Genomic DNA, 57671 nt, shown 5'->3' on the forward strand with positions numbered 1-57671 from the left:
GGGCTCGGTCTCCGCAAAGTCCGGCAGCCACGACCCATCGGCGCCCTGCCGCACCGTCCAGCAGTGGGCCGTGGGCTCCCACAGAAAGTCCTCGGGCTCCAACCGCTCCAGGTGGTACTCGAAGAGCGACCAGGTCAGGTCGAACTGCCAGCGGAGTAAGGCCCGGCGGGAGGTCGTCGGAGTCGTCATCGGCCGACCCTGGCACAACGTTCGGTCCGAGCGCTTCTTCCAGGACGCGATGACCTCGTCCGGGCCGGCGGCCGAGAAGCCCGTACCGTCGAAACCCCCGCGGTCCATGGCCACTTCCATGGTGTCGAAGTCGCCCCGGCACGCCGCGTTGTGCACGGAGTCGACGGATGGCTCACGGCGTTGGGTGCCGTCTCCCGAGTCGAAGGTCTCGTCGGCTGCGAGACGACCGTGCAGCGCTCCTCGGGGAGGCCCCACACCTCGGGGTCCCGGAACAACTCGGCCAGCCGGCGACAGCCCGCCGCCACGGACGGCCGGTCGTCCAGATGCCGCTGCCGGTCCCGGGAGGCGGGCCCCGCGCCCCGGGTGAAGGCATGGGCCTCGATGAGGACGGCTCGGGACGCGGCGGGGTCGGAGAGGCGTGCCGCCGGTGCCGTGGTCTCTCCCGTCGTACAGGAGGTGCGGGAGGTGCCGGAGCGCCAGGTCATGCCGGGTTCTCGGGGTGGTCGGAGTACCCCGGGTGGTCGGCGTTGTGCAGGCGGCCGGAGGTGTCGGGGGAATGGGCGGGCCGTACCCTTCCCCCCATGCTCACCGCACGTTCCATCGCTCTGTTCGCCGTGGCCGCGCTCCTGGAGATCGGCGGCGCATGGCTCGTCTGGCAGGGCGTGCGTGAGCACAGGGGGTGGGCGTGGATCGGCGCCGGGGTCATCGCCCTCGGTGCCTACGGGTTCGTGGCCACGCTCCAGCCGGATGCGGAGTTCGGCCGCATCCTCGCGGCGTACGGCGGCGTGTTCGTCGCCGGATCGCTCGCCTGGGGCATGGTCGCCGACGGCTACCGGCCGGACCGCTTCGATGTGCTCGGAGCGCTGATCTGTCTGGCCGGAGTCGCTGTGATCATGTACGTGCCTAGGAGGTAACCATCGGCCGGCCGTGGCCGCCCTTGCCCTCATGGTCGCCGTGGTTGTCCTTGCCCTGCTTGCCGTGGTCACCGTGGTGGTCGTCCTGCTCCTGCTCCGTGCCAAGGACGCAGCCGGTGTCCGGGTCGATGAAGACGGTCGTGATGGTGTGGTCGCACTCGACCTCCACGACCCACACCTGCTTGACCTCCTTCTTGTGCGGGTCCTTGTGCTCGTCCTTGCGCTGCTTGTCCTTGCGCTGGTCGTCGTGGTGGCGCGGGTCCTTGCGGTCGTCCTTACGGCCGTCCTCGTGCTTGCCGTTGTGGTGCGGGTCGTCCTCGGGGCAGTCCACCAGCTCGGCGCTGACCGCTTGGCCGCCGACCTCGCACTCGGCGATCTCGACCGCCTCGGCGAGCGTCACCGGGTCGTTCTTCTTCTGGTCCTGCTGCTCCTTGTGCTCCTGGCCGTGGCGCGCCTGGTCGTCCTCGTGGACGGGGACGGCGACGGGACGGACGGCACCTCGGTCCTGGGCCTCCTCACCGGACTGGGCGGCCTCATACGGCTGCGCGGCCTGCTCGGGCTGAGCCATCTGCTCGGACTGAGCCGCCCGCTCCGGCTGCCCGGCCTGCTCCGGCTGCCCGGCCTGCTCCGGCTGCGCTACCTGCTCGGGGCGCGCCGCGCTGCGGCCCTGGATGCCGTGCCAGTACTTCCCGGTGGGGAAGTAGCGGGTCGGGTCCTGACGGCCCTGGTCCTCGCGCTGGCCGCTCTCCTCCTGGCCGCTGTCTTCCTTGCGGCTGTCTTCCTTGCGGCTGTCTTCCTTGCGGCTGTCCTCCTTGCTGCCGCTGTCCTCACGACCGCTGTCCATCTTCTCGTCGTACCGGCCGTGGTCCTCGCGCTGGCCGTGGTCCTCGCGCTGGTCGCTCTCCTCGCGCGGGTCGCTTTCCTTCTTCTCGTACCGCCCGCCTTCGTCGTGACGGCCGCCCTCGTCGTCCCGGGCCTGGTCATCGTGACGGCCGCCGTTGGGGTCCTCGTGGCTGTTCGCCTCGTATCGGCCGTTCTCGTGGCCGTTGTCCTCGTGACGGCCGTTCGGGTCCTTCGCCTCGTAGCGGCCGTGCTCGTGCTGGCCCTTCCTGGCCTCGTGGCGGCCGTTCTCGTGGTTCCCCTTGTCGTGGTTCTCCTTGTTGTCACCGTTGTCACCGTGCGCCCGGTCCTGGGGACAGTGGTTGCCCTGCGACGAGTGCGGGTCGGGGGTGCTGCCCGAGGCCCATGCGGTTCCCGGGGCGCCGGCGACCAGGGCCGCCGCCGCGATGGCGCCCGCTGAGGCCACGCCCCAACGCCGGAAAGATCGACGGGACCGCTGAAGGAATCTGCTCTGCTGGGTCATTACCTGAATTCACTCCTTGGGCATGGGTACTCCGACTACCGGCGCCGCGCCGGACGCAGTGCACCCTTCCCCGAGCCCGAGAGCCCCTAGCGGATTCCTATCTTCAGTCCCCCGGTTGGAGGTAAATCGGGCCGTCATATCCTGCATATGGATCATGCGCACACACCACCGTTTGCGCCACGTCGCCACTGGAGGGCCGATGACCACCCGTACCGCAGTCATCACCGGCGCGAGCAGCGGGATCGGAGCCGCGACCGCGCGCCGCCTGGCGGCCGCCGGATTCCGCGTCGTCCTCGCCGCCCGCCGTAAGGAGCGCATCGAGGCGCTCGCCGCCGAGCTGACCGAGGCGGGGCACGACGCCGAGGCGTACGTCCTGGACGTCACCGACCGCGCCGCCGTGGAGTCCTTCGCCGCCGGTCTGGACCGCTGCGACGTCCTGGTGAACAACGCGGGCGGCGCGGTCGGCGCCGAGACCGTGGCCACCGCCGACCCGGCCGACTGGCGGGCGATGTACGAGGTCAATGTGGTGGGCGTGCTCCAGGTGACCCAGGCGCTGCTGCCCGCCCTCACCGCCTCCGGCGACGGCACGATCGTCGTGCTGTCCTCCACGGCGGGCCATGTGGCGTACGAGGGCGGCGGCGGGTACGTGGCGGCCAAGCACGGCTCCCACGCCATCGCGGCCACCCTGCGCCTGGAGCTGTGCGGTGAGCCGGTGCGGGTGATCGAGATCGCCCCGGGCATGGTCAGGACCGACGAGTTCGCGGTGAACCGCTACCGCGGCGACGAGAGCCAGGCCGCGGCCGTCTACGAGGGCGTGGCCGAGCCGCTGACCGCCGACGACGTGGCCGACACGGTCGAGTGGGCGGTCACCCGCCCCTCGCATGTGAACATCGACATGATGGTCATCCGCCCCCGCGCCCAGGCCGCCCAGCACAAGGTCCACCGCGAGCGCTGAGCCCGTCCGCCCTCGCCCGCCCTCGTCCTCGCCCTCCGCAGCCCCTACACAGCACCTTGCGGGGGCTGTGGAGGAGCGACCGCGGTGGCAGCCTCCCGGGCGGCCCTCTCCGATGCCCTGATGTCGCCCGCGTCACTGCGCCGCAGGACAAAGATTTTCGCGAGGGCGAGGAGACTCGGCCCGCACAGACATGCCGACAGCCACGGTTGAGTGGGCGCGACCACGACACCGGCGCTGAGCAGCGCCAGCGACAGCACGACTCCGGATATCAGCCCGCTCATTCGGTACACATGATTACGTCGCCGCTCAGCGTCACGAGCGGCTCGTTCCCCCGCGGCCTTCTCCACCGCGGCCGCCCGACTCGCGGCAGCTTCGGCCGCGGCATGCTGCTGCGCTGCCAGGGCACGCTCATTGTCGAGCTGCTTCATGCGCGCCTGATGCTCACGCTTGAGCTGGGGTTCAAGCGCCTTCAAAGCGATTTCGAGTTTTTCCGCCCCAAGGGCCTCGCCCCATTGCGCGGCGATGGCCAACCCAACATTGATGCTCGGATCTGGATGGTTTTCAGCCGGGTCTGTCACTCCTGTGCCCCTCCATCATCAGACCCCACAGGGGTGAATTGAAGACCCGTCGGCTCGGGCGGGGGGCCCAGCCGAAGGAAGAGTCGCGCGAGCGCACTGTCCAGCGAATCAGCGGCCGGGATGATGTCTTCGGCTTCATAGCCGCCGCGGGTGCCTTGGCCGGAAGCCGGAGCGGAGCGCTCGGGGCCTCGCGTGTCCTGCTGATGGCCTCGCGCGTCCTGCTGATCCATGCCGCGGGTGGGCGTTGGCTCCTCGGTTTGCCGGTAAATGACGGTGGTGGTGCCCATGACGATTCGCGAACCGTCGCGGAGCGTAGCGCGGGTGGTGTGCCGCCCGTCCACCACGATGCCGTTGGCGGACCCGAGATCCTGGATCGTCGAGGGCGTTCCGATCCGGATCTCGCAGTGCCGACGGGAGACGGCGAAGTCGTCGATCCGCACATCGGCTTCGACGCTGCGGCCCAGCACCACCGTCGGGCGGGAGATCGGGTGGCGGGTGCCGTTGATCTCGATCCAGTGGCGCGCCTGGGCGCGGGACCGCGCCGAAGGAGGCGGGGAGTCGTAGCGGTCGGACTGGGGGGCGGCCGGGGCAGGCCCGGGAGACTGCCGGTCGGTGGAGCTGACGAGCGTACGGCTGCGCACCCGGTACCGGCCGGTGTCGAGGCCGTCCGCCTTCTCCAGGCGGACCTTGACGGGGCCCATGAAGGTGTACCGCTGCTGATTGGCGTAGTCGCGCACCATGTCGGCGAGCTCGTCGCCGAGCCGGTCGGCGTAGGGACTGAGGCGCTCGCTGTCCGGAGCGCTCAGCTCCACGACGAAGTCGTTGGGTACGACGGTCTGGTCGCGGTTCCAGATCGTGGCGTTGTCGTCACACTCGCGCAGGAGCGCTCCCGCGATCTCGACGGGCGGGAGCCCGGAGTTGAAAACCTTGGCGAAGCTGCCGCTCATCAGACCTTCGAGACGCTGCTCGAAGCGTTTCATCCCTCCCAATGAGCACCTCCCTGGCCCAGCGCTGCCGGCCTCCTGCTCACCCGACGATGTGTCATCGCCGCCAGACTCGGACATACCCCGGCCGCCGCCGGCGGGAACGCGGTGCCAACACCACAATCGCGCACCACGTCGTAAGGCACTCCGCCCGAGCAGGCAGAAGCCCCGGACCGTCGCCGGTCCGGGGCCTGTCGATCACGTACGGTCCTGAGCTCAGCCCTTCACGCACACCACCTGCTTGAGCCTCGCCACCACCTCGACGAGGTCCCGCTGCTGGTCGATGATCTTCTCGATCGGCTTGTACGCCCCCGGGATCTCGTCCACGACACCGGAGTCCTTACGGCACTCCACACCCCGCGTCTGCTCCGCCAGATCCTGGATCGAGAAGCGCTTCTTCGCCGCGTTGCGGCTCATCTTCCGGCCCGCTCCGTGCGAGGCCGAGTTGAACGACGCCTCGTTCCCCAGACCGCGCACGATGTACGAACCGGTGCCCATCGAGCCCGGGATGATCCCGTAGTCCCCGCTCCCGGCGCGGATGGCGCCCTTACGGGTCACGAGAAGGTCCATGCCCTCGTAGCGCTCCTCGGCCACGTAGTTGTGGTGGCAGCTGATCACCGGCTCGAAGACCGGACGGGCCTTCTTGAACTCCTTGCGCACCACGTCCTGGAAGAGCGCCATCATGATCGCGCGGTTGTACTTCGCGTACTCCTGCGCCCAGAAGAGATCGTGCCGGTACGCGGCCATCTGCGGGGTGTCCGCGATGAAGACGGCCAGGTCGCGGTCGACCAGATTCTGGTTGTGGGGCAGCTTCCGGGCCTCGCCGATGTGGTGCTCGGCCAGTTCCTTGCCGATGTTGCGGGAGCCGGAGTGCAGCATCAGCCAGACCGAACCCTCGTCATCGAGACAGAACTCGATGAAGTGGTTACCGGATCCGAGCGAACCCATCTGCTTGACGGCCCGCTCCTGGCGGAACCTGACCGCTTGGGCCACTCCCCCGAACCGGCTCCAGAAGTCGTCCCACCCCGTCGTCGGAAACGCGTGCAGCCGCCCCGGGTCCACCGGGTCGTCGTGCATTCCGCGCCCCACCGGGATCGCCTGCTCGATCCGGGACCGCAGCCGCGAGAGATCGCCCGGAAGGTCGTTGGCGGTCAGCGACGTCTTGACGGCCGACATCCCGCAGCCGATGTCCACCCCGACCGCCGCCGGGCACACCGCGCCCTGCATCGCGATCACCGAGCCGACCGTGGCACCCTTCCCGTAATGCACATCCGGCATCACGGCGAGGCCCTTGATCCAGGGCAGGGTGGCCACATTGCGCATCTGCTGCATGGCCACGCCCTCGACCGTCGAGGGGTCGGTCCACATCCGGATCGGCACCTGCGCGCCGGGCACCTCGACATACGACATGATGTACTCATTCCCCCGTAAAAGCCTGAAAACGCAAAAGCCGGGCCATTGCCTCATAGGCGGCGGGCGACCGGCAGGCACGGCAGTGCGTGCGATAGACATTGTGTCCAGCCACCGCCCGCGGGCGGCAAGGAGTTTTCCGTCGCTCGAAGGGACACGGACAGTGCAGCCAGCGCAGCGAAGGGCGTACGGACGGCGGGCCACCCCGGCCGTAGCCGTGCTCATCACCGTGCTCGCCGTCGCGGGGCTCGGCGGATGCACCGGCTCCGATTCAACGACCGACCCGGACGACGGCGCCTCCGGCGACTCCGGGACGGCCGTCTCGGCCGAGCCCGGCCGCTATCGCACGCTGCCCGAGGCATGCGGCGCGGTGAGCCGCAAGACCCTCCAGGCCCTGCTGCCCGGCGCCGAGCAGGACGACAAGGTGTACGACGGCCAGGCGGCCGTGACGTATGACATAGACCGCCGGGACGGCTGCCGCTGGAAGGTGGAGACCACGAGCGGCACGCGCTATCTCACGATCGACTTCCAGCGTGTGGTCTCGTACGACCCCTCGGTCAGCGATGACGACCGGGCTCAGGAGACGTACGAGAAGAAGGCCGCCGCCGCCGATATCCCGGACGCCACGAGCTCTCCCTCGAGCCCCTCCGGCTCGGAGAGCGGCGCGGGCGACGAGAGCGGCGCCAGCAGCGACGAGAGCGGCTCGTCCGCCTCCGCCAGTTCGAGCGCCGATGAGCCCGGCCAGAGCGGCAAGGGCGACAAGGGCGATGAAGCCGGTAAGGGCGACAAGGCCGACGAGGGGGGCAAAAGCTCCGATAGTCCCTCCGCGGGCGCCGACGCGAGCGGCGGAAGTGACGAAAGTGACACCGCCTCGGAGGACATCACCCCGCGTCGGCTGGACGACCTCGGTGACGACGCCTTTCTCAACGACCAATTGATCACCAAGGACTCGGGTATCCACCGCGACATCACCGTCGTGTTCCGGTCCTCGAATGTGATCGCCACCATTGAGTACGACCAGTGGACGACCGACAAGAAGCACATTCCCAGCAGCCAGGAACTGCAGGAAAGCGCCCAGGACTTGGCCGATGAACTGACCGGTCGCCTCAACGAATAACGGGTCCTCGCCGCACCCCCGTGAGCGCCCCGGCCCCTCCCCGCGGAGACCTCGGAAATTGGGACGCCCGCGCGTCGGCCGCGTACCGTGCCGACTAATGACGCGGGCGGCACGTCCGCCCATCGACAGAGAATGAGCGAAGGACCCATGCACCGTTCAGCCCCGCGACTCGCCCGAATACTCGCCTGCGCGACCGTACCGGTGGTGCTCGTCGCCGGCTGCTCCTCCGGCTCGGACACGAAGGACGACAAGAACGCCGGTGGCTCAGCGAGACCCAGCTCGCCCAGCGCTTCACCCACCGTCGCGGCGGCGAAGTTCAGCAAGCTGCCCGATGTGTGCTCCACGCTGTCCGGGAAGACGATCGACGATCTCGTCCCCAAGGCGCAGAACAAGAAGGGCAAGGCCCTTCCCTCGGCCGACACCAATACGTCGGCCAGCTGCCTGTGGAGCGGCCTCGACAAGTTCGACTACCGCTCGCTGACCGTCTCCCTGAAGCTGTTCCGCTCCGACCCGGGGCTCGGCTCCGGCGACAAGCGCGCCGGGGAGTACGCCGCACAGCAGGCGAGCAGGGCCGCCACCGCCGGCAAGGTGACCGACCCCAAGACCGAGAAGGTCGCGGGCATCGGCGACGAGGCGACCACGGTCAGCACCAAGGAGAAGAAGGACGGCGACGACTTCCGCGACCAGACGGTCGTGGTCCGCACCGCCAATGTCGTCATCACCCTCCAGTACGACGGCGCGGGCTATGAGACCGCCAAGGCCCCGGACGCGGCCGACCTGCTCAAGGACGCCAAGTCCGCGGCCAAGGAGGCCGTCGGCGCCATCGGTAAGGACGCCAAGAGCGGGGCCTGACCCGCCGACACGACCCCTTCCCGCCCATGAGCCTTGACGTGTATGCGACGCTGATGCGGCTGTTGTTGAGGACGGGGAGGGGTCGCGGGTGGCCGCGATGCAACTGACACGGATGCACCGAGTACTGGCCGGGGTGGTCGTCACCGGGGCGGTGGTGATCGCCGGGATCGGCTTCGCCGGTTCCTACGCCGCGGTGCGCGATCTCGCCCTCGACAAGGGCTTCGGCAAGTTCGCCAATGTCTTCCCGATCGGCATCGACGCGGGGATCGTGGTCCTGCTCGCGCTGGACCTGCTGCTCACCTGGATCCGCATTCCCTTCCCGCTGCTGCGCCAGACCGCCTGGCTGCTGACCGCGGCCACCATCGCCTTCAACGGCGCGGCGGCCTGGCCGGACCCGGTCGGCGTCGGCATGCACGGCGTGATCCCGATCCTGTTCGTCGTCTCCGTCGAGGCCGCCCGGCACGCGGTCGGCCGGATCGCCGACATCACCGCCGACCGGCACATGGAGTCGGTCCGCATCGCCCGCTGGCTGCTCGCGCCGGTGCCCACCTTCCGGTTGTGGCGCCGGATGAAGCTGTGGGAGCTGCGCAGCTACGAGGAGGTCATCAGGCTGGAGCAGGACCGGCTGGTCTACCAGGCCCGGCTGCGGGCCCGCTACGGACGGTCCTGGCGCCGTAAGGCGCCCGTGGAGTCGCTGATGCCGCTGCGGCTGGCGCGGTACGGGGTGCCGCTGGCGGACACCGCACCGGCGGGGCTCGCGGCGGCCGGTCTGGACCCGTCCACGGTGTCGGCGACCGCGCTGCCCCCGGGCCGGTCGGCCGCGGCGGACGGGACGGGGCCCAAGGGCGCGTCCCTGGAGGCCCAGCCGGGCCCGTACGGCGCGCCGGGGGCCGTGGCGGACCTGGGCCCGCAGCAGCACCCCCAGCAGCCCCAGACGCAGGAGCTGCCGCTCTCGCTGCCCCTGCCGGTGTACCAGCAGCCCGCCGGGCAGGGCCATGACGGCCGGAACTCCGTGCCCTTCGATCCGGCGGCCGCCCACCCCGCGCCGGTCGAGCAGCAGCCCCAGCAGCTCCAGCACCCGCAGCAGGCACAGCAGCCCCAGCCGCAGGACCAGCAGGTCCCGGGTCAGGCGCCGCAGCCCGAGCAGCAGCCGCAGCAATTCCAGCAGCCCCAGCCACAGCAGCCCCCGCAGCCCCAACTGACCGTGCCGGTCGGGCCCGGCGGCCGGGTGCGGCCGCTCGGCGGTGAGGGCGTGGGGAGCCATCAGGGCGTCTACGTACCGGAGCAGCGCGAGCCCGAGCGGTTCGCGTACGAGGAGCCGCAGCCGGAGCAGCGGCTGAACCAGCTGCCGGACGACGTGCCGCGCGAGGAGGTCTACTACGCGACTTTCCGCCAGTTCCTCGCCGACCACAGCCGGTACCCCTCCGCGTACCAGTTCGGGCAGCGGCTTCGGGAGACCTACGGCGTGACCGACCTCAGCAAAAGCGAGCTGGCCGGGTACGTCGAGGACTTCAAGGAGCGCGTCCGCCTGGAGCGCGAGGCCATCCCATAGCCGCCCCGCAGTCACTAGCCGTCCCGCAGCCACTAGCCGCCCCGCGAAGCCGGAACGCCGGGCAGCGGCCGTAAGGCCGTCCGCCCGGCGCCCGGGAGTCGCGGAGGTCAGGCCGCGAGCAGCTTGCGCACCCGGTCCGCCCCCACCGCCAGCAGCAGCGTGGGCAGCCGCGGGCCGGTGTCCCGCCCGACCAGCAGGGTGTAGAGCAGCGCGAAGAACGACCGCTGGGCGACCTTCAGCTCCGGCGTCGGCTTGGCCTCCGGCGACAGCCCCGCCTGGATCTTGGGCACTCCGTAGACCAGCGTGGTGAGGCCGTCCAGCGACCAGTGGTCGTCCAGGCCGTCGAGCAGCAGCCGCAGCGACTCGCGCTCGGTGTCGCCCAGCGCGGCCAGCCGCTCCGTGTCCGGCTCGTCCCGGACCCGGGTGCGCTGATCGGCCGGGACCTGGGTGGTGATCCAGCGCTCGGCCTTGTCGAGCCGGGGCCGGGTCTCCTCCAGGGACTTCACCGGGTTGTCGGGGTCGAGCTCGCCGAGGATGCGCAGCGTCTGCTCGTCATGGCCGGTGGTGATGTCCACCACCGAGGCCAGCGTGCGGTACGGCAGCGGGCGCGGGGTGCTGGGCAGCTCGCCCGTGGCGGTGCGGGTCGCGCGGCGGTACGCGGCCGCGTCCGCGGGCTGGGCCGTGGACTCGGTGATCTTCCGCTCCAGCGCGTCCCACTCGTCGTAGGTCCGCTGGATCTCCTGGTCGAACGCGATCTTGAAGGACTGGTTGGGCCGGCGGCGGGCGTACAGCCAGCGCAGCAGCGGCGCCTCCATGATCTCCAGCGCGTCGGCCGGAGTGGGCACACCGCCCTTGGAGGAGGACATCTTGGCCATGCCGCTGATGCCCACGAACGCGTACATGGGCCCGATGGGCTGCTCCCCGCCGAAGACCTCGCGGACGATCTGGCCGCCGACCACATAGGACGAGCCCGGCGAGGAGTGGTCGACGCCCGAGGGCTCGAACACCACGCCCTCGTACGCCCAGCGCATCGGCCAGTCGACCTTCCAGACCAGCTTGCCGCGGTTGTGCTCGCTCAGGCGGACGGTCTCGCCGTGGCCGCACGCGCAGGTGTACGTCAGCTCGGTGGTCTCGTCGTCGTACGAGGTCACCGTGGTCACATCGCGCTCGCAGACCGAGCAGTACGGCTTGTACGGGTAGTAACCCGCCTCGCCCGCGCTGCCGTCGTCCTCGGCGGCCGCGCCCGAGCCCTCGGCGGCGGCCAGCTCGGCCTCGTCCACCGGCTTCTGCTGCTGCTTGGGCTTCTTGGCGCCTGGCTTGTCCTTGGTGCGGTACCGGTCCAGGACGGCGTCGATCTCCCGGCGGTGGCGCATCGCGTGCAGGATCTGCTCCCGGTACGCCCCCGAGGTGTACATCTCGGTCTGGCTGATGGGGTGGAACTCGATGCCCAGCTCCCGCAGCGCCTCGGCCATCGGCGCCTTGAAGTGCTCCGCCCAGTTCGGATACGCGGACCCGGGCGGGGCCGGGACCGAGGTGAGCGGCTTGCCGATGTGCTCGGACCAGGAGGGGTCGATCCCGGCCGGGACCTTGCGATACCGGTCGTAGTCGTCCCAGGACAGGATGTGAACGCATTCGCGGCCCCGGCGCCGGATCTCGTCGGCGACCAGGTGCGGGGTCATGACCTCGCGCAGATTGCCGAGGTGGATCGGGCCGGACGGGCTGAGTCCCGAGGCGACGACGACAGGTTTGCCCGGGGCGCGGCGGTCCGCCTCGGCAATGACCTCGTCGGCGAATCGGGAGACCCAGTCGGTCTCGGTGCTCTGAGCCACGGTCGGCACTTCCTTCCTAGCGGTCATGGCATCGCCCATTGTCCCAGACGGAACGAACTCCTCCGGATTCGCCCACAGGGCCCGCCGGGCGAGCCCGGGTTGTCCACAGGCCGGGGAAATCGTTGGACCCGCCGTGAAATACTGGGTTGTCCATACCACCACTATCGGAATGGCACCTCATCCATGGCATCGGTCCTTTCCCTCGCCGCTACGGTCCATCAGCGCGTCGCGGACGCCCTCTCGGCTGCTCTGCCGGAGGCCGGCTCCGCGGACCCGCTGCTGCGACGAAGCGACCGGGCCGACTTCCAGGCCAACGGGATGCTGGCGCTGGCCAAGCAGCTCAAGGGAAACCCCCGTGAGCTGGCCGCCAAGGTAGTGGCGCACCTTCCGGTCGCCGCCACCTCGGCCGACCCCGATCCGGTGATCGCCGACATCGAGGTCTCCGGCCCCGGCTTCCTCAACATCACGATCGCCGACTCCGCGATCACCGCGACCCTCGCCGCCCGCGCCGCCGACGACCGCCTCGGCGTGCCGTTCGCGCAGGCGCCCGGCACCACCGTGATCGACTACGCCCAGCCCAATGTGGCCAAGGAGATGCACGTCGGCCATCTGCGCTCGGCGGTGATCGGCGACGCGGTGGTGCGGATCCTGGAGTTCGCGGGCGAGCAGGTGATCCGCCGCCACCACATCGGCGACTGGGGCACCCAGTTCGGCATGCTCATCCAGTATCTGATCGAGCACCCGCACGAGCTCGACCACAAGGACGCCTCCTCCGGCGAGGAGGCCATGTCCAACCTCAACCGGCTCTACAAGGCCGCGCGAGTGCTCTTCGACTCCGACGCGGAGTTCAAGGAGCGGTCCCGGCGGCGGGTGGTGGAGCTTCAGGCGGGCGACGAGGAGACCATCGCCCTGTGGCGGAAGTTCGTGGACGAGTCGAAGATCTACTTCTACTCGGTCTTCGACAAGCTGGACATCGAGATCCACGACCCCGATGTGGTCGGCGAGTCGGGTTACAACGACATGCTGGCCGAGACCTGCCGGCTGCTGGAGGAGTCCGGCGTCGCCGTGCGCTCCGAGGGCGCCCTGTGCGTCTTCTTCGACGACATCAAGGGCCCCGAGGGCAATCCGGTGCCGCTGATCGTGAGGAAGTCCGACGGCGGCTTCGGCTATGCGGCCACCGACCTCTCCGCGATCCGCGACCGGGTGCAGCATCTGAAGGCCGACACCCTGCTGTATGTGGTGGACGCCCGGCAGTCGCTGCACTTCAAGATGGTCTTCGAGACCGCCCGCCGGATCGGCTGGCTCAATGACCAGGTGCACGCCGTGCAGCTCGCCTTCGGCACCGTGCTGGGCAAGGACGGCAAGCCGTTCAAGACCCGCGCGGGCGAGACGGTGCGGCTGGAGGACCTGCTGGACGAGGCCACCGAGCGGGCCGCGGCCGTGGTCCGGGAGAAGAGCGAGAAGCTCGGCCTCACCGAGGAGGAGATCCTCGAGCGCGGCGCCCAGGTCGGCGTCGGCGCGGTGAAGTACGCGGATCTGTCCACCTCCGCGTCGCGGGACTACAAGTTCGACCTCGACCAGATGGTCTCGCTCAACGGGGACACCTCGGTCTACCTCCAGTACGCGTACGCCCGGATCCAGTCGATCCTGCGCCGCGCCGACGAGGGGCAGCGGGCGCTGGCCCACCCGGAGCTTCCGCTGGCCCCGGCCGAGCGGGCGCTGGGCCTGCACCTCGACCAGTTCGGGGAGACGCTGCGCGAGGTGGCCGCCGGGTACGAGCCGCACAAGCTGGCCGGGTATCTCTACCAGCTGGCCTCGCTCTACACGACCTTCTACGACCAGTGCCCGGTTCTGAAGGCGGAGGGCGGCCCGGCCCAGGTGGAGAACCGCCTCTTCCTGTGCGACATCACGGCGCGCACGCTGGGGCAGGGCATGTCCCTGCTGGGCATCCGCACCCCCGAGCGCCTCTGAGCCACCGCGTGTGAAGAGCCCCGCTCCGGCTTCCCGGGGCGGGGCTCTCCGCGTTCATCGGTGGCTCGTCACAGGCGTCACCGGCAGAGCACGTCGCGCTTCGGCCGCTCGCCGGTCAGCAGGAAGTCCGTGACCCTACGGTCCGCGCAGGCGCTGCCGTTCTCCCTGTACGCCGCGCCATGCCCCATCGCGTCCACGCTGACCATCCGGGCCCGGTCTCCATAAGAGCGCCGGAGGCCCAGCGCCCCGCTGTACGGGGTGGCCACATCGCGCTTGTTCTGCACCAGCAGGACGTTCGACGGCCCCTGGTCGGTGATCCGCACCGGCTTGTCCCGCGGCTCGTCATGCCAGAACGCGCACGGCGTGACGTTCACCGGCATTCCCGCGGTGAGCGGGTGGCTCTTACGGCTGGCGGCGACATCCCGTGCGTAGCCGGGCAGGGAGGTCGGCCACTCCACGTCGTTGCAGATGGTCGCGAGGGACACGGCCGCGGCGTCCTGAGGGGGGTCGGCCGGTGCCTCGGCGGACACCTTGCCCGCGTCCGCGTCGACGATCAGCCGGGCCAGGCTCTCGAAGTCGTCCCGGGAGTACAGGGCGTCCAGCATGCTCTGGCGCAGTGCGTTGCCGTTCAGCTCGGGCGGGTTGGCGCCGGGCCACGGCAACGGCTTCGCGTCCAGCCGGGCGGCGAGCTCCAGGACCCGCCGCCGCACCCCGTCGGGGGTCTCGGCGAGCCGCACGGGGCTGCCGGGGGCGGAGGCCCAGCGGGCGAAGTCGGGGAAGGTGTCCTCGACACCCACGGCGTAGTTGGCCAGCCAGCCGTGCTCCACCCGCTCCGGGTTCGGATCGTCGTTGCTGTCCAGCACCCAGCGGTCGGTGTGCTCGGGGAACATCTGCGCGTAGACGGAGCCCACGTACGTCCCGTACGAGACGCCCCATGCGGACAGCTTCCGCTCGCCGAGCGCCCGGCGGACGCTGTCGATGTCCCGCGCCTCGTTGACGGTACTGATGGTGCGCAGCAGTTCGCCGCCGTTGCGGGCGCAGGTGTCGGCCATGCGGCGGCCGGTGGTGATGTTCCGCGCGATGTCCCCGCCGGGGGCGGGCCAGGGGCGGGAGGCGAGCAACGAGAGATCGTCGGGGTTCAGATCGCATCCGGTGTGCGTGGACTTCCCCAGGCCGCGCGGGTCGAAGCTGACGATGTCGTACGCGTCCCGCACCGATTTCGGCAGCCGCTTGCCGAGCGTGCTGGGCCGGTTCAGCCCCGGCGATCCGGGGCCGCCCGGGATCAGCAGCAGAGTGCCCCGGCGGGCCCGCGGCCGCTCGCTGGGGATGCGGGAGACGGCGAGGGAGATCCGCTTGCCGCCGGGGTCGCGGTAGTCCAGCGGCACCTTGAGCGTGGCGCATTCCTGACGGGGGTCGAGCCCGGTGCCCTCGCAGATGCCCCAGTCGGGCGCGGCGGCGGTCGGGTCGGCCGGCTGGTCCGGGGTCGCGTTCGCGGACCCGACCCCGAGGAGGGAGGCGGTGGCGGCGGTGGCGAGGGCCAGTGCGGCGGTTCTGCCGGTCGTCGGTCTCATGTGCGCAAGCCTTGTCGAACCGGCCCCACGGTCCCATCCGGGCAACCGGTCGACCCGCTCGGGGGAAAACCCCCGGGCGACTTCCAGGAGCACCCTCCGCGCACGTAGCATTCCGGACACATTTCCCGGACCGGGACAACCTCTCACCGCCCCGGCCCGTCCAACCCCGTGAATCACCTGTCATCAACAGACAACAGACATTGGGGGCTTGACCATGCGACGGTGGGGGACCGCACTCGCGGCGACGGCGCTCGCGGGCGGCGCGCTGGCGGCGACGGCGGGGACGGCCGGGGCCGTCACGCCGACCGCGGCCAAGGCGGCGACGACCTGTGAGACCGGCTGGGGCAGCGGCGAGAAGACGGCCCAGCCGGCGGGACACGCGCCGCTGGGGAACATCAGGACGGGCCGGCACGCGTGCTACGACCGCATCGTGTTCGACGTGAAGGGGGCCACGGCCGCCGACCGCGTCGGCTACCGCGTGGGGTATGTGAACACCCTGTACCAGGACGGCTCGGGCGAGGAGATCCCGGTCCGCGGCGGCGCGATCCTGGACATCCATGTGTCCGCGCCGAGCTACGACCCGGGCAGCGGCGCGGAGTCGTACCCGGGGCGGGCGCGCAAGCCGCTGCCGGGCGTGGACATCTCCGGCTACCAGACCTTCCGGGACACCCGCTTCGGCGCCAGCTTCGAGGGTGAGACCCAGGTCGGCCTGGGCGTGCGGGCACGGCTGCCGTTCCGCGCCTTCCAGACCGACGGGCATGTCGTGGTGGACGTGGCGCACTCCTGGAACGCGGTGCGCTGAGCACGGCGCGAGGGCCCTGACCGCGGGCCTGCCCCGCGACCCGATGGGTTCGCGGGGCAGGCCCCTTGCTGTGTTACGGGTGACGGCTACCTGCTGAAGCCGTAGTCCATCAGCTTCTTCGCGTCCTTCGTGCGGTTGTCCACCGAGGTGGAGGCGAGGACGGTGCCGATCATCGTCTTCCCGCTCCGGGTGGCGGCGAAGACCAGGCAGTACTTGGCCTCCGGACCCGAGCCGGTCTTGACGCCGATGGTGCCCGAGTAGCTGCCCAGCAGGTTGTTGGTGTTGGTCCACGACATGTAGCGGTAGCCGCCGTTCTTCGTGGTCACCTTCTGCTTGGTCGACTTCGTCTTCACGACCGAGCGGAACGTGGAGTACTTCATCGCGCTGCTGGCCAGCTTGGTCAGATCGCGCGGCGTCGAGTAGTTGGCGCCGTGCCCGATGCCGTCGAACGAGTCGAAGTGGGTGTTCGTCAGCCCGAGGGACTTTGCGGTGGTGTTCATCTTGCCGATGAACGACTTCACCCGCGCGGCCCGGGTGGAGCCCGTGCCGAACTTGTCCGCCAGCGCGTACGCCGCGTCACAGCCGGACGGCAGCATCAGCCCGTACAGCAGCTGGCGGACGGTGACCTTGTCGCCGACGATCAGCTTGGCCGAGGAGGCCCAGTTGTTGTCGACGATGTAGTCGCTGTACGCCTTCTGGACCGTGACCTTGGCGTCCAGGTTGAGGTTCGGCTGCGCGAGCACCACCCGGGCGGTCATGATCTTGGTGGTGGAGCCGGTGGAAAGACGGGTGTCCGCGGCCTTGGTGAACAGGCTCTTCCCCGTGGCGTTGTTCATCACGAACCCGCCCTTGGCGGCGATCGTGGGACTTGCGGTCGTCGCGGCCTGCGCGGAGGCGGTGAACGCCCCCGCCGTCAGCACGGCTCCAGCGGTGATCGTGACCGCGGATACGCGACGTAGACCCTTCATGCCGGTTTTCAACGTGAATATCTCCCAATGCCCCTGGCCTGCGGCCGCATCACAGGGCCGCTCCCTGATCAGACGTCCGGGAGGGCCCGATGGATGTGCCCTCTGCCGAGATTTCCTGGAAATTCCCCCGCGTGCGCCTATGCGCCGGGGGCGTCAGGCCAGGTAGTGGATCGTGCCGTGCAGCGCGGGCTCGACGCCCTCGCGGTACTGGATGAACGTGGCAGCGAGCGCGCCGATGTCGCCCGCCGCGTCGTGCGAGAGCTCGTTGCCGGAGACGCCCACGTCGATATGGCCGACGCCGGTGCCCGCGACGGTGAAGAGGCTGGTGGAGCCGGTGTGGACGTCCGACCGGCCGCCGCCCAGCGGATCACCCGCGTCGCTTTCGGCGGTGCCGGTGGCCTCGAGGGTGTCGGCGGGCGCGGTGTACGACCCCGTCTCGCCCCGGCCGACCCAGTCGCCGCGCTCGCTGGTGTCCGTGTAGGAACGCGAAGGGAGCGAACGGCCTTGAGCTAGCGCGCGGGATACGACAGTTGGCAGTCACCGCAGTTGGGAGTCGACCGCCGCCGGGTCGAAGAGGGCGTCCGCGACCATATGGGCCGCGCCGGTGACGCCCGCGCGGGTGGCCAGCGGGGAGAGGACCACCCGCAGGTCCCGCGTGGCCAGGGGCAGCGAGCGGCGGTAGGTGACCTCCCGGATACCGGCGATCAGATGCTCCTGGGCGTGGGCCAGGCCGCCGCCGACCACCAGGATCGAGGGGTTGAGCAGGCTGACCGCGTCGGCGACGCCCTGCCCGAGCAGGCGCCCGGCGTGGCGCAGCAGCCGTACGGCGTCGCCGTTGCCGGAGCGCACCAGGCGCGCCACATCGTCGGTGGTGGCCACCTCGTGCCCGGCGGCGGTGAGGTCGCGCACCAGGGCCCAGCCGCCGGTCACCGCCTCCAGGCAGCCGGAGTTGCCGCAGCGGCACAGGGGCGCGTCCGGGGAGGTCTCGTCGAGCCCGGGGGCGGGGATGTGGCCGATGTCGCCCGCGGCGCCCTGGGAGCCGTGGTGGAGCCGGCCGCCGAGCACCAGGCCGGAGCCGATGCCGGTGCCCGCCTTGACGAAGAGCAGATGCTGGACGTCGGGCCAGTTGACCCGGTGCTCGCCCAGCGCCATCAGATTGGTGTCCTTGTCGGCCAGCACCGGGCAGTCGTAGGGCTCGCGGAAGAAGTCCGGCACCGTGTAGCCGTCCCAGCCGGTCATGATGGGCGGGCTGACCACCCGGCCGGTGCCCGACTCGACCGGGCCCGGCACGCCGACGCCGATCCCGCGCACCCGCCCGGCGGGTTCGCCCGCCTCCTTCAGCAGCCGCCGGAAGTCGGCGGCCACCTGGCCGAGCACCACCTCGGGCCCCTTGGCCACATCGAGGTCCCGGCGGTGCGAGACGAGGACGGCGCAGGCCATGTCGGCGAGCGCGGTGTGCACATGGCTGCCGCCGATGTCGGCGACCAGCAGCACACCCGAGTCGGGGCGCAGCCGGAAGGAGCCCGCCGGGCGGCCGCCGGTGGAGTCGGCCGCGCCGGACGCCTCCAGATAGCCCGCCTCGGTCAGCGCCTCCAGCCGGGTGGCCATGGTGGACCGGGAGAGCCCGGTGGCCGCCATCAGCTGGGCGCGGGTGGTGGCCCGGCCGCCGCGGATGAGCGCCAGCACCGCCCCGGGGCCCGTGGGATGCGCCTGCGCTGGCTGACCTGCCGAGACCGCCTCCGTCACTGGGCCCTGTCCTCCGCTGTTCACGCTCTGTTCGGTACCGCCCACACCGTACCTCCCTTTACGACCGATCCCAAGAAGACTTATGTATTGCCTTCATGCAAAAGATGCGTAACATCAGGCGGGCAACGCCGCACAGCACGCCCGAAGGGCAGGCAGGAGAAGGGATCGCCATGAACGACCTCGGAGTGCACGCACTCGTGTGGACCGGCGACTGGACGCCCGAGGGCGCCCGGACCGCCGCCGCCCGCAGCCGCGAGGCCGGATACGACCTGGTCGAGATCTCCCTCCACGACCCCGGGATCGTCGACGTGAAGGCCACCCGCGAGGTGCTCGCCGCGCATGAACTCGGCGTCGCCTGCTCGCGCGGCCTCGCCTTCGACTCCGACGTCTCCGCCGAGGACCCCGCGACCGCCGCCCGCGGTGAGGCACTGCTGCGCCAGGCCCTCCACCTCACCCATGACCTGGGCGGCCACTACTTCGGCGGGGTGCTCTACGGCGCGCTCGGCAAGTACGGCCACCCCCCGACCCCCAAGGGCCGCGAACACGCCGTCCAGGCCCTGCGCGGGCTCGCCGCCGAGGCCGACGGGCTCGGGGTGACGCTCGGCCTGGAGGTCGTCAACCGCTACGAGTCCAACCTGGTCAACACCGCGCGGCAGGGCCTGGAGCTGATCGACGAGATCGGCGCGGCCAATGTGGTGGTCCACCTCGACACGTACCACATGAACATCGAGGAGGAGGACTTCTCCCGCCCGGTCCGCGCCTGCGGCGACCGCCTCGGCTACGTCCACATCGGCGAGTCCCACCGCGGCTACCTCGGCTCCGGCACCGTGGACTTCCCCGCCTTCTTCCACGCCCTCGCGGACATCGGCTACCAGGGCCCGATCACCTTCGAGTCCTTCTCCTCCGCCGTGGTCGCCCCCGGCCTCTCCCACGACCTCGCCGTCTGGCGCGATCTGTGGGCCGACGGCGCCGACCTCGCCGCCCATGCCCGCTCGTACATCGCCGACCAGCTCAAGGCCGCCCACGCGGCGGTCTGAGCACGTCCGAGCACCCCGCCCCCCGTCATCCGCGTCCCGTAAGCGTCCGAGCACCCCGCCCCGTCATCCGCGTCCCGTAAGCTCCCCGAACCCGCCGAAAGCGCCCGCTATGACTCCCCAGCACCTCCTTGAGCGCGCTCAGCGCCTGGCCGACGCAGGCGGCCGCCGTCTGCTCGGCATCGCCGGACCACCCGGGGCCGGCAAGACCACCCTCGCCGAGCACCTGGTCGACGCCCTCGGCGCCGACCGGGCCGTCCTGGTGCCCATGGACGGCTTCCACCTCGCCGACGCCGAGCTGCGCCGACTCGGCCTGACAGGCCGCAAGGGCGCGCCGGAGACGTTCGATCCGTACGGCTACACCGCGCTGCTGCGGCGGCTGCGGGCACCGCGCACCGAGGAGATCGTCTACGCGCCGGGGTTCGACCGGGAGCTCGAGCAGCCGGTCGCGGGCACCATCCCGGTTCCGCCGGAGATCCCGCTGGTGATCACCGAGGGGAACTACCTGCTCCTCGACGGGGCGCCCTGGCGCCCGGTGCGCGAGCTGCTGGACGAGACCTGGTGGGTCGACCTGGACACCGAGGAGCGGGTGCGCCGGCTGATCGAGCGCCATGAGCGGTTCGGCAAGCCGCACGACGAGGCCGAGCGCTTCGTCCTCGCCTCCGACGAGGCCAACGCCCGGCTGGTGGCCCCCGGGCGGGCGGCCGCCGACTTCGTGGTCAGGGGCCGGTGATGACCGGCACGCTCAGCCTCGGGGCCATCGACTGGTTCCTGCTCACCGTCTACTTCGCCGCGATCATCGCCATCGGCGTGACCACCAAGCGGGCCGTCCACACCACCGGTGACTTCTTCCTCGCCGGGCGCTCGATGCCCGCCTGGATCACCGGCATCGCCTTCATATCCGCCAACCTCGGCGCCCTGGAGATCATCGGCGGCGCGGCCAACGGCGCCCAGTACGGCGCCGCCGCGGTGCACTTCTACTGGCTCGGCGCCATCCCCGCGATGGTCTTCCTCGGCGTCGTGATGATGCCGTTCTACTACTCGACGCGGGTCCACAGCGTCTCGGAGTATCTGCGCCGCCGCTTCAACAACCAGACCCACCTCCTCAACAGCGTCGTCTTCGCCGTGGCGCAGATGCTGCTGGCCGGGGTGAACCTCTTCGCGCTGGCCCTGATCGTCAAGCTGCTGATCGGCTGGCCGCTGTGGCTGTCCATCCTGCTGTCGGCGGTCTTCGTCCTCGCGTACATCACCCTGGGCGGGCTCGCGGGCGCGATCTACGGCGAGGTGCTCCAGTTCTTCGTGATCCTCGCCGGGCTGATACCGATCGTCGTCATCGGGCTGCACTACGTGGGCGGCTTCAGCGGCCTCAAGGAGGCCGTGCAGGACCCCGGCCTGCTGCACACCTGGCAGGGCACCACACCGGGCCACTGGACCAACCCGCTGGGCGACTGGATCGGCCTGGCGATGGGCGAGGGCTTCGTCCTCGCCTTCGGCTACTGGACCACCAACTTCGCCGAGGTGCAGCGGTCCCTGGCCGCCAAGGACCTCAACGCGGCCCGCCGCACCCCGCTGATCGCCGCCTTCCCCAAGATGGCGCTGCCGCTGTTCACCGTGGTCCCCGGCATGATCGCGCTGGTCGTCATCCCCAAGCTGGGGAAGCCCGGCGGGCCCACGTACAACGACGTGATCCCCGAGATGATGCAGCGCTTCCTGCCCAACGGCGTGCTCGGCATCGCGCTCACCGGGCTGCTGGCGGCCTTCATGGCGGGCATGGCGGCCAACATCTCCGGCTTCAACACGGTGTTCACGTACGACATCTGGAAGCCGTACGTCGTCAAGGGGCGCGACGACCGCTACTACCTCAAGGCCGGGCGCTACGCCACGGTCGCGGGCATCGCGGTGAGCGTGGCCGCCGCGTTCGTCGCCTCCGAGTACAACAACATCCAGAACTACATCCAGCTGCTGTTCTCGTTCTTCAACTCGCCGCTCTTCGCGACCTTCCTGCTGGCGATGTTCTGGAAGCGGGTCACCCCGTGGGCGGGCTTCTGGGGCATGCTCTCCGGCACGGTCGCGGCGGCCGCGGCCCATCTCTCCGCGTACCACATCGGCTGGTTCTACCCCGGCGGCGAGGTCGGCCCGCACGACACCATCAACGCCCAGATGGCCAACTTCTACGGCGCGCTCTTCGCCTTCGTCGTGGACGCGGTCGTCACCGTCGCGGTCACCCTCGTCACCAAGCCCAAGCCGGTCGCCGAACTGGCCGGTCTGGTGTGGGGCCTGCCCGACCCCGACTCGCCGGACGCCCATGAGGCGCTGGTGCGGCAGCCGTGGTGGAAGTCCCCGGTGGTGCTGGGGAGCGTCATCCTGACCCTGACAGCGGCTCTGAGCGTCTGGCTGGTGATCGCGGTATGAGCGACATGAAGAGGGGCGAGGACCCCATGACCCCGGGCAAGACCTTCGATGTGCGATGGCTCATCGCCGGGCTGCTCGGCCTGTACGGCGCGGTGCTGACCGTGCTGGGCCTGACGGACAGCCCCGCCGAGGTGGCAAAGGCCGACGGGATCCGCATCAACCTGTGGATCGGCCTCGGTCTGCTGGCCGTGGCGGCGGCGTTCGCGGCCTGGGCCAGGCTGGCCCCCGCGCGGCGCGAGGACCGGTGACGGATGAGGCCGGGGGCTCCGCGCCCCCGGCCTCATGGTCGTTCCCCGCGCTGGGGTGTCACTCCCCGCGGTTCAGCCGCTGGGCCACCTCGGCCGCCCAGTACGTGAGGATCATCCCCGCGCCCGCGCGCCGCACCGAGGTCAGGGTCTCCATGATCGCGCGGTCGCGGTCGATCCAGCCGTTGGCCGCGGCCGCCTCGACCATCGCGTACTCACCTGAGATCTGGTACGCGGCCACCGGCACGTCCACGGCGTCGGCGATCTGCCGCAGGATGTCCAGGTACGGCAGGGCCGGCTTGACCATGACCATGTCCGCGCCCTCGGCCAGGTCCAGCTCCAGCTCGCGCAGCGACTCGCGGGCGTTGGCCGGGTCCTGCTGGTAGGTCTTGCGGTCGCCCTTCAGCGAGGAGCCCACCGCCTCGCGGAACGGGCCGTAGAAGGCGGAGGCGTACTTCGCGGTGTAGGCGAGGATCGAGACGTCCTGGTGCCCGGCGCCGTCCAGCGCCTCGCGGACCACCCGGACCTGCCCGTCCATCATCCCGCTGGGGCCCACGGTGTGGACGCCCGCGTCGGCCTGGGCGCGCGCCATCTCCGCGTACCGCTCCAGCGTGGCGTCGTTGTCGATGCGGCCCTCGGCGTCCAGGACCCCGCAGTGGCCGTGGTCGGTGTGCTCGTCCAGACAGAGGTCGGACATGATCACGAGGTCGTCGCCGACCTCGGCGCGCACATCGCGGATCGCCACCTGGAGGATCCCGTCCGGGTCCGTGCCGGGGGTGCCGACCGCGTCCTTCTTGGACTCCTCCGGCACCCCGAAGAGCATGATCCCGCCGAGCCCCGCGGCGACCGCCTCGGCCGCTGCCTTCCGCAGCGTGTCCCGGGTGTGCTGGACCACGCCCGGCATCGACTGGAGCGGCACCGGCTCACTCACACCCTCGCGGATGAACGCGGGCAGGATCAGCTCGGCCGGGTGCAGCCGGGTCTCCGCGACCATGCGCCGCATCGCGGGCGTGGTGCGCAGCCGCCGAGGCCGCGTACTGGGAAAGCTGCCGTACGAGATGCTCAAGAGCGTGCCCTCCTTCGGGAACCAGGCCGTCGCTCGCTCGGGCGGGTGACCGGGTCCCCGGCCTCGATCGCGGCCTGCCGCCGCGCCGCCCCGAAGTCCGCGAGCGCCTCGGCCAGCTTGAGTACCGAGGGCTCGGGCGACAGCACGTCCACCCGCAGTCCGTGCTCCTCCGCGGTCTTCGCGGTGGCCGGGCCGATACAGGCGATGACAGTGACATTGTGCGGCTTGCCCGCGATGCCGACGAGGTTCCGCACGGTGGACGACGAGGTGAAGAGCACCGCGTCGAACCCGCCGCCCTTGATGGCCTCCCGGGTCTCGGCCGGCGGCGGCGAGGCGCGCACGGTGCGGTACGCGGTCACGTCGTCGACCTCCCAGCCCAGCTCGATCAGCCCGGCGACCAGGGTCTCGGTGGCGATGTCGGCACGCGGCAGGAACACCCGGTCGATCGGGTCGAACACCGGGTCGTACGGCGGCCAGTCCTCCAGCAGCCCGGCCGCGGACTGCTCGCCGCTGGGCACCAGATCCGGCTTCACCCCGAAGTCGATCAGCGACTTCGCGGTCTGCTCGCCCACCGCCGCGACCTTGATCCCGGCGAACGCGCGGGCGTCGAGCCCGTACTCCTCGAACTTCTCCCGTACCGCCTTGACCGCGTTGACCGAGGTGAAGGCGATCCACTCATAGCGCCCGGTGACCAGGCCCTTGACCGCGCGCTCCATCTGCTGCGGGGTGCGCGGCGGCTCCACGGCGATGGTCGGCACCTCACTGGGCACCGCGCCATAGCCGCGCAGCTGATCGGAGAGCGAGGCGGCCTGCTCCTTGGTGCGCGGCACCAGGACCTTCCAGCCGAACAGCGGCTTGGATTCGAACCATGACAGCTGATCGCGCCGGCCGGCCGCGCTCTGCTCGCCGACCACGGCTATCACCGGCTGGGCACCCTGCGGCGACGGCAGCACCTTGGCCGCCTTCAGCACCTGGGCGATGGTCCCCAGCGTCGCGGTCCAGGTCCGCTGGCGGGTGGTGGTGCCCGCGACGGTGACGGTGAGGGGGGTGTCCGGCTTGCGGCCCGCGGCCACCAGCTCACCCGCGGCGGCGGCCACCGTCTCCAGGGTCGCGGAGACCACGGCGGTCGCGTCGGACGAGCCGATCTCGCTCCAGCAACGCTCGTCGGCGCTCAGCGCGTCCACGAAGCGCACATCCGCGCTGTGGGCGTCCCGCAGCGGCACCCCCGCGTAGGCGGGCACGCCCACCGCGGCGGCCACACCGGGCACCACCTCGAAGACGATGCCCTCGGCCGCGCAGGCGAGCATCTCGTCGGCGGCGTATCCGTCGAGGCCGGGGTCGCCCGCGACCGCGCGCACGACCCGCTTGCCGCCGCGCGCGGCCGTCATGACAAGATTGGCCCTGTCCCTGAGTACCGGGACGGTGGCGGTGCCTGACGACCCATCAGCGTCCGCCTGCTGCGGCGTGCCCTGAGCCTCCGCGGCCACCCCCGGCCTGACGTGCTGGCGCACCACGTCGAGCACTTGAGGGTCGGCGATCAACACGTCCGCGGTGGCGAGTGCCTCCACGGCGCGCAAGGTCAGCAGGCCCGGATCTCCGGGGCCCGCACCGAGGAAGGTGACGTGTCCGCAGCCGGGGTGATTCGGGGCGGTGGGGTTCAAAGTGCTCGCTCCCCCATAAGACCGGCCGCACCCTTGGCGAGCATCTCGGCGGCGAGTACGCGACCGAGGTCCGCGGCCCCACTGGGCGATGCGGGTACGGGACCGGTGGTGGACAGCTGCACCAGCGTCGTGCCGTCGAGCGTGCCGACGACGCCGCGCAGGCGCATTTCGGTGACAGCCTGACCGTCGCCCAACAGGTCGGCCAGCGCACCCACGGGTGCGCTACAGCCGGCCTCCAGGGCGGCGAGCAGGGATCGCTCGGCGGTCACGGCGACCCGTGTGGACGGATCGTCGATCTCGGCGAGCCGGGCAGCGAGCGCCACGTTGGACGCGGCACACTCCACTGCCAGGGCCCCCTGGCCGGGGGCGGGCAAAACATGGTCGGCATCGAGCAGCTCGGTCGCCTCGCCGATCCGCCCCAGACGGATCAGACCGGCGGCGGCGAGCACCACGGCGTCCAGCCGTCCCGAGCGGACGTAGCCGATGCGGGTGCCGACATTGCCGCGTATCGGCACGGTCTCGATGTCGAGGCCGAAGGAGCGGGCCCACGCGTTCAGCTGGGCCGCGCGGCGCGGGGATCCGGTGCCTATCCGGGACCCCGGCGGAAGCTGGGCGAAGGTGAGCCCGTCCCGGGCGATCAGCGCGTCGCGCGGGTCCTCGCGGCGCGGGACCGCGGCCAGCGTCAGCCCCTCCGGCTCCGCGGTGGGAAGGTCCTTCAGCGAGTGCACGGCCAGGTCGATCTCGCCCCTGAGCAGCGCCTCGCGCAGCGCCGAGACGAAGACGCCGGCGCCGCCGATCTGTGCGAGGTGCTCCCGCGAGGTGTCGCCGTACGTGGTGATCTCGACGAGCTCGACGGGGCGCCCGGTGACCTCGCGGACCAGGTCCGCGACCAGGCCGGACTGGGCCATGGCGAGCGCGCTGCGGCGGGTGCCCAGGCGCAGCGGCGGAGCGCCGCCGGAGGCGGCGGGTGAGGGGGTGGGGTTCATGCCCGGCCTCCCTTCGGTTCGTTCGGTTCTGCGGTACGGGCCGAGCCGTCGGCGCGGCTGACGGCGGCGACCGCCTGCGGATCGAGGTCGAAGAGTTCCCGCAGCGCGTCCGCGTAACCGGCGCCTCCCGGAGTGCTCGCGAGCTGCTTGACCCGCACGGTGGGCGCGTGCAGCAGCTTGTCGACGACCCGGCGCACGGTCTGCGTGATCTCGGCCCGCTGCTTGTCGTCCAGATCGGGAAGTCGCCCGTCGAGGCGGGCGATCTCACTGGCGACGACGTCCGCCGCCATGGTACGCAGCGCGACCACCGTCGGGGTGATGTGCGCGGCGCGCTGGGCCGCCCCGAAGGCGGCCACCTCCTCGGAGACGATGGTCCGCACCTTGTCCACGTCGGCGGCCATCGCCCCGGCGGACGAGCCCGGCGCGCCGGACGGCTCGGCGGCCGCCTCGGCGAGGGACTCGATGTCGACCAGGCGCAGCCCCTCGATCCGGTGCGCCGCCGCGTCTATGTCGCGCGGCATCGCCAGGTCGAGCAGCGAGACGTCCGCCCCGGCGCGGTGCGCCCCGGGCGGGCAGGCCGCGCGCTGGGCGAGCGCGGTGCGCAGCTCGGCGGCGGTCAGGACCAGCCCGGTCGCGCCCGTACAGGACACGACGATGTCGGCGTGCGGCAGCTCGGCGGAGACCCGGTCCCGCGGCACGGCGCGGGCCACCAGGCCCTCGCGCAACGTTTCCGCACCGGCGGAATCGGCGGGCGTGATCGCGACCGGGGTGGCGGCGTGCTGCTGGGCCAGGGACTCGGCCAGGCGCAGCGCCCGCTCCAACGTCCTGTTGGCGATCACCAGTTCTGATACACCGGCGCGCGCGAGCGTCGCCGCGGCCAGCGAGGACATCGAACCGGCTCCGATCACCAGAGCGCGCTTGCCCCGGGCCCACTCCGCCACCGGCGCGCCCTGGGCCAGCTGCTCCAGGCCGAAGGTGACCAGCGACTGGCCCGCCCGGTCGATCCCGGTCTCGCTGTGGGCCCGCTTGCCGACCCGCAGCGCCTGCTGGAAGAGATCGTTCAGCAGCCGCCCGGCGGTGTGCAGCTCCTGCCCCAGCGCCAGCGCGTCCTTGATCTGGCCGAGGATCTGGCCCTCGCCCACGACCATCGAGTCCAGCCCGCAGGCCACCGAGAACAGATGGTGGACGGCCCGGTCCTCGTAGTGGACGTAGAGGTACGGGGTGAGCTCGTCCAGTCCGACGCCGGTGTGCTGGGCGAGCAGCGTGGACAGCTCGGCGACCCCGGCGTGGAACTTGTCCACGTCGGCGTAGAGCTCGATGCGGTTGCAGGTGGCCAGCGCCGCGGCCTCGGTGGCGGGCTCGGCGGCGAGGGTGTCCTGCACCAGCTTCGCCTGCTCGTCCCCCACCAGGGCGGCGCGCTCCAGCACGCTCACGGGCGCGCTGCGGTGACTCAGTCCGACGACGAGGAGACTCATGCCGGCATCACGGCGGGCACGTCCCCGTCAGGTCCTTGCCGGCCGCTGTCGGCGCCCGGGGCGCCCGGGGGCGCTCGATGGGGCGCCACGGGCGGCGGCGGAACCGCCCCCGCGGCCTCCTCCGGGGCGCTGACCTCCTCGCCCGCCTTGCGCTGCTCGTGGAAGGCGAGGATCTGCAGCTCGATCGAGAGATCGACCTTGCGGACGTCCACCCCGTCCGGAACGGACAGCACGGTGGGCGCGAAGTTGAGGATCGAGGTGATCCCGGCGGCCACGAGCCGGTCGCAGACCTGCTGGGCCGCGCCCGCCGGGGTGGCGATGACGCCGATCGAGACGCCGTTGTCCGTGATGATCTTCTCGAGCTCGTCGGTGTGCTGCACCGGGATGCCCGCGACCGGCTTCCCCGCCATCGCGGGGTCGGCGTCGATCAGCGCGGCGACCCGGAAGCCACGGGAGGCGAAGCCACCGTAGTTGGCGAGCGCGGCGCCGAGGTTACCGATGCCGACGATCACAACCGGCCAGTCCTGGGTGAGCCCGAGCTCCCGCGAGATCTGGTAGACGAGGTACTCCACGTCGTAGCCGACACCACGGGTGCCGTACGAACCGAGATAGGAGAAGTCCTTGCGCAGCTTGGCCGAATTGACGCCCGCCGCGGTGGCCAGCTCCTCCGAGGACACTGTGGGCACCGAACGCTCGGAGAGAGCGGTCAGCGCACGCAGATACAGCGGTAGCCGGGCGACGGTGGCCTCGGGGATCCCTCGGCTGCGGGTCGCCGGTCGGTGAGTTCGGCCAGTTGCCACGGTGCTCCTGCGGGTAGAGCGAGGCTGCGGGCGGCCGGGTGTTTCATGACCGCCCCATCGACAGCAGGCTATGTCTTTGTGAACGCGTGCACAAAGATGGTGTCCGCTTTGTCCGAGCAAAGTGACCGGTGTCACGCGCCTTATCGAGCCAGCCGCGGAACCACTACCTGCGTCGCACCGTTTCCCGCGGGCACACTCGCCCCGCTGGGCCGCCGACGGGAGCACAGGCCCTCACTCCTCACCTTTTTACCCCCGGACAGCAACAAAACGCCCACGATCGTAATCGACCGAGAGCCCACTTCCGAACTCGTCGGGAGCGGGCCCGCCGCTCGCGCGGACGGGCAGAATGGTGAACATGAGCCCGTTGCTGCGCCGCACCCCGCGGAAGAAGCCCACCGAGCGCACGGTCACGCTGATCGGCAAGCCCGACTGCCATCTGTGCGAGGACGCCGAGGCCGTGGTCGAGAAGGTCTGCGGCGAGCTGGGCACCCCCTGGGAGAAGAAGGACATCACCCAGGACGAGGAGCTGTACCGCGCCTACTGGGAGCAGATCCCGGTGGTGCTGATCGACGGCGAGCAGCACGACTTCTGGCGGGTGAACCCCCAGCGGCTGCGCACCGCGCTCGGCGGCTGATTCCGGCCCCCGCACCGGGCCGTGCCACTCTTGCGCGCCTCCCTTTCACGCCTCACTTGCGCGCGCCCCTTTCGCGTAACCTGAATCGGCCCGACACCCGGGCGTAACGGGATGCGCCGGAGCGCTGGCTATGCTCGCCCCATGGCCGCACTGGGATGGTTCACCCGACGCCGACGACCCGCCACCGAGCGGAGTGTCCTCGCCGGAGAGGCATCGGCCGAGGCCGCGCGCAAGTCGTCGGCCGAGACCCCCGCGGCGCGGCCCCCCGCCGAACCGGAGTTCCCCGTCGTCGGGGACGAGCGGGCCGCCGCCTTCTTCGACCTGGACAACACGGTCATGCAGGGCGCCGCGCTCTTCCACTTCGGCCGCGGCCTCTACAAGCGGCACTTCTTCCGCAAGCGCGAACTCGCCCGCTTCGCCTGGCAGCAGGCCTGGTTCCGGATGGCCGGGGTCGAGGACCCGGCGCATATGGAGGACGTGCGCAGCAGCGCCCTGTCCATCGTCAAGGGCCACCGGGTCTCCGAGCTGATGTCGATCGGTGAGGAGATCTACGACGAGTACATGGCCGACCGCATCTGGCCCGGCACCCGGGCCCTCGCCCAGGCCCATCTGGACGCCGGGCAGCGGGTCTGGCTGGTGACCGCCGCGCCGGTCGAGACCGCGACGATCATCGCCCGGCGACTGGGGCTGACCGGGGCGCTGGGCACGGTGGCCGAGTCGGTGGGCGGCGTCTACACCGGCCGGCTGGTCGGCGAGCCGCTGCACGGCCCGGCCAAGGCCGAGGCCGTACGGGCGCTGGCGGGGGCCGAGGGACTGGACCTGACCCGCTGCGCGGCCTACAGCGACTCCGCCAACGACATCCCGATGCTGTCGATCGTGGGCCATCCGTACGCGGTGAATCCGGACACCCGGCTGCGCAGGCACGCCCGTGAGCACGGCTGGCGGCTGCGCGACTACCGCACCGGGCGTAAAGCGGCCAAGATCGGCATCCCGGCGGCGGCCGGGGTGGGCGCGGTGGCGGGCGGCACGGCGGCCGCCGTGGCCCTGCACCGCCGGCGCCACTGACCACCGGCGGCCGAGTCCCGCTCAGGCCCCCGTCCGGCCCCTGATCCCCCGCCTGACCTCCCGCTGAACCCCTTCCGGAGTGCCCCGTTCGGGCGGTGCTGACCGCCTGCGCACGACCGTGACCGAGGGCGGTCACGACTGACCGCCGATCGCGCTCCGTGACGACGTGCCCATCGATACACAGCGTCACCAACCGAACGCGCCCGCCCTGTTTCGGTCATTCCGCACTTCCTACCCCACAGCGCCCCCGCCAGTCCCCTTACCGCCGCTTTGTCACAACACGCCACACAATCGCACAACCCACGAACGGTTCCGGTCAATTGGCGGTACGCATTCGATACTTGATGCGTCATCAATCCATAACAGAGCGAACGGAAACGATGATTTGAGCAACTGGGTGTAGTGCCGCCTGTACGAAGCGTTATCCTCCTTAAACGCAAACCGGTACCCACGCGTCCCTACGGCGGGTGACGGTCCCGTACTGCACGTGATGGAAGCTCTGCCTCTGGGAGTCCCGTGTACCCACACGTCGGGGTTGACGCCTCGGGCCTGGCTACGCTGCGCGCAACGGTCCTCGACTGTCTGCGCGGCTTCGTCCCCACCGCGTATGCCGTCCCCGCCCTCGCCACCCCACAGCCCGTCAGCCCAGCCGTCGGCACGGTCGACCGCCCCGGCCAGGCCGGTCCGTGCTACGCCCTGGCGGACGGCGGTGCCGCGGTCAGCAGACGCTCCCGCGGCTCCACCCCCACCGCCCGGCGCCCCGGCGCCGACAGCGACAGCCGCCGCATGATGGACCTCGTCGAGCGCGCCCAGGCCGGGGAGGCCGAGGCGTTCGGCAGGCTCTACGACCAGTACGCCGACACGGTCTACCGCTACATCTACTACCGGGTGGGCGGCCGGGCCACGGCCGAGGACCTCACCAGCGAGACGTTCCTGCGCGCCCTGCGCCGCATCGGCACCTTCACCTGGCAGGGCCGCGACTTCGGCGCCTGGCTGGTGACCATCGCCCGCAACCTCGTCGCCGACCACTTCAAGTCCAGCCGCTTCCGGCTGGAGGTCACCACCGGCGAGATGCTGGACGCCAACGAGGTCGAGCGCAGCCCCGAGGACTCCGTCCTCGAATCGCTGTCCAACGCCGCCCTGCTGCAGGCGGTGCGCAAACTCAACCCGCAGCAGCAGGAGTGCGTGACGCTCCGCTTCCTCCAGGGCCTCTCGGTCGCCGAGACCGCCCGGGTCATGGGGAAGAACGAGGGTGCGATCAAAACGCTTCAGTACCGGGCCGTACGCACCCTGGCCCGGCTTCTCCCGGACGACGCCCGCTGACCGCCCGTAGCCTCCGGGCCACGGTCCGTCCGCCAGTGGGGAGGGCCCTCGGGGAGGGCGTAACCCGGGTGCTGCGCCGCTCGTTGTGGGGGATGCAGGCGCCTTGTGGTCGTACCCTGCCCGTGATCCACTCACCCGATCGGGTGGATGCGCGCATGGCACGGAACCCTCGGGTGTCCTGGGGAGTCGACCGTCACGACGAGAGGAGGTGCCGCCTGTGATCGCGAACGTATCGGCACACCGGCGGGCGAACGCCTTCGCCAAGGCCCTGGAGGCCCTGGAGGCCCTGGAGAGCAACCACCAGGCCGCCCGGGACGAGACGCCGCAGCAACAGCCAGGTTCCCCACCGGCGGAGAGCGCCGAGCGGAGACGGCTGCTGGCCCTGGCGAGCGGGCTGGGCGAGCTGCCGGCACCGACATTGGACCCGGAGGTCCGCGCCACCCAGCGGGCGCAGCTGGTCGCCGCCATGGAGGCGGCCTTCGCCGAGGGGGCGCCGCGCGTGCCCGAGCAGCGCCGCCGCCCCAGCGGCGCCCACCGGGCCAAACCCCCGGTGGCAAGATTCCGCCCCCGTTCCCGCTGGTCCAAGGGGCTCGCGGCCGGGGGGCTCACGGTCGGCGTGGCGGCGGGCGCGTTCGGCGGCGTCGCCACGGCCAGCTCGAACGCGCTGCCGGGCGACACCCTCTACGGGTTCAAGCGCGGTATGGAAGACCTCAAGCTCGAGATGGCGGACGGCGACGCCGACCGGGGCCGGATCTATCTGGACCAGGCGTCCACCCGGATGAGCGAGGCGCGCCGCCTGATGGAGCGGACCCGCACCGGCGATCTGGACCATGACTCGCTGGGCGAGATCCGCCGGGTCCTGGCCGGGATGCGCCATGACGCCTCCGAGGGCCACCGGCTGCTGCACCAGGTCTATGAGCGCGACGGCTCGCTCGGCCCGATCCAGCAGCTGTCCACCTTCTCCCAGGCCCACCGCGACGGCTGGAGCCGACTGCGCGGGCAGCTGCCGGTCCAGCTCATGGACGTCGGCGACGAGGTGAGCTCGGTCTTCGACGCCATAGACCAAGAGGTCGGTCCGCTGCGGGCGTTGCTGCCCACGAAGAAGGAGCAGCAGGCCCAGTCCGGCCCGCAGACCGGCCACACGCCGCAGCGCGCGGGCGGGATGGACCCGGACGACCGCCCGGCGTCCGCCTCGGCCACCCCGAGCGGCAGTCGCACCGACGAGAAGACGGCCCCCCACCCGCGCCCGTCGACCTCGGCGATCACCCACAGCCAGAGCGGCGGCCTGGTGGGCGGGGCCGGTGACCTGCTGGACCCGCCACTCGGCGGCGGATCCAGCCCCAGCCCGTCCACGGGCAAGGGCGACCCGGGCAGCAAGCCGTCCCAGCCGGACATCACCATCCCCCCGCTGCTCCCGGACCTGCTGCCGGGCCTGAGCATCGACGGCGACGACACGAGGTGAAGAAGCCCTGGGGGGTGGTGTACGGCGCACACCACCCCCCAGGGACCAAGCCGTCAGAAGAACACCGACCGCCGCTGGACGAGCAGCTTATAGAGCGTGTGCTGGATCGTTTCTCGTACCTGGTCGGTCAGGTTGAACATCAGCATCGGGTCGTCCGCCGCCTCCGGCGGATGCCCGTCGGTGGGGATGGGCTCGCCGAACTGGATGGTCCACTTCGTCGGCAGCGGCACCGCGCCCAGCGGCCCGAGCAGCGGGAAGGTCGGCGTGATCGGGAAGTACGGAATGCCGAGCAGCCGGGCCAGGGTCTTCGCGTTCCCCACCATCGGGTAGATCTCCTCCGCGCCCACGATCGAGCACGGCACGATCGGCGCCCCCGCGCGCAGCGCCGTCGAGACGAAGCCGCCCCGCCCGAAGCGTTGCAGCTTGTACCGCTCCGAGAACGGCTTGCCGATCCCCTTGAAGCCCTCCGGCATCACCCCGACCACCTCGCCGCGCTCCAGCAGCAGCTGGGCGTCCTCGGCGCAGGCGAGGGTGTGCCCGGCCTTGCGGGCCAGCTCGTTGATGACCGGGAGCATGAAGACCAGATCGGCCGCGAGCAGCCGCAGATGGCGCTTGGCCGGGTGGTTGTCGTGCACGGCGACCTGGAGCATCAGCCCGTCCAGCGGCAGTACCCCGGAGTGGTTGGCGACGACGAGCGCGCCGCCGCTGTCGGGGATGTTCTCGATCCCCTTCACCTCGACCCGGAAGTACTTGCCGGACAGCGGGCGGAGCAGGGACATCAGCACCTGCTCGGTCAGATCGCGGTCGTAGCCGAAGTCGTCGACCTCGTAGTCCCCGGTGATCCGGCGGCGCAGAAAGCTCAGCCCGTGGGCCAGCTTGCGCTCCCAGTCGCCGCTGCCCGGGGCGGGCTTGGGCGAGCCGGGCGGCAGGGGCGGCACGGCCGCGGCCGCCGTCTGGGGGCGCTGCTCGAGCGCCTCGTCGCGCTGCTGCGGTACGGGCTTGAGCGAGCCCTGGGAGCGGCCGCCGCGGCCCAGCCGGGGGACCTTCTTCCGGGACGACCGGGGTTCCTCACCGAACGGAATGACCTTGGCGTCCGCCATGGTGGTTGCGCTCCTTAAGGCTGGGCGCCGACGGGCAGCAGCGCGGCGAGCCGGTCGATGTTACGGGCGAGGGTCTCGGGCGGGAGCAGCCCGGGGCCGCGGCTGTGCGCGTAGTCCGCGAGGGCGCCGGCGGTGGTGTGCTCGGGTTCGAATCCCAGGGTCTCGCGCATCTGGGTGGTGGCCACGACCCGGCCGTGGGTGAGCAGCCGGATCTGCTCGGGCGAGAAGTCGGTGATGCCGAGGGACCGCAGCGCGGTGCGGGCCCAGCGCAGGGTGGGCAGCAGCAGCGGCAGGGTCGGGCGGCCGAGCCGCCGGGCGGCCTGGGAGAGCAGCAGCACCCCGTCCCCGGCGATGTTGAACGTGCCGCTGTTGAGCGTGGACCGGCGCGGCTCGGAGGCCGCGATCCGCAGTACCTCGATGGCGTCCTTCTCATGGACGAACTGGAGCCGTGGGTCGTAGCCGATGACGGTGGGCAGCACCGGCAGCGCGAAGTACTCGGCGAGCGGGGAGTCCGCGCACGGCCCCAGGATGTTGGCGAAGCGCAGCACGCACACCGCGACATCGGGGCGGCGCCGGGCGAAGCCGCGGACATATCCCTCGACCTCGACGGTGTCCTTGGCGAAGCCACCGCTGGGGAGCGATTTGGGCGGGGTGGTCTCGCTGAAGACGGCGGGGTCGCGGGGCGCGGAGCCGTACACATTGGTGCTGGACTTCACCACCAGCCGCTGCACCGACGGGGCCTTCTGGCAGGCGCCGAGCAGCTGCATGGTGCCGATGACATTGGTCTCCTTGACCGAGGCGCGATTGCCGCGCGCGCCCAGCGGAGTGCCGTTGATATCCATGTGGACGACGGTGTGGACGCCGTATTCGGCGAGCAGTTTCCCGATCGTGGGATGACGGATATCGGCCCGGACGAAGTCGGCGCCGCCGAGGTGGTGTTCGGGGGACACGGCGTCCACGCCGATCACCCGCTCCACATCGGGTTCGCGCTGTATGCGCCGGACGAAACGGCCTCCCAGCCGGCGAGCGACTCCGGTGACGAGCACGACCTTTCCCAAGATCAGCGCCTTCCTTCCCACCCTCGTCCGAGCTGGGCTGTGCCGAACACCGTAACCGTTCGATGTTGCGCTGTGATGACCACTCGCCGCGCGGTGCGACCTTTTGAGCCGGGGCCAACGGGGCGGACGTGGCTTCAGGCACTTCAAGCCGGTGCCACCCACGCACCGCAGCCCTCCCACCGGTGGTGGAAGGGCTGCGGGACGAACACAGCGTCGCTTGCTTACTTCTTGTTGCGACGCTGGACGCGCGTGCGCTTGAGCAGCTTGCGGTGCTTCTTCTTGGCCATCCGCTTGCGCCGCTTCTTGATAACAGAGCCCACGACTACCCTCGCTCACTTCGATTCACTCGGTGCGGGGCGTCCGAGCCCACACGACCTACATCGGGCCAGCCTACCCGGCGCCGAGCGAACCACGTAATCCGAGGGTCCTCCCCGGGCCCGGAAACGGCCTAGGCGGACTCCACCCCCACATACGATTCGCGGAGGTATTCATGAACCGCTTGCTCTGGGACCCGGAAAGACCTGCCCACCCGGATCGCCGGCAGATGACCACTGTGCACCAAGCGGTACACGGTCATCTTGGACACTCGCATCACCGAGGCGACTTCCGCCACGGTCAGAAACTGAACCTCGTTCAGAGGCCGTTCGCCAGCAGCCATGACAACACCTGAACCTTCCGCACATGTCGGGCACCGGCTTCCCCTCCGGTGACTCCTGGTCGCATGCGCGCTCCACCCCAGGTTAGGGGCGGGTGATGCAAGTGGGGAAGAGGAGTAGCGATCGGACGCCTACTGTGACAGACACGCTCGATTGAGTACATAGCGAGTAATCGGCCGGTAGTAACCAGACCGCACACCGTCATCAAGCGGAACGGCGACGGACACCCGTCCCTCGGCCTCCCCGACGAACAGCGCGGGGTCGTCCGTGTCCCCTGGCCCGATGGCCTCAAAGCCCAGCTGACCTGCTCCGCAGACCCATCCGTGGTCCCCGATCACGAGCCCCGGCAGGGGCCCGCCGGACTCCGCCGCACAGCCGAGCGCGACCCGAACCGGGAGCGGCGAATGGCTGTGGGCGCCCGGCTCACTCGCGGTCGGGCGAGCGCCGGGCGCCCGCACCATCGCGACACCTCGTACGTAGGTGAGCCGGTGGGTACGTACGCCGAACCGCGTCGTTATGTCGATACATCTACCCTGCGCGGGAGTGAGGACACGGCAGCCCGCCGCCGAGAGCGCCGACGCCAACGCGGCGTAGAAGCCGAGGAGGCGGTGGGGATGGCCGGTGCCGAGGAGCACCGGGAGCCGGTCCCGGACGGCACCGCGCAGCCGGTCCGCGAAGGCGTCCAGCGCGGCGATCGTCAGCTCCGGATCGATCACATCCGGCCCCGAAACATTGGCCGGATCGATCGAAACTCCGCATTTCTCGCCCATTAGGCCGAGCAATTCCATAAAGGACCAGTCGTGTTCGGGCTCCAACCCGAGCAGCACCCGGGGGTCCCGGGCCGCGAAGAGCCGATAGCGGCGCAGGCTCTCCTCCCGGCTCGTGGACACGGGCCCGGCGAGCCGCGCCGCCAGCAGATGCGCGCGCAGCGCCGCGGTACTCAACACCCCACCGATGCTGGCGGACCCACCCCCTCGGCCGCCCGGATACGCGGACAGACCCCACGGTTGGCGTAACGGCCGCTACGGGGTGTCCGCCGCGTGGCAGGGGCTTCGCCTCCGGACCCCGGGGGTCCGGAGGCGGAGCCCCAGTTGCGGGAAGGGGCGGGGAGGGGAACAGCCCGCCGCAGGCGTACGCGTACCGTCGCACACCCCCAGGGCGCGGCCGTCGTACGGGGCGTTCTACGGCAGCAGCCCGTGGTGTGGGAAGACGGCCCGGCGCGTCGCCAGGATCGCCTGGTCCAGCCGGTCCGCGGGGTCGTACCCGGCCTCGTGGAAGTCCTGCCAGTCCGGCTCCCGCCCGTCCGTCATCCGCCGCGGCGCGTCCATCCGGGTCCGCCGGTACACCTCCGCGCGCCACTCCTCCGGCACCGGCGTGGTGGCCTCCACCGGCCGCCCGGCCGCGATCGCGACCAGATGCGTCCAGGACCGCGGCACCACGTCGACCACCGCGTAGCCTCCGCCCCCGAGCGCCACCCAGCGCCCGTCCGCGTGCTCGTGCGCCAGCCGGTGACAGCTCTCGGCGACCGCCCGCTGCGCGTCGACGGTCACCGCCAAGTGGGCCAGCGGGTCCTCGACATGGGTGTCGGCGCCGTGCTGGGTCACCAGTACCTGGGGACGGAACGCCGCCAGCAGCTCCGGCACCACCGCGTGGAAGGCCCGCAGCCAGCCCGCGTCCGAGGTCCCGGCCGGGAGCGCCAGATTGACCGCGGAGCCCTCGGCGCCCTCCCCGCCCGCCTCCTCGGGCCAGCCGGTCTGTGGGAACAGCGTCCGGGGGTGCTCGTGCAGCGAGATCGTCAGCACTCGCGGATCGTCCCAGAAGACCGCCTGCACCCCGTCCCCGTGGTGGACGTCCACATCCACGTACGCGACCCGCTCCGCCCCCAGCTCCAGGAGCCGCGCGATCGCCAGCGCCGCGTCGTTGTAGATGCAGAACCCGGACGCGCCCCGCGGCATGGCGTGGTGCAGCCCGCCCGCGAAGTTCACCGCGTGCAGCGCCTCCCCGCGCCAGACGTCCTCGGCCGCGCCCACCGACTGCCCGGCGATCAGCGAGGACGCCTCGTGCATCCCCGCGAAGGCCGGATCGTCGATCGTCCCGAGGCCGTAGGAGCCGTCCGCCGCCTCAGGGGCGGCCGAGGCGCGTCGTACCGCCTCGATGTACTCCTGCCCGTGGACCAGGCGCAGCGTCGACTCCCCGGCCGGCTTGGCGGCCACCACCCGGACCGCCCGGTCCAGTCCGTACGCCTGCACCAACCGCATGGTCAGCGCCAACCGCACCGGGTCCATCGGATGCCCGGCGCCGAAGTCGTATCCGGTTACTTCCTCATCCCACATCAACTGTGCGCGGCCGCTCATGCCCGTCACCGTATCCGGCTGGTACAGGGCTGAACGACCTCGCGTACCGGATCGTCATCAGCACGAGCGCCATCGGCACCAGCATCGCCGCACGGTAGTTCCACGCCCCGCCGAGCGCGCCGACGAGCGGGGAGCCGATGAGGAAGCCCACATAGTTGAAGATGTTGAGGCGCGCGACGGCGGCATCGGACGCCCCGGGGAAGAGCCTCCCCGCGGCCGCGAAGGTCTGCGGCACCAGTACGCACAACCCGAGCCCCAGCAGCGTGAACCCGGCCATCCCCACCCAGGCGCCGGGCGCCGCCGCCACCACGGCGAAGCCCCCGCCCGCGAGCAGCGCCCCGGTCCGGACCATGGCGACCGCGCCGAAGCGCCGCACCCCGAGGTCGCCGAAGGAGCGGCCGAGCAGCGTGGTGACCATATAGACGTTGTACGGGACCGTGGCCAGCTGCTCGGAGCTGTGCAGCACGTCCTCCAGATACTTGGCGCTCCAGTTGGAGACGGTGGAGTCGCCGATGTAGGCGAAGGCCATGACGAGACAGAGCGGCAGCAGCGCCCGCATGCTCACGGTGGTCTCGACCCTCACCGCTTCGGTCGGCTCGGCGCCCTGGTGATCGACGTACCAGCGGCTGGCGATCAGCGCGACGGGCACCAGGGTGGCCACCAGCGGCGCATAGAGCGTGGGCAGCGGCAGGTCCCAGTGCGCCCCCGCCCAGGCGAGCGAGGCCCCGGCGATCCCGCCCAGGCTGTACGCGCCATGGAAGCCGAGCATGATGCTGCGTCCGTACGCGCGCTGGAGGCTCACCCCGAGCATGTTCATCGACGCGTCGAGCGCCCCGACCGTCAGCCCGAACACCGCGAGCGCCACGGCGAGCTGCCACACCGCCGTCCCCGATCCGGCGGACAGCAGGGCGAGGGAGACGATGGGCTGCACCACGCGGAGGACCAGCCCCGGACGCATCCGCTTGACGAGATGCTCGGTGGCGACGCTGCCCACACCGGCGAGGATCGGTACGGCGGCCAGGAAGAGGGGCAGCAGCCCATCGGATATCCCGTACCGGTCCTGGAGCGCGGGTATGCGCGTCACCAGCAGAGCGAAGATCGCGCCCTGGACGAAGAAGCTGATGGCCAATGAGGCCCGGCCTTGCCGGAACCGGCGGCTCGGACGCGAATCCGTCATGGCCGTGGAGCGTACGGCCCCGGGCTACTTGTGGGTAGAGGTGAGCACCCCTCGCAGCTCGGCCATCTCCATGAAGAGGCCCCGGGCCGCGGAGAGTTTGGCGGCGGGTGTCATGGCCGTGTAGCCGTACACATCCATCCCGGCGGCCAGGGCGGCCCGCACCCCCAGCGGGCTGTCCTCGACGACGGCACAGCGCTCGGGCGCCACGCCCATGCGCTCGGCCGCGTGCAGAAACAAATCCGGGGCGGGCTTGCCCCGGCCCACGTCCTCGGAGCTGAAGATGTGGTCCTCACCGAAGAGGTCGTACAGCCCGGTCGTGCGGAGGGCGACGCGGATGCGCTCATGGCTTCCGGAGGAGGCGACACAGTACGGAACGCCGTCGGCCCGCAGCTTCTCCAGAACCTCGGCCACACCGGCCACCGGCCGCAGCTCACGGCGGAAGGCGTCGAAGACCCGGCCGTGAAAGGTGCTGTCGAAGTCCGGCGGAAGCCGCCGGCCCGAGCGCTCGAGGACCAGGTCGTGGATGCGATGCATGGCGGAGCCCATGTAGTCGCGTATGGAGTCCTCGTAGCTGGTGGGGTGCCCCAACTCCGTGAGGTAGGCGGCGAGAAGCCGGTTGGAGATGGGCTCGCTGTCGACGAGCACTCCGTCGTTGTCGAAGATGACCAGGTCATAGCGCATACGGTCAGCCTACAAACAGAAATGAGAAAAGCCCGATTGAGAGCCGAAGCTCCCAACCGGGCTTTTCGTAAAATTTGTTCGGCGGCGTCCTACTCTCCCACAGGGTCCCCCCTGCAGTACCATCGGCGCTGAAAGGCTTAGCTTCCGGGTTCGGAATGTAACCGGGCGTTTCCCTAACGCAATGACCACCGAAACACTATGAAACACCAAACCGGACCCATACACATCCATACGCATATGGGGGTCGGACGGTTCGTTGCTTCAGAACCAACACAGTGGACGCGAGCACCTGAGGACAAGCCCTCGGCCTATTAGTACCAGTCAACTCCACCGGTCACCCGGCTTCCATATCTGGCCTATCAACCCAGTCGTCTACTGGGAGCCTTAACCCATCAAGTGGGTGGGAGCCCTCATCTCGAAGCAGGCTTCCCGCTTAGATGCTTTCAGCGGTTATCCCTCCCGAACGTAGCCAACCAGCCATGCCCTTGGCAGAACAACTGGCACACCAGAGGTTCGTCCGTCCCGGTCCTCTCGTACTAGGGACAGCCCTTCTCAAGACTCCTACGCGCACAGCGGATAGGGACCGAACTGTCTCACGACGTTCTAAACCCAGCTCGCGTACCGCTTTAATGGGCGAACAGCCCAACCCTTGGGACCGACTCCAGCCCCAGGATGCGACGAGCCGACATCGAGGTGCCAAACCATCCCGTCGATATGGACTCTTGGGGAAGATCAGCCTGTTATCCCCGGGGTACCTTTTATCCGTTGAGCGACGGCGCTTCCACAAGCCACCGCCGGATCACTAGTCCCGACTTTCGTCCCTGCTCGACCCGTCGGTCTCACAGTCAAGCTCCCTTGTGCACTTACACTCAACACCTGATTGCCAACCAGGCTGAGGGAACCTTTGGGCGCCTCCGTTACCCTTTAGGAGGCAACCGCCCCAGTTAAACTACCCACCAGACACTGTCCCTGATCCGGATCACGGACCCAGGTTAGACATCCAGCACGACCAGAGTGGTATTTCAACAACGACTCCACACTAACTGGCGTCAATGCTTCACAGTCTCCCACCTATCCTACACAAGCCGAACCGAACACCAATATCAAGCTATAGTAAAGGTCCCGGGGTCTTTCCGTCCTGCTGCGCGAAACGAGCATCTTTACTCGTAATGCAATTTCACCGGGCCTATGGTTGAGACAGTCGAGAAGTCGTTACGCCATTCGTGCAGGTCGGAACTTACCCGACAAGGAATTTCGCTACCTTAGGATGGTTATAGTTACCACCGCCGTTTACTGGCGCTTAAGTTCTCAGCTTCGCGGAGCCAAAACCCCACTAACCGGTCCCCTTAACGTTCCAGCACCGGGCAGGCGTCAGTCCGTATACATCGCCTTACGGCTTCGCACGGACCTGTGTTTTTAGTAAACAGTCGCTTCTCGCTGGTCTCTGCGGCCACCACCAGCTCAAGGAGCAAAGTCCCATCACCAGCAATGGCCCCCCTTCTCCCGAAGTTACGGGGGCATTTTGCCGAGTTCCTTAACCATAGTTCACCCGAACGCCTCGGTATTCTCTACCTGACCACCTGAGTCGGTTTAGGGTACGGGCCGCCATGAAACTCGCTAGAGGCTTTTCTCGACAGCATAGGATCATCCACTTCACCACAATCGGCTCGGCATCAGGTCTCACCCACATGAGAGACGGATTTACCTACCCCTCGGGCTACACCCTTACCCCGGGACAACCACCGCCCGGGCTGGACTACCTTCCTGCGTCACCCCATCACTTACCTACTACCACCTTGGACCGGCGGCTCCACCACTCCCCTTCACCCGAAGGATCCAGGACGGCTTCACGGCCTTAGCATCAGAGGATTCGATACTGGGCGTTTCAAAGCGGGTACCGGAATATCAACCGGTTGTCCATCGACTACGCCTGTCGGCCTCGCCTTAGGTCCCGACTTACCCTGGGCAGATCAGCTTGACCCAGGAACCCTTAGTCAATCGGCGCACACGTTTCCCACGTGTGTATCGCTACTCATGCCTGCATTCTCACTCGTGAACCATCCACAACTCGCTTACACGGCTGCTTCACCCGGCACACGACGCTCCCCTACCCATCACAACGGCCGTTGGACCACATGCTGCAATGACACGACTTCGGCGGTACGCTTGAGCCCCGCTACATTGTCGGCGCGGAATCACTTGACCAGTGAGCTATTACGCACTCTTTCAAGGATGGCTGCTTCTAAGCCAACCTCCTGGTTGTCTCTGCGACTCCACATCCTTTCCCACTTAGCGTACGCTTAGGGGCCTTAGTCGATGCTCTGGGCTGTTTCCCTCTCGACCATGGAGCTTATCCCCCACAGTCTCACTGCCGCGCTCTCACTTACCGGCATTCGGAGTTTGGCTAAGGTCAGTAACCCGGTAGGGCCCATCGCCTATCCAGTGCTCTACCTCCGGCAAGAAACACACGACGCTGCACCTAAATGCATTTCGGGGAGAACCAGCTATCACGGAGTTTGATTGGCCTTTCACCCCTAACCACAGGTCATCCCCCAGGTTTTCAACCCTGGTGGGTTCGGTCCTCCACGAAGTCTTACCTCCGCTTCAACCTGCCCATGGCTAGATCACTCCGCTTCGGGTCTTGAGCGCGCTACTAAACCGCCCTATTCGGACTCGCTTTCGCTACGGCTTCCCCACACGGGTTAACCTCGCAACACACCGCAAACTCGCAGGCTCATTCTTCAAAAGGCACGCAGTCACGAGACACCAGCAAGCTGATGTCCGACGCTCCCACGGCTTGTAGGCACACGGTTTCAGGTACTATTTCACTCCGCTCCCGCGGTACTTTTCACCATTCCCTCACGGTACTATCCGCTATCGGTCACCAGGGAATATTTAGGCTTAGCGGGTGGTCCCGCCAGATTCACACGGGATTTCTCGGGCCCCGTGCTACTTGGGTATCGCACAAGCAAGTTGCTGACATTTCAGCTACGGGGGTCTTACCCTCTACGCCGGGCCTTTCGCATGCCCTTCGCCTACATCAACAATTTCTGACTCACCCAGCCGCCGGCAGACGACTGAAGTACGAACCCACAACCCCGTACGCGCAACCCCTGCCGGGTATCACACACATACGGTTTAGCCTCATCCAGTTTCGCTCGCCACTACTCCCGGAATCACGGTTGTTTTCTCTTCCTGCGGGTACTGAGATGTTTCACTTCCCCGCGTTCCCTCCACATACCCTATGTGTTCAGGTATGGGTGACAGCCCATGACGACTGCCGGGTTTCCCCATTCGGACACCCCCGGATCAAAGCTCGGTTGACAGCTCCCCGGGGCCTATCGCGGCCTCCCACGTCCTTCATCGGTTCCTGGTGCCAAGGCATCCACCGTGCGCCCTTAAAAACTTGGCCACAGATGCTCGCGTCCACTGTGCAGTTCTCAAACAACGACCCGTACCCCGTCACCCACACTCAAAAACGTGGTACACCGGGACCGGCCGAAGAAACAAGCATTCCTGCCCGTACCTTCAGACACCCAACAGCGTGCCCGACATCGCCTGTCCGCTTACCCTGTGTTCCACGCCGAAGCAGTACTAACAGAAGAAACATCCGAAACAATGCCGAATAGTCAACGTTCCACCCATGAGCAACCGTGCAGGACACTTGCCTGCAGTCGGCTATGCGCTCCTTAGAAAGGAGGTGATCCAGCCGCACCTTCCGGTACGGCTACCTTGTTACGACTTCGTCCCAATCGCCAGTCCCACCTTCGACGGCTCCCTCCACAAGGGTTGGGCCACCGGCTTCGGGTGTTACCGACTTTCGTGACGTGACGGGCGGTGTGTACAAGGCCCGGGAACGTATTCACCGCAGCAATGCTGATCTGCGATTACTAGCGACTCCGACTTCATGGGGTCGAGTTGCAGACCCCAATCCGAACTGAGACCGGCTTTTTGAGATTCGCTCCACCTCACGGCTTCGCAGCTCATTGTACCGGCCATTGTAGCACGTGTGCAGCCCAAGACATAAGGGGCATGATGACTTGACGTCGTCCCCACCTTCCTCCGAGTTGACCCCGGCAGTCTCCTGTGAGTCCCCATCACCCCGAAAGGCATGCTGGCAACACAGAACAAGGGTTGCGCTCGTTGCGGGACTTAACCCAACATCTCACGACACGAGCTGACGACAGCCATGCACCACCTGTACACCGACCACAAGGGGGACCCTGTCTCCAGGGTTTTCCGGCGTATGTCAAGCCTTGGTAAGGTTCTTCGCGTTGCGTCGAATTAAGCCACATGCTCCGCCGCTTGTGCGGGCCCCCGTCAATTCCTTTGAGTTTTAGCCTTGCGGCCGTACTCCCCAGGCGGGGAACTTAATGCGTTAGCTGCGGCACGGACAACGTGGAATGTCGCCCACACCTAGTTCCCAACGTTTACGGCGTGGACTACCAGGGTATCTAATCCTGTTCGCTCCCCACGCTTTCGCTCCTCAGCGTCAGTATCGGCCCAGAGATCCGCCTTCGCCACCGGTGTTCCTCCTGATATCTGCGCATTTCACCGCTACACCAGGAATTCCGATCTCCCCTACCGAACTCTAGCCTGCCCGTATCGAATGCAGACCCGGGGTTAAGCCCCGGGCTTTCACATCCGACGCGACAAGCCGCCTACGAGCTCTTTACGCCCAATAATTCCGGACAACGCTTGCGCCCTACGTATTACCGCGGCTGCTGGCACGTAGTTAGCCGGCGCTTCTTCTGCAGGTACCGTCACTTGCGCTTCTTCCCTGCTGAAAGAGGTTTACAACCCGAAGGCCGTCATCCCTCACGCGGCGTCGCTGCATCAGGCTTGCGCCCATTGTGCAATATTCCCCACTGCTGCCTCCCGTAGGAGTCTGGGCCGTGTCTCAGTCCCAGTGTGGCCGGTCGCCCTCTCAGGCCGGCTACCCGTCGTCGCCTTGGTAGGCCATCACCCCACCAACAAGCTGATAGGCCGCGGGCTCATCCTGCACCGCCGGAGCTTTCCACCACCAGACCATGCGGCCGGCAGTCATATCCGGTATTAGACCCCGTTTCCAGGGCTTGTCCCAGAGTGCAGGGCAGATTGCCCACGTGTTACTCACCCGTTCGCCACTAATCCCCGGCCGAAACCGGTTCATCGTTCGACTTGCATGTGTTAAGCACGCCGCCAGCGTTCGTCCTGAGCCAGGATCAAACTCTCCGTGAATGCTTCCGGGCTATCCCGGCAACACATCACGAGAGCGGAACCACCGGAGGAATAGTCCGATGGTTCACAGCGTCCTCGCTGTGTTTTTTCTTCAAAGGAACCTCGTCCAAAATGGACGGGGTATCAACATATCTGGCGTTGACTTTTAGCACGCTGTTGAGTTCTCAAGGAACGGACGCTTCCTTCGAAACCATTTCACCGGCTTCTCCGGGCGCTTCCCTTCGGTGTTTCCAACCTTACCAGATCCGATTTCCGGTCGCTTCCGATCCGAATTCCGTTTCCGGCCCCCTGCTGGAGCGGGGTCTTTCGCGCCTTCCGGCGTGTCCACTACTTTAGCGGATTCCCCCGGATGCTCATAATCGAGATCCCCGGTCCGAATTCCGGCATGCCGAAATCCATCCCGATGAGGGGCCGTGCAGTAGTGGTTTGCCGCCGGTGCGGCTCGATGGTCGCCGCGTTTCCCCGCAGGGCTCCGTGGCAACCCGGTGAACACTACACGACGCCCCGAGGACCATCAAACCCATGGCCGGACCCCCCGTCAGGGCGTACTGTCCATGGCATGACGAGTGCATGTGTTCACCCACGGTGGTGGGCCGCCTGACGGCGGCCGCCCCTTATCGAGCACATGCGCAACCACGGCCGCCGCTCCGGCGGCCGTTCGCGTTTCTCCCTCCCGCGAATCCCGGCCGACCGGGTCGGCGGTCCCGACACAGCGGGAGACGCGGAGAGATGACAGAGACGAAGACGGCACGGCGCCGGATCTTCAGTGGGATCAAACCGAGCGGGCATCTGACCCTCGGCAACTACCTCGGGGCCGTACGCCGGTGGGTTCAGGAGGACCAGCACCGCGCCGACGCGCTGTTCTGCGTCGTCGATCTGCACGCGCTCACGGTGGAGCACGATCCGGCGCGGGTGCGGCGACTGACCCGGCAGGCCGCCACGCTGCTGCTGGCCTCGGGGCTCGACCCCGAGCTCTGCACGCTGTTCGTCCAGAGCCATGTGGATGAGCACGCGCGGCTGTCCTATCTCATGGAGTGCACGGCCACCGACGGCGAGATGCGGCGGATGATCCAGTACAAGGAGAAGTCCGCGCGGGAGCGGGCGAGAGGGGGGAGCGTGCGGCTGTCGCTGCTCACCTATCCGGCGCTGATGGCGGCCGACATCCTCGTCTACGGAACGCATGAGGTGCCGGTCGGCGAGGACCAGACGCAGCATGTGGAGCTGGCCCGGGATCTGGCGCAGCGGTTCAACCAGCGGTACGGACCGGTCTTCACCGTGCCCCGCGCCACCAGTCCGCGCGTTTCGGCGCGGGTGATGGATCTGCAGGACCCGACCTCGAAGATGGGGAAGTCGCACGCGGAGACGGCGGGCATCGTCTATCTGCTCGACGAGCCGGATGTGGTGCGGAAGAAGGTCATGCGGGCGGTCACGGACAGCGGCACCGAGGTGCGGTACGACCGGGCGGAGCAGCCGGGGGTGGCCAATCTGCTGGATGTTCTCGCCTCGTGCACCGGTGGCAAGCCGGAGGTGCTGGCCGAGGAGTTCAGCTCGTACGGGGCGCTGAAGGGGGCCACCGCGGAGGCGGTGCTGGAGGTGCTGCGTCCGCTTCAGGCCCGGCACGCCGAGCTGTGCGCCGACCCGTCGTATGTGGACGGGGTGCTGCGGGCCGGGGCCGAGCGGGCGCGTGGGCTGGCCCGGCCCCGGGTGGACGAGGCGTATGCGGCGGTGGGGCTGCTGCCGCCCGCCTGAGCGAAGCGGCTCTTCGTCAGGCTCTCCGTCAGACTCTTTGTCAGCTGTTGCCGGAGGCGAGCTCGCGGCTGCGGTCGCGGGCCGCCTCCAGCGCGGCGATCAGCGCGGCGCGCACCCCGTGGCTCTCCAGTTCGCGGATGGCGTTGATGGTGGTGCCCGCCGGGGAGGTCACGGCCTCGCGCAGCTTGACCGGGTGCTGATCGCTGTCGCGCAGCATCACCGCCGCGCCGATGGCCGCCTGGACGATCAGGTCATGGGCCTTGTCGCGGGGCAGGCCCAGCAGGATGCCCGCGTCGGTCATCGCCTCGACGAGGAAGTAGAAGTAGGCCGGGCCGGACCCGGACAGCGCGGTCGCGGCGTCCTGCTGGGACTCGGGGACGCGCAGCGTCTTGCCGACGCCGCCGAAGATCGCCTCGGTGTGGGCGAGGTGCTCCTCGGTGGCGTGGCTGCCCGCCGAGATGACCGACATGGCCTCGTCGACCAGCGCCGGGGTGTTGGTCATGACCCGGACGACCGGGGTGCCGGCGGCCAGGCGTGCCTCGAAGAAGGAGGTGGGGATGCCGGCGGCACCGGAGACGACCAGCCGGTCGGCGGGGACGTGCGGGGCGAGCTCATCGAGCAGGGCGCCCATGTCCTGCGGTTTGACGGTGAGGATGAGGGTCTCGGCGGCCTTGGCGGCCTCGGCGTTGGAGACGGCCTCGACGCCGTAGCGCGACCGGAGTTCCTCGGCGCGCTCGGGGCGGCGGGCCGTGACCAGCAGGTCGGACGGTGACCAGCCGCCTCGGATCATTCCGCTGAGAAGGGCTTCGCCGATCTTTCCCGTGCCGAGCACGGCGACCTTCTCCGTCATGGTGCGGCTCTCCTCATGCCTGTGCGGCTGGTGCGGGTGCTGCGTAGGTGTTCTCCGCCATCCTCGCACGGGCGGCCCATTCCCCCTGGCTCTTATGCATTTATTATTCATTGTTCGATGAATTAATTTTTACCCGCCACCCGGCGTGCCGGGGAAGCGGCTTTGCGCCCGCGCCAACCAGGGCGCCCGGAACGAAACAGTCCTGTTCGATGACTCCGAGTTCACAAGTTGGTTACATATCGACTTGCAAATGGTCACGGTCTCATGGACACAATAGGGGCCGGTGTCTATACGTACGGGAGGGGGGCGATGGTGAGGACGATCCGGTATACCGCTCACGCACTGGTAGCGGCGGTTGCCGTATTGCTTGCCCTCTTCATCGCGGCTGATTCCGCGTCCGCGCAGGTCATCCATCCCGAGACGGTCAGCGTCACCACATCAGCCGAGCCGCGGCCGACCACCGAATCATTGGTATCCGCGCACGGCGACCACGGAACCGAAGATTGCAAGGGGCTCCGCGGAAGGGCCCCGCTCACCGCTCCCACCCCGAGCGGCAAATACGGATGTGTGTGCGGTTGCGATGCCGGTGTTCCGGTGCCGCGTACCGCCATCTCCACCTCGGTCACCGGACGGCAAGCCGTTCCGGTGTCGAGATCGGGCGAATTGCCCGTCATCCTCCAGATCTTCCGCTGCTGAGAGCTACACCGTCGTAGTCGGCGGTCCGTCTCACGCACTTCTCAACGCTTTTCACGCGTCTCGCAGCAAGCGATCTCAACCGCCAGCGACCGATTCCATCGATCCCACTGACGTAGCGCTATGCCGTGCCCCCGCCTGCCCATGAGCCGGTGACGGGGCGCACTGGAGGCAACCCTCATGCGAAATCTTCTTGACCGTTTCCGTGGTGCCGGAGGCACCTCAGGCTCATCCGGCGCCGGAACCTTCCGCGCCGACTTCACCGCTTCTCTCGTCGTCTTCCTGGTGGCCGTCCCCCTGTGCGTGGGGGTGGCGGTCGCCTCCGGTGTACCGGCCGAGCTCGGCCTGATCACCGGCATCGTCGGCGGGCTGGTCACCGGCTTTCTGCCAGGCAGCAGCTTGCAGGTGTCCGGCCCGGCCGCCGGTCTGACCGTGCTGGTCTACGAGGCCGTGGAGCAATACGGCGTCGCCGCGCTGGGCGCCCTCGTCCTCATCTCCGGACTGCTCCAGCTGGCCATGGGCGCGCTCGGCCTCGGCCGCTGGTTCCGGGCGATCTCCATCGCCGTGGTGCAGGGCATGCTCGCGGGCATCGGCCTGGTGCTGATCGCCGGACAGCTCTACGCGCTCGCCGACGCCAAGGCCCCGAGCAGCGGGCTCGACAAGATCTTCAGCATTCCGGGGCTCATCGGGGATGTGGCCGGTTCCTCGGACGCCCTGAAGGCGGTCGCCGTGGGCGCCGGGACGATCGTCGTCCTGGTGCTGTGGCCGCGCTTCCGCCAGGGCGCCAAGGTGCTGCCCGCGCCGCTGGCGGCCGTCGCGCTCGCCACGTCCGCGACCGCGATCTTCGACCTGCCGATCGCGCGGGTCGAGGTCAAGGGTCTGCTGGACGCCATCCAGCCGCCCGGCGGCAGTGAGTTCCAGGCCCTCGCCGAGGTGGGCGTCATCGGCACCGTGCTCGCGTTCACGCTGATCGCCTCCGCCGAGAGCCTGTTCAGCGCCGCGGCGGTGGACCGGCTGCACGACGGTCCGCGCACCGACTACGACAAGGAGCTGATGGCGCAGGGCGCGGGCAACGCGGTGTGCGGTGTGCTCGGCGCGCTGCCGATGACCGCGGTGATCGTGCGGAGCGCGGCCAATGTGCAGGCCGGTGCGAAGACGAAGGCGTCGCGGGTGCTGCACGGGGTGTGGCTGCTGGTCTTCGCGGTGCTCTTCCCCTCGGCGCTGGGCATCATCCCGGTGGCGACGCTCGCCGGTGTGCTGGTGTACTCCGGCTGGAAGCTGATCCCGACCAAGGATCTGGTGCCGCTGTGGAAGGCCCACCGGGGTGAGGCGATCATCCTGATCGTCACCGCCGGCGCGATCGTGATCACCAATATGTTCGAGGGCGTGATCATCGGTCTGCTGATGGCCGTGGCCAAGACCGCCTGGGAGACCTCGCATGTGCATGTCGAGGTCACCGGGCGCGAGGACGACGCCGGTGCCGGCTCCGGCTCCGGCTCCGGCGAGAAGCCCCTGCACGTCCGGGTGCGCGGCAACGCGACCTTCCTCCGGCTGCCCAAGCTGCTGGACGAGCTGGAGGGGCTGCCCCGTGAGCGCGAGGTGGAGCTCGACCTGACCGGGCTGCGCCATGTGGACCACGCCTGCGAGATGGCGCTGGCCACCTGGACCGAGCGGCACAACGCGGTGGTCAAGCGGGGCGCCGCGCTCGAGGAGCGGATCCCGGCGTAACCCATATATAAGGGGGAGACCCCCTTCCGTCGCCCGGCCCCCGGCGCCGCACTCGCGGTGCCGGGGGCCGGCTGCGCTCCGGCCGGGCGCGTGGGTCAGCCGCAGGGCACGGTGACGAAGCCGTCGCTGCCCGTCTTCACATACACGTCGGAGACGTACTGCCCCGGGGCGATGTTGTCCCAGATGTCCGACGTGCCGTACGGGCCCGAGACCTTCTGGCCGTGCCGCTGGCAGCGGATCGGGACCCGGCTGTTGTACGGCAGCACCTTTACGAGCCGGTAGCTGGTGCCGGGACCGCTGCGGACGTTCAGCTGGTAGCCGGGCGCGACCGGATAGGTGATCGCTCCGGCGGTGGTTTCCACCGAGTCCGCGACGGTGTCCGTGGCGTCGGTGGTGGCTACGGTGTCCGCGGTCTCTTCGATGGCCATGACGGCCCCTCCCCCGTTGAACTTCTTTCCGAAGTTGTGCATATGTCGTGTGAAGTGACACGACATGCGGAGGCTAACAAGGCTCGCACGTGTCATCGACTAGGCTCGCCGAGTCGCGAATGCGGCCGAATTCACGGGGGTGGGGCATGCCGCCGGTGCGCAGAGCCGGGACCGGCCCGGAAGCGGAGGATCCGGAGTACGCCGGGCAGTACCAGCTCGACGCGCGCCTCGGATCCGGTGGCATGGGCGTGGTCCATCTGGCCCGCTCGCACTCGGGGCGGCGGCTCGCGGTGAAGGTCGTCCATGCCGGGTTGGCCGAAGACCCCGAGTTCCGGGCGCGGTTCCGGCAGGAGGTGGCGGCCGCCCGCCGGGTCAGCGGCGCGTTCACGGCGCCCGTGGTGGATGCCGACCCGGAGGGGCCGAGGCCCTGGATGGCCACCCTCTACATCCCCGGCCCGACGCTCGCCGAACACGTCAAGCGGAGCGGGCCGTTGGCGCCGGACGAGATGGTGCGGCTGGCGGCGGGGCTCGCCGAGGCGCTGCGGGACATCCATCGGGCGGGCGTGGTGCACCGCGATCTCAAGCCGAGCAATGTACTGCTCGCGGCGGACGGCCCGAAGGTCATCGACTTCGGCATCTCCCGGCCGTCCGACAGCGAACTGCGCACCGAGACGGGGAAGTTGATCGGCACCCCGCCGTTCATGGCACCGGAGCAGTTCCAGCGGCCACGGGCGGTGGGACCGGCGGCCGATGTGTTCGCGCTGGGGTCGGTGCTGGTGCACGCGGCCACCGGGCGGGGGCCGTTCGAGTCCGAGAGTCCGTACATCGTGGCGTACCAGGTGGTGCACGACGAGGCGGATCTGGCGGGGGTGCCGGATGAGCTGCTGCCGCTGGTCCAGCGGTGTCTGGCCAAGAACCCCGAGGACCGCCCCACGCCCGACGCCCTGATGACCGTCCTGCGCGCCGTACGCGGACCCCGGTCGCCGGTGGCGCGCGGACCCGTTCCGCTGGTGCCGCAGCAGCGGACGCCGGAGCCGCACTCGCTGCCGGGTGTGCGCTGGGGGCAGGACGACGGCGCCACGGATACGCATGTGAAGGCGGCACCTGCCGCCCCCGCCGAGACGGCGGCCCGTGATCACGCGGATCCCGGTCCTGCGGATCCCGGTCCTGCGGATCCCGGTCCTGCGGATCCGGATACGCATGTGAAGGCGGTTCCCGAGCCGGAACCGGCCGCGGACCAGGCCGAGTCGGGGGCGGACCAGCCCGTGGCGCGGCGCCGGGGGTTCCGGCGGTGGGCCCTGTCCGGTCTCGCGGCCGTCGTACTGCTCGGCGCGGGCACGGTGGTCGCACTGCGCCCGTTCGACGGTACGGACTCCTCCGGCGGCGGCCGGCCGCGGATCAGCGCGGCGACCGCCGAGGCGTGGCGCCCCTGGACGGCCGGGCTGGATGTCGGAAAGGCCGCTGGCTCGGGGGCGCGGCCCGCGTTCTGCTCGTACGGAGCGGGCGCGCTGTACTGCGCCCGGCACGGTGTCGAGACCGCCCGGGTCGATCCGGACGACGGCCGCGTGGTCTGGTCGCGGCCGTCCGCGGCGGCGCGCCCCGGGGACGGCGCGACGATCTCCGCCCCCGTGGTCGCGGGCGGTCTGGTGCGGACGGTGTCCCCGGACGGCGGGCGGCTGCGGGCGCTCGACCCCACGACCCACCGCGTCCGCTGGACCCGCGATGTGTCCCGCTACCAGGGCGGGGTCTACTCCTCGGGCGACACCGTGCTGCTGGTCACGCCGGACGGCATGGTCACGGCGGTGAACGGGGCGACGAACAAGGAGCGTTGGAGCCATCGGCTGCCCGGCCACGCCCGGCCCGCCTTCTTCTCGTACGGCGACGGCCGCACCGCGTACGCCGTGACCACCGCGGGCGACGGCTCGCACACGCTGGTTACGGCCGTGGACACGGTGCGCGGTACGACGCGCTGGCACGCCTCGCTCGGCGGCAACCTCACCCCGGCCGGAAGCGGCCCCGATGGCGTGCTGCTGCTGACCGAGGCGGACGCCCGGACCAGTACCACCGCTGTCGTGCGCTATGACCCGGAGCGGCGCGCGGCGCGGCGGGTCGCGCTGTCCGCGCCGGTGTCCGCGATCAGCGCCGTCACCAGCGGCGACCGGGTGTATGTACTGGGCACGGACGGCGGGTTGGTGGCCGTCGACACCGCGCCCGAGGGCACGGCGCGGGCACGGCTCTGGCGCCTGGAGACCTCGGTCTCCAACGCCTCGCCACTGGTGGCGGCGGACGGCAGGCTGTACTTCTCGGCGGCGGACGGCAGGCTGCTGGCCGTGGACGCCCGGCGGGGCGAGGTGATCGGCGAGACCCGCTCGCGCGGGGGCGCGGCCGGTCAGGGTTTCCTGGATCTGATGCCCGCGCCGGTGGTGGCGGACGGCAAGGTGTTCGCGACGGCACCGGACGGCACGCTCTTCGCCGTGGACGGGCGGAATCCGGCCGGTTGGTGAGCGGCGTCACGGGCCCCCGGCGCGAGCCGGGCCTAGAGTGACCGCCGGATCGTGGGTCGGTGGGAGAAGGCAGGAATGGCACTGCGCGCCGGGGACCCGGAGTCCATCGGAGGCTACGCACTCGAGCGGCGGCTCGGCCGTGGCGGGATGGGCACGGTGTATCTGGCCCGGTCGCCGTCGGGGCGGCGGCTGGCGCTGAAGGTGGTGCATCAGCAGTTCGCCGACGACGACGAGTTCCGGGTGCGGTTCCGCCAGGAGGTGGCGGCCGCCCGGCGGGTCAGCGGCGCGTTCACCGCGGCCGTCGTGGACGCGGACCCCGATGCCGTGCTGCCGTGGATGGCGACCTCGTACGTCCCCGGCCGGACCCTCGCCGAGCGGGTCGCGGCGGGCGGTCCGCTGCGCGGCGCCGAGCTGCGGCGGCTGGCGATCGGGCTGGTCGAGGCGCTACGGGACATCCACCGGGCGGGCGTGGTGCACCGGGATCTGAAACCGGCCAACATCGTGCTGTCCGACGAGGGCCCCCGCGTCATCGACTTCGGCATCTCCCGGGCGGCCGACCACCAGACGCTGACCATGACGGGCCGGGTCATGGGCACGCCCCCGTTCATGTCGCCGGAGCAGCTGCGCGATCCGCGCGAGGTCGGGCCGGAGTCCGATGTGTTCTCGCTGGCGACGGTGCTGGTGTACGCGGCGACCGGCCAGAGCCCGTTCGACGCGGACAGCCCCTATATGACCGCCTATCACGTGGTGTACGAACCCCCGGCGCTGGACACGGTGACCGGGCCGCTGCGTGACGCGGTCGCGGACTGCCTCAGCAAGGAACCGCCCGCGCGGCCCGGGCTGGACGAGCTGCTGGAACGGCTGCGGTCGCTGCCCGAGGACGACGACGGTGACGACGGTAAGGGCGGTAAGGGCGGTGACGACGACCGTAAGGACGTCACGGACGCGGACGGCGGCATCGGCGAGGGCGACGAGGGCGGCGCCGCCGTGCCGACCGAAGTCGGCCGTGCGCCGGGCCGCGGCTATCTGACGCGCCGTCCCCTGATGCTCGCCGCCGCGGCCACGGGCCTGGTCGCCGCGATTGTGGGGACGATCGTCTACCTCGGGTCCGGATCCGGACCCGAGGGCGAGCCGGATGCCCGCCCCACCACCCGCTCGTCGGCGAACGGCTCGCTCCCGTCCGGCTGGCGCCCCTGGCAGCGCACCCTCGCCGGGCCCGGCACCGACATCGTGACCAGCGCCAATGGCGCTCCGCGCTCGGTCAGCGGGCCGACCGGCCGCCGCTGTCTGCCCTCGGGCACGGATCTGTACTGCGCTGGTTCCGGGATCGCCCTGACCCGGCTGGACGTCCGGGGGCGGGTGGCCTGGCACCGGTCGGCGAAGCCGAGCGAGCTGATCGGAGTGGCGGGCGGTCTTGTGCTGGGCACCGTGGAGAAATCGGACGGCACGGCCCGGCTGGAGGGCTATCGCACCAGCGACGGTGAGCGGGTCTGGCGGACCGACATCGGCAGCGCCTACCAGGGGGCGGTGTTCCAGCGAGGGGACCACCCGGCCGTGCTCACCCAGAGCTGGGACGAGGAGACGTTCCAGGCGGTGGACGTGCGCACCGGCCGCACGCTCTGGTCGCGCCGGGTCGGCCACGGGCTGAGCTGCGGTCCGGATGTGGTGGCCGGACGCCCCCTCGCGGACTGCGGACCGCTGGAGGACCGGGGCGACCCGGCCGTTCCGAGCGGGCTCTACACCCTCTCCCCCACCACGGGAGCGCCCCGGCGGATCGGCACCCTGTACGTGGGCTCCTTCCTCGCCGAGCGCTCGGGCGAGCTCCTCTGTCTGGAGCAGCGCGAGCACGACACCGACGACTACACCGATCTGCTGTTCCTCGGCACGGACGGGGGACGGCAGCGCCGGGTGAAGCTGCCCGAGGGGCTCTCCGCCCAGCAGATCACGCCCGCGCTGGTGGGCGACACGCTCTACTTCGTCCGGCAGAACGGCGAGGTCACCGCCGTCACCACGACCGGGAAGCGGCTGTGGAGCAAGGCGACGCAGGTGGAGTGGCTGGGCCCGCCCGTGGTGTCCGGGCGCCGGAACGCCCTGTATCTGGCCACCGCCGCGGGCCGGGTCATCGCGCTGGACCGCCGGGACGGCCGGGTGCTGTGGCGGACCAAGGCGCGTACCGACCCCGGTGGCATCCCCGCCGAGCTGACGCTGAGCGGGGACGCCCTCACCACGATCTACGGATACGACACCCTGGAGGCGTCCGGGATGGACGTCAGCCGGGGCGGCTGAGGCGGAAGGACGGCGGCCGAGGCGGCTGCCGCGCGAGGTCGGCCGAAGCGGCTGATTCGGCGCGACGGCAGCCGAAGCGGCCGATGCCGCGCGAGGTCAGCCCAGCTGGCTGATGTCGCGGACCGCGCCCTTGTCCGCGCTGGTGGCCATCGCCGCGTAGGCGCGCAGCGCGGTGGACACCTTGCGCTCGCGGTCCTTCGGGGCGTAGACCCCACCGAGCTCCTCGCGGCGGGCCGCCAACTCCTCCTCGCTCACCAGGAGATCGATGGAGCGGGCGGGGATGTCGATGCGGATCCGGTCGCCGTCCCGGACCAGGGCGATCGTGCCGCCGGACGCCGCCTCCGGCGAGGCGTGGCCGATGGAGAGGCCCGAGGTGCCGCCGGAGAAGCGGCCGTCGGTGACCAGCGCGCATGCCTTGCCCAGGCCCCGGCCCTTGAGGAAGGAGGTCGGGTAGAGCATCTCCTGCATCCCGGGGCCGCCCTTGGGGCCCTCGTAGCGGATGACGACCACGTCGCCCTCCTTGACCTGCTTGCCCAGGATCCGCTCGACGGCCTCCTCCTGGGATTCGCAGACCACGGCCGGGCCCTCGAAGGTCCAGATGGACTCGTCCACGCCCGCGGTCTTCACCACACAGCCGTCGACGGCCAGATTGCCCTTGAGGACGGCGAGCCCGCCGTCCTTGGAGTAGGCGTGCTCCATGTCGCGGATGCAGCCGCCGGCGGCGTCCGTGTCCAGGGAGTCCCAGCGCTCGGACTGCGAGAAGGCGGTGGCGGAGCGCTTGCAGCCGGGGGCCGCGTGCCACAGCTCGACGGCCTCGGCGGACGGCGAACCGCCGCGCACGTCCCAGGTCTTGAGCCAGTCGGCGAGCGAGGAGCTGTGCACGGAGTGGACGTCCTCGTTCAGCAGTCCGCCGCGGAACAGCTCGCCGAGGATCGCCGGGATGCCGCCCGCGCGGTGCACGTCCTCCATGTAGTACGTGCCGCCGGGGGCGACGTTCGGGGCGACCTTGGCGAGGCACGGCACCCGGCGGGAGACCTCGTCGATGTCCTTGAGGTCGTAGTCCAGACCGGCCTCCTGGGCGGCGGCCAGCAGATGCAGGATCGTGTTGGTCGAGCCGCCCATGGCGATGTCGAGCGCCATGGCGTTCTCGAAGGCGGCGCGGGAGCCGATGGAGCGCGGCAGAACCGTCTCGTCGTCCTGCTCGTAGTGGCGCTTGGTGATCTCCACGACCGTGCGGCCCGCGGTCTCGTAGAGCGCCTTGCGGGCGGTGTGGGTGGCCAGCACCGAGCCGTTGCCCGGCAGGGAGAGGCCCATCGCCTCGGTCAGGCAGTTCATCGAGTTGGCGGTGAACATGCCGGAACAGGAGCCGCAGGTCGGGCAGGCGTTGTTCTCGATGCGGAGGATGTCCTCGTCCGAGACGCTCTCGTTGACCGCGTCCGAGATGGCGTTGATCAGGTCCAGCTTGCGGACGGTGCCGTCCACGAGCGTGGCCCGGCCCGCCTCCATGGGGCCGCCGGAGACGAAGACGGTCGGGATGTTGAGCCGCATCGCGGCCATCAGCATCCCGGGGGTGATCTTGTCGCAGTTGGAGATGCAGATCAGCGCGTCCGCGCAGTGCGCCTCGACCATGTACTCCACGGAGTCGGCGATCAGGTCGCGGGAGGGGAGGCTGTAGAGCATTCCGCCGTGGCCCATGGCGATGCCGTCGTCCACGGCGATGGTGTTGAACTCGCGCGGAATGCCGCCCGCCGCGTGGATCGCCTCGCTGACGATCCGGCCGACCGGCTGGAGGTGGGTGTGGCCGGGCACGAACTCGGTGAAGCTGTTGGCGACGGCGACGATCGGCTTGCCGAAGTCCTCGCGCGCTACGCCGGAAGCCTGCATAAGGGCGCGGGCGCCCGCCATGTTACGGCCGTGGGTGACGGTGCGAGACCTCAGCTCGGGCACGGTGCTCGGCTCCCTCGTGATACGTGCGTCCTGCGGATCGGATCGGAGTCTTCTGAGCCTACGCCTGTGTCCACGGATCCGGATGGTCCGTCCGGATCCAGAGACGGCCGGGTCACTGAGCGGAACGGGTCGATCAGCTCTCGGTCAGCGATGGGGCCGTTCACGCCGTGCCGGACAGGATTTCGATCAGCTCTCGGTCAGATAGCGCTGGAGAGTGGGCCCCACCATGGCCACGATGTCGTCCGCCTCCGCCGAGGCCATCGGCTCCATCCGGATC

At 69.8% G+C, this 57671-nt stretch carries 47 protein-coding genes, 3 rRNA genes and 1 pseudogene (2 of these 51 only partly in view); 21 read left to right on the forward strand and 30 right to left on the reverse strand.

Going from position 1 to position 57671, the window contains the following annotated elements; translation table 11 throughout:
• On the reverse strand, nt 1-189 hold the 5' portion of the coding sequence (locus tag ACMTAK_RS22915) for a DinB family protein (protein ID WP_413812967.1). It extends 348 nt beyond the left edge of the window; only the first 189 of its 537 coding nucleotides appear in the window; its start codon is at nt 187-189; its stop codon lies off the left edge, out of view.
• A 581-nt stretch (nt 190-770) separates the two neighbouring features.
• Here ACMTAK_RS22915 and ACMTAK_RS22920 point away from each other — a divergent pair.
• Nucleotides 771-1103, forward strand: coding sequence for a YnfA family protein (locus ACMTAK_RS22920; protein WP_413807932.1), 333 nt, complete (start codon nt 771-773; stop codon nt 1101-1103).
• Here the strand turns inward: ACMTAK_RS22920 and ACMTAK_RS22925 are convergent.
• A complete protein-coding gene (locus ACMTAK_RS22925; protein ID WP_413807933.1) occupies nt 1093-2409 on the reverse strand; it encodes a hypothetical protein in 1317 nt (438 codons plus the stop codon). The two genes, ACMTAK_RS22920 and ACMTAK_RS22925, sit on opposite strands and share 11 nt — an antisense overlap.
• Nucleotides 2410-2665: 256 nt before the next feature.
• Here ACMTAK_RS22925 and ACMTAK_RS22930 point away from each other — a divergent pair, with 256 nt between their 5' ends.
• Entirely contained in the window at nt 2666-3421 is a 756-nt protein-coding gene (locus ACMTAK_RS22930) for an SDR family NAD(P)-dependent oxidoreductase (protein ID WP_413807934.1), read from the forward strand.
• Nucleotides 3422-3465: 44 nt separating this feature from the next.
• Here the strand turns inward: ACMTAK_RS22930 and ACMTAK_RS22935 are convergent, their stop codons facing one another.
• The 3 genes and pseudogenes from ACMTAK_RS22935 to ACMTAK_RS22945 form a co-directional block, all read right to left on the reverse strand.
• The gene (locus tag ACMTAK_RS22935; protein WP_262701535.1) at nt 3466-3999 is read right to left on the reverse strand and encodes a hypothetical protein; all 534 of its coding nucleotides are present in this window, start codon (nt 3997-3999) and stop codon (nt 3466-3468) included.
• 251 nt (nt 4000-4250) lie between these two features.
• Nucleotides 4251-4988: pseudogene (locus tag ACMTAK_RS22940) on the reverse strand (FhaA domain-containing protein); the annotation flags it as partial.
• Nucleotides 4989-5198: 210 nt separating this feature from the next.
• Nucleotides 5199-6392 (reverse strand): RtcB family protein, encoded by a 1194-nt coding sequence (locus ACMTAK_RS22945; RefSeq protein WP_413807935.1) that lies wholly within the window; start codon nt 6390-6392, stop codon nt 5199-5201.
• 163 nt (nt 6393-6555) lie between these two features.
• Between ACMTAK_RS22945 and ACMTAK_RS22950 the strand changes: the two genes are divergently transcribed.
• The 3 genes from ACMTAK_RS22950 to ACMTAK_RS22960 all read left to right on the forward strand — a co-directional run bounded on the left by ACMTAK_RS22950 (nt 6556) and on the right by ACMTAK_RS22960 (nt 9913).
• Nucleotides 6556-7509, forward strand: coding sequence for a DUF3558 domain-containing protein (locus ACMTAK_RS22950; protein WP_413807936.1), 954 nt, complete (start codon nt 6556-6558; stop codon nt 7507-7509).
• Nucleotides 7510-7656: 147 nt separating this feature from the next.
• Nucleotides 7657-8361, forward strand: coding sequence for a hypothetical protein (locus ACMTAK_RS22955; protein WP_413807937.1), 705 nt, complete (start codon nt 7657-7659; stop codon nt 8359-8361).
• A 97-nt stretch (nt 8362-8458) separates the two neighbouring features.
• Nucleotides 8459-9913: a DUF2637 domain-containing protein gene (locus tag ACMTAK_RS22960; RefSeq protein WP_413807938.1), complete on the forward strand. Its 1455-nt coding sequence runs from the start codon at nt 8459-8461 to the stop codon at nt 9911-9913.
• Nucleotides 9914-10020: 107 nt separating this feature from the next.
• Here ACMTAK_RS22960 and lysS read toward each other — a convergent pair whose 3' ends face one another.
• Nucleotides 10021-11769, reverse strand: a complete 1749-nt coding sequence (gene lysS, locus ACMTAK_RS22965) for a lysine--tRNA ligase (protein WP_413807939.1) — start codon at nt 11767-11769, stop codon at nt 10021-10023.
• A gap of 156 nt (nt 11770-11925) precedes the next feature.
• On the opposite strand from lysS, the gene argS reads away from it, so the two are divergent.
• A complete protein-coding gene (gene argS / locus ACMTAK_RS22970; RefSeq protein ID WP_413807940.1) occupies nt 11926-13713 on the forward strand; it encodes an arginine--tRNA ligase in 1788 nt (595 codons plus the stop codon).
• Between the two features lie 77 nt (nt 13714-13790).
• Here the strand turns inward: argS and ACMTAK_RS22975 are convergent, their stop codons facing one another.
• The gene (locus ACMTAK_RS22975; protein WP_413807941.1) at nt 13791-15284 is read right to left on the reverse strand and encodes an alpha/beta hydrolase; all 1494 of its coding nucleotides are present in this window, start codon (nt 15282-15284) and stop codon (nt 13791-13793) included.
• A gap of 214 nt (nt 15285-15498) precedes the next feature.
• Here ACMTAK_RS22975 and ACMTAK_RS22980 point away from each other — a divergent pair, with 214 nt between their 5' ends.
• Nucleotides 15499-16086, forward strand: coding sequence for an AMIN-like domain-containing (lipo)protein (locus ACMTAK_RS22980; protein ID WP_413812968.1), 588 nt, complete (start codon nt 15499-15501; stop codon nt 16084-16086).
• A gap of 86 nt (nt 16087-16172) precedes the next feature.
• Here the strand turns inward: ACMTAK_RS22980 and ACMTAK_RS22985 are convergent, their stop codons facing one another.
• Nucleotides 16173-17054, reverse strand: coding sequence for a D-alanyl-D-alanine carboxypeptidase family protein (locus ACMTAK_RS22985; RefSeq protein ID WP_262701544.1), 882 nt, complete (start codon nt 17052-17054; stop codon nt 16173-16175).
• A 153-nt stretch (nt 17055-17207) separates the two neighbouring features.
• Nucleotides 17208-17336 carry a hypothetical protein gene (locus ACMTAK_RS22990; protein WP_413807942.1) on the reverse strand — a complete coding sequence of 43 codons (129 nt, stop codon included), beginning with the start codon at nt 17334-17336 and terminating at the stop codon, nt 17208-17210.
• A gap of 19 nt (nt 17337-17355) precedes the next feature.
• Here ACMTAK_RS22990 and ACMTAK_RS22995 point away from each other — a divergent pair, with 19 nt between their 5' ends.
• On the forward strand, nt 17356-17535 hold the full coding sequence (locus ACMTAK_RS22995) for a hypothetical protein (RefSeq protein ID WP_413807943.1): 180 nt from the start codon (nt 17356-17358) through the stop codon (nt 17533-17535).
• Between the two features lie 56 nt (nt 17536-17591).
• Here the strand turns inward: ACMTAK_RS22995 and ACMTAK_RS23000 are convergent, their stop codons facing one another.
• The gene (locus tag ACMTAK_RS23000) at nt 17592-18800 is read right to left on the reverse strand and encodes an ROK family transcriptional regulator (protein ID WP_413807944.1); all 1209 of its coding nucleotides are present in this window, start codon (nt 18798-18800) and stop codon (nt 17592-17594) included.
• A 170-nt stretch (nt 18801-18970) separates the two neighbouring features.
• On the opposite strand from ACMTAK_RS23000, the gene ACMTAK_RS23005 reads away from it, so the two are divergent.
• From ACMTAK_RS23005 to ACMTAK_RS23020, 4 genes are all read left to right on the forward strand, one after another.
• Nucleotides 18971-19837 carry a sugar phosphate isomerase/epimerase family protein gene (locus ACMTAK_RS23005; protein WP_413807945.1) on the forward strand — a complete coding sequence of 289 codons (867 nt, stop codon included), beginning with the start codon at nt 18971-18973 and terminating at the stop codon, nt 19835-19837.
• 109 nt (nt 19838-19946) lie between these two features.
• A complete protein-coding gene (locus tag ACMTAK_RS23010; RefSeq protein ID WP_413807946.1) occupies nt 19947-20567 on the forward strand; it encodes a nucleoside/nucleotide kinase family protein in 621 nt (206 codons plus the stop codon).
• Nucleotides 20567-22246: a sodium:solute symporter family protein gene (locus ACMTAK_RS23015; protein ID WP_413807947.1), complete on the forward strand. Its 1680-nt coding sequence runs from the start codon at nt 20567-20569 to the stop codon at nt 22244-22246. The genes ACMTAK_RS23010 and ACMTAK_RS23015 overlap by 1 nt, the downstream gene beginning before the upstream one ends.
• A complete protein-coding gene (locus ACMTAK_RS23020) occupies nt 22243-22494 on the forward strand; it encodes a hypothetical protein (RefSeq protein WP_413807948.1) in 252 nt (83 codons plus the stop codon). The genes ACMTAK_RS23015 and ACMTAK_RS23020 overlap by 4 nt, the downstream gene beginning before the upstream one ends.
• Nucleotides 22495-22552: 58 nt before the next feature.
• Here ACMTAK_RS23020 and hemB read toward each other — a convergent pair whose 3' ends face one another.
• Genes hemB through ACMTAK_RS23045 form a run of 5 tightly spaced genes read right to left on the reverse strand, consistent with a single transcriptional unit; the run spans nt 22553 to nt 28479 of the window.
• A complete protein-coding gene (hemB, locus tag ACMTAK_RS23025; protein ID WP_413807949.1) occupies nt 22553-23557 on the reverse strand; it encodes a porphobilinogen synthase in 1005 nt (334 codons plus the stop codon).
• A complete protein-coding gene (locus ACMTAK_RS23030; protein WP_413807950.1) occupies nt 23554-25218 on the reverse strand; it encodes a bifunctional uroporphyrinogen-III C-methyltransferase/uroporphyrinogen-III synthase in 1665 nt (554 codons plus the stop codon). Before ACMTAK_RS23030 ends, hemB begins: the two co-directional genes overlap by 4 nt.
• Nucleotides 25215-26204, reverse strand: coding sequence for a hydroxymethylbilane synthase (hemC, locus tag ACMTAK_RS23035; protein ID WP_413807951.1), 990 nt, complete (start codon nt 26202-26204; stop codon nt 25215-25217). Before hemC ends, ACMTAK_RS23030 begins: the two co-directional genes overlap by 4 nt.
• Complete coding sequence (locus ACMTAK_RS23040; RefSeq protein WP_413807952.1) at nt 26201-27679, reverse strand: glutamyl-tRNA reductase; 1479 nt, start codon at nt 27677-27679, stop codon at nt 26201-26203. Before ACMTAK_RS23040 ends, hemC begins: the two co-directional genes overlap by 4 nt.
• Nucleotides 27676-28479, reverse strand: coding sequence for a redox-sensing transcriptional repressor Rex (locus ACMTAK_RS23045; protein WP_413807953.1), 804 nt, complete (start codon nt 28477-28479; stop codon nt 27676-27678). The genes ACMTAK_RS23040 and ACMTAK_RS23045 overlap by 4 nt, the downstream gene beginning before the upstream one ends.
• 355 nt (nt 28480-28834) lie before the next feature.
• On the opposite strand from ACMTAK_RS23045, the gene ACMTAK_RS23050 reads away from it, so the two are divergent.
• From ACMTAK_RS23050 to ACMTAK_RS23065, 4 genes are all read left to right on the forward strand, one after another.
• The gene (locus ACMTAK_RS23050) at nt 28835-29113 is read left to right on the forward strand and encodes a glutaredoxin family protein (RefSeq protein ID WP_413807954.1); all 279 of its coding nucleotides are present in this window, start codon (nt 28835-28837) and stop codon (nt 29111-29113) included.
• A gap of 141 nt (nt 29114-29254) precedes the next feature.
• The gene (locus ACMTAK_RS23055) at nt 29255-30178 is read left to right on the forward strand and encodes an HAD family hydrolase (protein ID WP_413807955.1); all 924 of its coding nucleotides are present in this window, start codon (nt 29255-29257) and stop codon (nt 30176-30178) included.
• 516 nt (nt 30179-30694) lie between these two features.
• Nucleotides 30695-31501, forward strand: a complete 807-nt coding sequence (locus ACMTAK_RS23060; RefSeq protein ID WP_044571889.1) for an ECF subfamily RNA polymerase sigma factor, BldN family — start codon at nt 30695-30697, stop codon at nt 31499-31501.
• A 217-nt stretch (nt 31502-31718) separates the two neighbouring features.
• Nucleotides 31719-32963: a DUF5667 domain-containing protein gene (locus ACMTAK_RS23065; RefSeq protein WP_413807956.1), complete on the forward strand. Its 1245-nt coding sequence runs from the start codon at nt 31719-31721 to the stop codon at nt 32961-32963.
• Nucleotides 32964-33016: 53 nt separating this feature from the next.
• Here the strand turns inward: ACMTAK_RS23065 and ACMTAK_RS23070 are convergent, their stop codons facing one another.
• From ACMTAK_RS23070 to ACMTAK_RS23120, 11 genes are all read right to left on the reverse strand, one after another.
• The gene (locus tag ACMTAK_RS23070) at nt 33017-34063 is read right to left on the reverse strand and encodes a lysophospholipid acyltransferase family protein (RefSeq protein ID WP_413807957.1); all 1047 of its coding nucleotides are present in this window, start codon (nt 34061-34063) and stop codon (nt 33017-33019) included.
• Between the two features lie 14 nt (nt 34064-34077).
• Nucleotides 34078-35121: an NAD-dependent epimerase/dehydratase family protein gene (locus tag ACMTAK_RS23075; protein ID WP_413807958.1), complete on the reverse strand. Its 1044-nt coding sequence runs from the start codon at nt 35119-35121 to the stop codon at nt 34078-34080.
• Nucleotides 35122-35342: 221 nt separating this feature from the next.
• Entirely contained in the window at nt 35343-35441 is a 99-nt protein-coding gene (locus ACMTAK_RS23080) for a 30S ribosomal protein bS22 (protein WP_003948845.1), read from the reverse strand.
• A gap of 128 nt (nt 35442-35569) precedes the next feature.
• Nucleotides 35570-35779 carry a helix-turn-helix domain-containing protein gene (locus ACMTAK_RS23085; protein ID WP_014053989.1) on the reverse strand — a complete coding sequence of 70 codons (210 nt, stop codon included), beginning with the start codon at nt 35777-35779 and terminating at the stop codon, nt 35570-35572.
• A gap of 129 nt (nt 35780-35908) precedes the next feature.
• Nucleotides 35909-36724: a phosphatase gene (locus ACMTAK_RS23090; RefSeq protein ID WP_413807959.1), complete on the reverse strand. Its 816-nt coding sequence runs from the start codon at nt 36722-36724 to the stop codon at nt 35909-35911.
• Nucleotides 36725-36958: 234 nt separating this feature from the next.
• A complete protein-coding gene (locus tag ACMTAK_RS23095) occupies nt 36959-38131 on the reverse strand; it encodes an acetoin utilization protein AcuC (RefSeq protein ID WP_413807960.1) in 1173 nt (390 codons plus the stop codon).
• The gene (locus ACMTAK_RS23100; protein WP_413807961.1) at nt 38100-39308 is read right to left on the reverse strand and encodes an MFS transporter; all 1209 of its coding nucleotides are present in this window, start codon (nt 39306-39308) and stop codon (nt 38100-38102) included. The genes ACMTAK_RS23095 and ACMTAK_RS23100 overlap by 32 nt, the downstream gene beginning before the upstream one ends.
• 24 nt (nt 39309-39332) lie before the next feature.
• Complete coding sequence (locus ACMTAK_RS23105) at nt 39333-39989, reverse strand: HAD family hydrolase (RefSeq protein ID WP_413807962.1); 657 nt, start codon at nt 39987-39989, stop codon at nt 39333-39335.
• Between the two features lie 76 nt (nt 39990-40065).
• Nucleotides 40066-40182, reverse strand: a 5S ribosomal RNA gene (rrf, locus tag ACMTAK_RS23110).
• A 98-nt stretch (nt 40183-40280) separates the two neighbouring features.
• Nucleotides 40281-43401, reverse strand: a 23S ribosomal RNA gene (locus ACMTAK_RS23115).
• 281 nt (nt 43402-43682) lie between these two features.
• Nucleotides 43683-45209: ribosomal RNA gene (locus ACMTAK_RS23120) — 16S ribosomal RNA — on the reverse strand.
• The 16S, 23S and 5S rRNA genes sit together here, the layout of an rRNA operon.
• A gap of 729 nt (nt 45210-45938) precedes the next feature.
• Between ACMTAK_RS23120 and trpS the strand changes: the two genes are divergently transcribed.
• Complete coding sequence (trpS, locus tag ACMTAK_RS23125) at nt 45939-46958, forward strand: tryptophan--tRNA ligase (protein WP_413807963.1); 1020 nt, start codon at nt 45939-45941, stop codon at nt 46956-46958.
• A 40-nt stretch (nt 46959-46998) separates the two neighbouring features.
• Here trpS and proC read toward each other — a convergent pair whose 3' ends face one another.
• Nucleotides 46999-47808, reverse strand: a complete 810-nt coding sequence (proC, locus tag ACMTAK_RS23130) for a pyrroline-5-carboxylate reductase (protein WP_201857140.1) — start codon at nt 47806-47808, stop codon at nt 46999-47001.
• 309 nt (nt 47809-48117) lie between these two features.
• Here proC and ACMTAK_RS23135 point away from each other — a divergent pair, with 309 nt between their 5' ends.
• Both ACMTAK_RS23135 and ACMTAK_RS23140 read left to right on the forward strand, forming a co-directional pair.
• Nucleotides 48118-48504: a hypothetical protein gene (locus ACMTAK_RS23135; RefSeq protein WP_413807964.1), complete on the forward strand. Its 387-nt coding sequence runs from the start codon at nt 48118-48120 to the stop codon at nt 48502-48504.
• Between the two features lie 177 nt (nt 48505-48681).
• Nucleotides 48682-50229 (forward strand): SulP family inorganic anion transporter, encoded by a 1548-nt coding sequence (locus ACMTAK_RS23140; RefSeq protein ID WP_413807965.1) that lies wholly within the window; start codon nt 48682-48684, stop codon nt 50227-50229.
• Between the two features lie 95 nt (nt 50230-50324).
• On the opposite strand, the gene ACMTAK_RS23145 is transcribed toward ACMTAK_RS23140, so the two are convergent.
• A complete protein-coding gene (locus ACMTAK_RS23145) occupies nt 50325-50657 on the reverse strand; it encodes an SH3 domain-containing protein (RefSeq protein ID WP_413807966.1) in 333 nt (110 codons plus the stop codon).
• Nucleotides 50658-50803: 146 nt separating this feature from the next.
• On the opposite strand from ACMTAK_RS23145, the gene ACMTAK_RS23150 reads away from it, so the two are divergent.
• Together ACMTAK_RS23150 and ACMTAK_RS23155 are read left to right on the forward strand one after the other, a co-directional pair.
• Nucleotides 50804-53161 carry a protein kinase domain-containing protein gene (locus ACMTAK_RS23150; RefSeq protein ID WP_413807967.1) on the forward strand — a complete coding sequence of 786 codons (2358 nt, stop codon included), beginning with the start codon at nt 50804-50806 and terminating at the stop codon, nt 53159-53161.
• 75 nt (nt 53162-53236) lie between these two features.
• Nucleotides 53237-55447 (forward strand): protein kinase domain-containing protein, encoded by a 2211-nt coding sequence (locus ACMTAK_RS23155; protein WP_413807968.1) that lies wholly within the window; start codon nt 53237-53239, stop codon nt 55445-55447.
• A 96-nt stretch (nt 55448-55543) separates the two neighbouring features.
• On the opposite strand, the gene ilvD is transcribed toward ACMTAK_RS23155, so the two are convergent.
• Together ilvD and ACMTAK_RS23165 are read right to left on the reverse strand one after the other, a co-directional pair.
• Nucleotides 55544-57394: a dihydroxy-acid dehydratase gene (gene ilvD / locus ACMTAK_RS23160; RefSeq protein ID WP_413807969.1), complete on the reverse strand. Its 1851-nt coding sequence runs from the start codon at nt 57392-57394 to the stop codon at nt 55544-55546.
• Between the two features lie 186 nt (nt 57395-57580).
• A protein-coding gene (locus ACMTAK_RS23165) for a TetR/AcrR family transcriptional regulator (RefSeq protein ID WP_037955069.1) crosses the window boundary here: on the reverse strand, nt 57581-57671 show its end. Its footprint extends 539 nt past the window's final position; the window shows 91 of its 630 coding nt (coding positions 540-630); its start codon lies off the right edge, out of view; it ends in the stop codon at nt 57581-57583.

This window comes from Streptomyces lacaronensis (assembly GCF_047337785.1).
GTDB lineage: Bacteria > Actinomycetota > Actinomycetes > Streptomycetales > Streptomycetaceae > Streptomyces > Streptomyces lycopersici.

Excerpts from the sequence above, each read along its gene's own strand:
- ACMTAK_RS22920 (WP_413807932.1), top strand. The coding sequence starts at position 771 with ATGCTCACCGCACGTTCCATCGCTCTGTTCGCCGTGGCCGCGCTCCTG.
- ACMTAK_RS22930 (WP_413807934.1), top strand. The coding sequence starts at position 2,666 with ATGACCACCCGTACCGCAGTCATCACCGGCGCGAGCAGCGGGATCGGA.
- ACMTAK_RS22945 (WP_413807935.1), bottom strand. The coding sequence starts at position 6,392 with ATGTCGTATGTCGAGGTGCCCGGCGCGCAGGTGCCGATCCGGATGTGG.
- ACMTAK_RS22955 (WP_413807937.1), top strand. The coding sequence starts at position 7,657 with ATGCACCGTTCAGCCCCGCGACTCGCCCGAATACTCGCCTGCGCGACC.
- ACMTAK_RS22960 (WP_413807938.1), top strand. The coding sequence starts at position 8,459 with ATGCAACTGACACGGATGCACCGAGTACTGGCCGGGGTGGTCGTCACC.
- lysS (WP_413807939.1), bottom strand. The coding sequence starts at position 11,769 with ATGACCGCTAGGAAGGAAGTGCCGACCGTGGCTCAGAGCACCGAGACC.
- argS (WP_413807940.1), top strand. The coding sequence starts at position 11,926 with ATGGCATCGGTCCTTTCCCTCGCCGCTACGGTCCATCAGCGCGTCGCG.
- ACMTAK_RS22975 (WP_413807941.1), bottom strand. The coding sequence starts at position 15,284 with ATGAGACCGACGACCGGCAGAACCGCCGCACTGGCCCTCGCCACCGCC.
- ACMTAK_RS22980 (WP_413812968.1), top strand. The coding sequence starts at position 15,499 with ATGCGACGGTGGGGGACCGCACTCGCGGCGACGGCGCTCGCGGGCGGC.
- ACMTAK_RS22985 (WP_262701544.1), bottom strand. The coding sequence starts at position 17,054 with ATGAAGGGTCTACGTCGCGTATCCGCGGTCACGATCACCGCTGGAGCC.
- ACMTAK_RS23005 (WP_413807945.1), top strand. The coding sequence starts at position 18,971 with ATGAACGACCTCGGAGTGCACGCACTCGTGTGGACCGGCGACTGGACG.
- ACMTAK_RS23010 (WP_413807946.1), top strand. The coding sequence starts at position 19,947 with ATGACTCCCCAGCACCTCCTTGAGCGCGCTCAGCGCCTGGCCGACGCA.
- ACMTAK_RS23015 (WP_413807947.1), top strand. The coding sequence starts at position 20,567 with ATGACCGGCACGCTCAGCCTCGGGGCCATCGACTGGTTCCTGCTCACC.
- ACMTAK_RS23020 (WP_413807948.1), top strand. The coding sequence starts at position 22,243 with ATGAGCGACATGAAGAGGGGCGAGGACCCCATGACCCCGGGCAAGACC.
- hemC (WP_413807951.1), bottom strand. The coding sequence starts at position 26,204 with ATGAACCCCACCCCCTCACCCGCCGCCTCCGGCGGCGCTCCGCCGCTG.
- ACMTAK_RS23040 (WP_413807952.1), bottom strand. The coding sequence starts at position 27,679 with ATGAGTCTCCTCGTCGTCGGACTGAGTCACCGCAGCGCGCCCGTGAGC.
- ACMTAK_RS23050 (WP_413807954.1), top strand. The coding sequence starts at position 28,835 with ATGAGCCCGTTGCTGCGCCGCACCCCGCGGAAGAAGCCCACCGAGCGC.
- ACMTAK_RS23055 (WP_413807955.1), top strand. The coding sequence starts at position 29,255 with ATGGCCGCACTGGGATGGTTCACCCGACGCCGACGACCCGCCACCGAG.
- ACMTAK_RS23070 (WP_413807957.1), bottom strand. The coding sequence starts at position 34,063 with ATGGCGGACGCCAAGGTCATTCCGTTCGGTGAGGAACCCCGGTCGTCC.
- ACMTAK_RS23085 (WP_014053989.1), bottom strand. The coding sequence starts at position 35,779 with ATGGCTGCTGGCGAACGGCCTCTGAACGAGGTTCAGTTTCTGACCGTG.
- ACMTAK_RS23095 (WP_413807960.1), bottom strand. The coding sequence starts at position 38,131 with ATGAGCGGCCGCGCACAGTTGATGTGGGATGAGGAAGTAACCGGATAC.
- ACMTAK_RS23100 (WP_413807961.1), bottom strand. The coding sequence starts at position 39,308 with ATGACGGATTCGCGTCCGAGCCGCCGGTTCCGGCAAGGCCGGGCCTCA.
- ACMTAK_RS23105 (WP_413807962.1), bottom strand. The coding sequence starts at position 39,989 with ATGCGCTATGACCTGGTCATCTTCGACAACGACGGAGTGCTCGTCGAC.
- trpS (WP_413807963.1), top strand. The coding sequence starts at position 45,939 with ATGACAGAGACGAAGACGGCACGGCGCCGGATCTTCAGTGGGATCAAA.
- proC (WP_201857140.1), bottom strand. The coding sequence starts at position 47,808 with ATGACGGAGAAGGTCGCCGTGCTCGGCACGGGAAAGATCGGCGAAGCC.
- ACMTAK_RS23135 (WP_413807964.1), top strand. The coding sequence starts at position 48,118 with ATGGTGAGGACGATCCGGTATACCGCTCACGCACTGGTAGCGGCGGTT.
- ACMTAK_RS23140 (WP_413807965.1), top strand. The coding sequence starts at position 48,682 with ATGCGAAATCTTCTTGACCGTTTCCGTGGTGCCGGAGGCACCTCAGGC.
- ACMTAK_RS23145 (WP_413807966.1), bottom strand. The coding sequence starts at position 50,657 with ATGGCCATCGAAGAGACCGCGGACACCGTAGCCACCACCGACGCCACG.
- ACMTAK_RS23150 (WP_413807967.1), top strand. The coding sequence starts at position 50,804 with ATGCCGCCGGTGCGCAGAGCCGGGACCGGCCCGGAAGCGGAGGATCCG.
- ACMTAK_RS23155 (WP_413807968.1), top strand. The coding sequence starts at position 53,237 with ATGGCACTGCGCGCCGGGGACCCGGAGTCCATCGGAGGCTACGCACTC.